23 protein-coding genes (1 of these 23 running past the window's edge) are annotated in these 57671 nt (G+C 61.3%); 13 read left to right on the top strand and 10 right to left on the bottom strand.

The features are described from left to right. The 7 genes from QQJ96_RS14625 to QQJ96_RS14595 form a co-directional block, all read left to right on the top strand. Window positions 1-82, top strand: partial view of a MoaD/ThiS family protein gene (locus QQJ96_RS14625; protein WP_284332756.1) — the final stretch only. Its footprint begins 179 nt before the window's first position; only the last 82 of its 261 coding nucleotides appear in the window; its start codon lies beyond the left edge, outside the window; its stop codon occupies window positions 80-82. 16 nt (window positions 83-98) lie between these two features. Further along, the gene (locus QQJ96_RS14620) at window positions 99-611 is read left to right on the top strand and encodes a molybdenum cofactor biosynthesis protein MoaE (RefSeq protein ID WP_284332755.1); all 513 of its coding nucleotides are present in this window, start codon (window positions 99-101) and stop codon (window positions 609-611) included. Further along, window positions 574-1164, top strand: coding sequence for a molybdenum cofactor guanylyltransferase (gene mobA, locus QQJ96_RS14615; RefSeq protein ID WP_284332754.1), 591 nt, complete (start codon window positions 574-576; stop codon window positions 1162-1164). The genes QQJ96_RS14620 and mobA overlap by 38 nt, the downstream gene beginning before the upstream one ends. Beyond that, window positions 1161-1517 carry a hypothetical protein gene (locus QQJ96_RS14610; protein ID WP_284332753.1) on the top strand — a complete coding sequence of 119 codons (357 nt, stop codon included), beginning with the start codon at window positions 1161-1163 and terminating at the stop codon, window positions 1515-1517. The genes mobA and QQJ96_RS14610 overlap by 4 nt, the downstream gene beginning before the upstream one ends. After that, complete coding sequence (locus QQJ96_RS14605; protein ID WP_284332752.1) at window positions 1514-2443, top strand: extracellular solute-binding protein; 930 nt, start codon at window positions 1514-1516, stop codon at window positions 2441-2443. Before QQJ96_RS14610 ends, QQJ96_RS14605 begins: the two co-directional genes overlap by 4 nt. An 88-nt stretch (window positions 2444-2531) precedes the next feature. Beyond that, a complete protein-coding gene (locus QQJ96_RS14600) occupies window positions 2532-3305 on the top strand; it encodes an ABC transporter permease subunit (RefSeq protein ID WP_284332751.1) in 774 nt (257 codons plus the stop codon). After that, window positions 3305-4288 carry an ABC transporter ATP-binding protein gene (locus QQJ96_RS14595; protein WP_284332750.1) on the top strand — a complete coding sequence of 328 codons (984 nt, stop codon included), beginning with the start codon at window positions 3305-3307 and terminating at the stop codon, window positions 4286-4288. Before QQJ96_RS14600 ends, QQJ96_RS14595 begins: the two co-directional genes overlap by 1 nt. A gap of 224 nt (window positions 4289-4512) precedes the next feature. Here the strand turns inward: QQJ96_RS14595 and QQJ96_RS14590 are convergent, their stop codons facing one another. The 10 genes from QQJ96_RS14590 to bamE all read right to left on the bottom strand — a co-directional run bounded on the left by QQJ96_RS14590 (window position 4513) and on the right by bamE (window position 14602). Further along, window positions 4513-4746: a formate dehydrogenase subunit delta gene (locus tag QQJ96_RS14590; protein WP_284332749.1), complete on the bottom strand. Its 234-nt coding sequence runs from the start codon at window positions 4744-4746 to the stop codon at window positions 4513-4515. Beyond that, window positions 4743-5594, bottom strand: a complete 852-nt coding sequence (gene fdhD, locus QQJ96_RS14585) for a formate dehydrogenase accessory sulfurtransferase FdhD (RefSeq protein ID WP_284332748.1) — start codon at window positions 5592-5594, stop codon at window positions 4743-4745. Before fdhD ends, QQJ96_RS14590 begins: the two co-directional genes overlap by 4 nt. Next, window positions 5575-8454, bottom strand: coding sequence for a formate dehydrogenase subunit alpha (fdhF, locus tag QQJ96_RS14580; protein ID WP_284332747.1), 2880 nt, complete (start codon window positions 8452-8454; stop codon window positions 5575-5577). Before fdhF ends, fdhD begins: the two co-directional genes overlap by 20 nt. A 61-nt stretch (window positions 8455-8515) precedes the next feature. Beyond that, entirely contained in the window at window positions 8516-10075 is a 1560-nt protein-coding gene (locus QQJ96_RS14575) for a formate dehydrogenase beta subunit (protein ID WP_284332746.1), read from the bottom strand. Next, window positions 10072-10572 (bottom strand): formate dehydrogenase subunit gamma, encoded by a 501-nt coding sequence (locus tag QQJ96_RS14570; RefSeq protein ID WP_284332745.1) that lies wholly within the window; start codon window positions 10570-10572, stop codon window positions 10072-10074. The genes QQJ96_RS14575 and QQJ96_RS14570 overlap by 4 nt, the downstream gene beginning before the upstream one ends. Window positions 10573-10583: 11 nt before the next feature. Further along, entirely contained in the window at window positions 10584-12227 is a 1644-nt protein-coding gene (locus tag QQJ96_RS14565; protein WP_284332744.1) for an OFA family MFS transporter, read from the bottom strand. Window positions 12228-12405: 178 nt separating this feature from the next. Continuing rightward, complete coding sequence (locus tag QQJ96_RS14560; protein ID WP_284332743.1) at window positions 12406-12762, bottom strand: hypothetical protein; 357 nt, start codon at window positions 12760-12762, stop codon at window positions 12406-12408. A gap of 105 nt (window positions 12763-12867) precedes the next feature. Further along, window positions 12868-13215, bottom strand: coding sequence for a hypothetical protein (locus QQJ96_RS14555; RefSeq protein WP_284332742.1), 348 nt, complete (start codon window positions 13213-13215; stop codon window positions 12868-12870). Beyond that, window positions 13212-13961, bottom strand: a complete 750-nt coding sequence (phbB, locus tag QQJ96_RS14550) for an acetoacetyl-CoA reductase (RefSeq protein WP_284332741.1) — start codon at window positions 13959-13961, stop codon at window positions 13212-13214. Before phbB ends, QQJ96_RS14555 begins: the two co-directional genes overlap by 4 nt. Before the next feature lie 323 nt (window positions 13962-14284). Further along, window positions 14285-14602, bottom strand: a complete 318-nt coding sequence (gene bamE / locus QQJ96_RS14545; protein WP_284332740.1) for an outer membrane protein assembly factor BamE domain-containing protein — start codon at window positions 14600-14602, stop codon at window positions 14285-14287. A gap of 142 nt (window positions 14603-14744) precedes the next feature. Between bamE and QQJ96_RS14540 the strand changes: the two genes are divergently transcribed. From QQJ96_RS14540 to QQJ96_RS14515, 6 genes are all read left to right on the top strand, one after another. Continuing rightward, a complete protein-coding gene (locus QQJ96_RS14540; RefSeq protein ID WP_284332739.1) occupies window positions 14745-16124 on the top strand; it encodes a TolC family protein in 1380 nt (459 codons plus the stop codon). After that, on the top strand, window positions 16121-17920 hold the full coding sequence (locus tag QQJ96_RS14535) for a GAF domain-containing protein (RefSeq protein WP_284332738.1): 1800 nt from the start codon (window positions 16121-16123) through the stop codon (window positions 17918-17920). The genes QQJ96_RS14540 and QQJ96_RS14535 overlap by 4 nt, the downstream gene beginning before the upstream one ends. Window positions 17921-17981: 61 nt before the next feature. Next, window positions 17982-20066 (top strand): hypothetical protein, encoded by a 2085-nt coding sequence (locus tag QQJ96_RS14530; RefSeq protein ID WP_284332737.1) that lies wholly within the window; start codon window positions 17982-17984, stop codon window positions 20064-20066. Beyond that, window positions 20059-22047, top strand: coding sequence for a preprotein translocase subunit SecA (locus QQJ96_RS14525; RefSeq protein WP_284332736.1), 1989 nt, complete (start codon window positions 20059-20061; stop codon window positions 22045-22047). Before QQJ96_RS14530 ends, QQJ96_RS14525 begins: the two co-directional genes overlap by 8 nt. A 570-nt stretch (window positions 22048-22617) precedes the next feature. Beyond that, window positions 22618-23403: an efflux RND transporter periplasmic adaptor subunit gene (locus QQJ96_RS14520; RefSeq protein WP_284332735.1), complete on the top strand. Its 786-nt coding sequence runs from the start codon at window positions 22618-22620 to the stop codon at window positions 23401-23403. Between the two features lie 123 nt (window positions 23404-23526). Then, a partial coding sequence (locus tag QQJ96_RS14515; protein ID WP_284332734.1) for a CARDB domain-containing protein occupies window positions 23527-57671 on the top strand: 34145 nt, incomplete at its 3' end.

Raw genomic sequence — 57671 nt, 5'->3', positions numbered from 1 at the left:
CGACGACGAAATCCTGCACAACCATCGTACGCTGCCGGAAAATGGACAGCTTGCGATCCTGCCGCCGGTAAGCGGCGGCTGAGACCCAAGTGATTGCCATGAGCGATATTTACACTGCTGTCGTCGATATCCGCGAAACGCAACTGGATCCCGTCGCGGCGCTCGACTTCGTATCCGATCCGCGTTTCGGCGGCATCGACATGTTTATCGGCAAGGTCCGCGAGCACAATCTCGGCCGCCTCGTCACCGGCATCAGCTACGACTTGTTTGAACCCTTGGCACTGCGTACCTTCGAAGCAATCGGCGAGCGCGCGCGCAGGGAAATCGGCGCACCCATGAAACTGTACATCGCGCACGCCAAAGGCGATCTGAGCCTGGGCGAAATAGCCGTCATTGTCGCTGTCGGCACACCCCACCGCGACGAAGCCTTCCGCGCCTGCCGCTTGGCGATCGAAGCCGTCAAACACGAAGCGCCGATCTGGAAACAGGAGCACTACGTGGATGGCGACAGTGCATGGAGCGAAGGCTGCTCCCTGTGCGAGGAGCACCGCGAAGCCGAACGTGCGGCGCCTCATGGCACAAAAGCGCATGCCCACGGGCACGAGCACTGATCCCGCACCCTTGATCGGCGTGGTGCTGGCCGGCGGCCTTTCCACGCGCATGGGGCGAGACAAGGCATTGCTGCGCTGGCAAGGGAAGCCCCTGCTCGAGCATCAGATGGCCGTGCTGGAAGCCGCCGGCGTGCGCGAAGTGAAAATAAGCGGCGATCGCCCCGACTACCACGGCGTAGTCGATGCCGTACCGCAAGCAGGCCCGGTCGGCGGCATCGCCGGCGTCGCTGCCGCTTGCGTCGATGGTGAGCTGTTGATCGTCCCGGTGGACATGCCTCGATTGCAGCCTGCGCTGCTGCGCCGCCTGGGCGAGGCCCAATCCACTGCCGGCTGCGTACGCTTTGCCGGCCACGTACTGCCGATGCGCCTGCGCCTGGACGTTTGTTGCCGCGATCTGCTCAACGCGCTGCTGGCATCCAGCGACAAACATGCCCGTTCACTGCGATCCTTGCAGGAACACGTCGGCATCCATGAGATCGACCTGTCTGCCGAAGAGGCCACGCAGTTGATCGACTGCAATACGGAACAAACCTGGCGGGAGGTGAACGCATGAGAGTGCAACTGGAAGGCCAGAGCCTCAGGCTACGCATCGACGAAGACGAGCTGGCACGGTTGCTGGATGGTGGCTCGGCCGACAATCGCACCAGCCTGCCCGATGGGCATGTGGAAATTCAGCAAGTGAGCTTGTCCTCACGCATCGACTGGCGACGAGAGAGCACGGTATGGCATATCAGCTTGCCGGAAGCGGATGTTCGCGCGCTCAGCGAACGGCTTCCGACGCGCGACGGTTTGCAATTCTCGCTTTCCACGCCGAGCGGCGAAACCTTGCAGATCGTGTTTGATGTGGATGTACGCGATAGTGCACGCAAACGCTTGCACAAGCCCTCGGCCGGAGATGCTGCATGAATGCCTTACGCTGCTACTTGGACGTAAAATTCCGTCATTTGATGGTTTTCCTGTTGTGCAGCCTGATCTGTGCAAGCGTTTTGGCGCAAACCTCACCTGTCGTCCGCATCGCCTATGCCGGCTCCATGGGCGTGGTGATGGACAATGCCGCCGGCCCGGCCTTCGCCAAAGCCCACCACGCTACGTACCAGGGCATCGGCCAAGGTTCCTATGCCCTGGCGCGCCTGCTCGCCGCGCACCAGCTGCAAGCGGACGTATTCGTCACTATCACGCCAGGCCCCATGCAGGTGCTCAAGCAGGCGGGTTTGGTCGCCAGCGCCGTTCCTGTCGCCAGCACGCAGATGGTCGTGATCTATAGCCCGCACAGCCGATTTGTCGCCGACTTTGCCGCCGCTTCGCGGGGCGAAAAGAAATGGTATGAGGTGCTGAGCGAGCCAGGCCTACATTTGGGCCGTACCGACCCGGTCATCGATCCTCAAGGCGCGAACGCACTACTGAGCTTGCGACTTGCCGCGGATTACTACCACCAGCCCGATCTGCTGAAGAACGTTGTCGGCACGCTGCAGAATCCCTCGCAGATCTTTACCGAGCCTTCGCTGATGTCGAGGCTGGAAGCCGGTCAGATCGATGCGGCCATCGGCTATCTCAGCGCCGCGCAATCGCATCATCTGCCCACCATCGCCTTGCCGGATGAAATCAATCTCGGCAATCCAGACCTGCAGAAGTCCTGGTACGAGCACGCTTCCATCACGCTGGACAACGGCAAGAGCCTGCATGTGCAGCCGCTGGTTTTCTATGCCGCGGTGCTGGCCGACGCGCAACAGCCGCAGTTGGGGCGTGACTTTGTGAGCTTTTTACAAAGCGCACAGGGGCAAACGTTGTTTCGCGAGCACGGGTACAGCGCACCGCGTGGGAATGGCCTGTAGTGGCTTACGTAGGCTGGGATGACAATCCCAGCGTATCTTGCGGTTCTTGATGCTGGGATTGTCATCCCAACCTACGATGGCAGTGGACATGAACCTCGTCGCTTTGAAGCCCCGACTTCCAGCAGTCATCAGCGTACTGACGCTGCTGCTGGTCTGTGCCCCCTTTATCGGCCTCGCCGTCGCTACCTCATGGCACAACTTCGGCTTCGCCAATGGCGATGGCAGTGCTATCGCCGTATCGCTCTGCTACAGCACGCTGGCCCTGATCCTGATCATCGCCCTGGGTACGCCGCTCGCCTGGTGGCTGGCGCGCCACCGTATCCGCGGCGCTTGGCTGATCGATGCGCTGCTACTGCTGGCGCTGCTCACGCCCCCACTGGCACTGGGCCTGCTGCTTGCTTCCTTGTATGGCCCCTATGGTCCGGCCGGCGGCCTGCTGGAACGCGCGGGCCTGGTGCTCACCAATTCGGGCCCGGCCTTCGTGATGGCACAGTTCTACAGTGCCCTGCCTTATTACGTGATCGCCGCCCGCGCCGCTTTCGAAGGCGTGCCGCGCGAGCTTGAGCAAATCGCGCTTACGCTGGGCCATTCGCCTTGGCGCAGCTTCGTGCATGTCAGTCTTCCACTGGCCCGGCTCGGGCTGGCCGCGGCGATCGCGCTTGCGTGGGTGCGCGCGCTGGGTGAATTCGGTGCGGTGCTGATCGTGGCCTATTACCCGCAAGGCATTCCGGTGAAGCTGTGGGTGAATCTTGAGAACATCGGCCTGAGCGCGGTCTATCCGCTGCTATGGGTGTTCTTCCTGGTGGCCATGCCGTTGCCGCTGATACTCGGCCTGGCCGCTCGCCGCAGGCACCTGATCTGATGCGCATCGACTACCGGATCGATCGCCCGGTCAGCCTGCATGCCGCCTTCGAGGTCGAGGGTTTCACCGTGCTACTCGGCGCAAGCGGTGAAGGCAAATCGCTACTGCTGCAAGCGATCGCAGGACTGACACCCGCACTAGGCGAGCCGTTCGGCGGCATGCCACCACAACACCGGGCAGTCGGTTATCTACCGCAAGGCTACGCCCTGTTTCCGCACCTCAATGCCTGGCAGAACGTGGCGTTCGCATTACACGGCCCGCAGCGACGCACGCAGGCCATGCAGTTGCTGGAACGCGTGCATATGGCGGAATTTGCCGATCGCTATCCGGCCACATTATCCGGCGGACAGCAGCAGCGCGTTGCGCTGGCTCGCGCGTTGGCGCGCAGGCCGCAATTGCTGCTACTGGATGAACCAACGTCGGCGCTTGATCCGGTCACGCGCGATGACGTCGTGGCGGAATTGATCGGCGAGGTGCACGAATTCGGGATACCCACGCTGGCGGTGAGTCACGACCCGCATCTGGCTGCCGTGGCGGATCGGCTAGTCTTGATGCATGAGCGACGCATCATCCAGATTGGAGCGCCAGGCGCTGTTTATGCAACGCCGGTCAATGGCGCCGCCGCTCGATTGCTGGGCCATCGGAATGTGCACCGCGGGCGTATCGAAGGCGCACGGCGGTTGGTGTGGCAAGGCAGCGCCATCGTCTTGCCGATCGACGCTGGCGATGAAGTGAGTGGCGATGTCGATTGGAGCATCGATCCGGCAGCGATCCGCCTGGTGAACGCACGCGACGCCTTGCCGGATGCCATCCCGGCTTCGATGGAAGTGCGGCAGGTCATCGGGCACAGCGTGCAACTGGGCGTACGCTGTGGCCAAGGACGCTTGTGGGTGTCGATGCCCGCCGACCAGGCCATACCCGAATCGATGGCAGTGCAATTGCCAGTTGAGGCAATTCGATGGTGGAAGCGAGAATCGGCATAGATGCCGGTTACTACTCCCTCCCCTGCGTGGCACCTGATTAACGCTATGTTTCAGCTATGCGACATGCAGCTCCCTCCCCTGCTTGCAGGGGAGGGTTGGGGTGGGGTTGCACGAGCTTGCCGCACTGTTGAAGTTCACCGCGAGGCTGCTTCACCCCACCCCAACCCTCCCCTACTACACGTAGGGGAGGGAGCACTGCGCGGCATGCGATAAACATGCGCGCATCAAGCGCGCAACTTGGTGTCGATCTCGGCCAGCCTTTCGACTCCATTCTTCGCCAGTGGCTCCAATCCTGCCCCCCCGGCCGCCAGATGCGCCACGATCTGCTTGCGCATCCCCGGTTCCCAGAACCGCTTCAGGTGATCGGCAATGCCTGCCGCACCCGCCTGCGAATCCGGTTCGGAAGCAAAGTAACGGCTGATGTCATTGACCATTGCAACCAGACGTTCGATGTTCATGGCGCAGCCTCTGCAGCGTGCAGCAATCGCTGCGGATGAGTGTAGACGACATAGCTGCCCGGCCGGGCAAAGCCGACCAAGGTCATCTCAGTACCTTCGGCCAGGTGGATGGCCAGCGCGGTGGGCGCGGAAATCGCGGCCATCAGGCTGATGCCGGCACTGGCGGCCTTGGTCACCATTTCATAGCTGGCACGGCTGGTCACCAGCAGAAAGCCCTGCTGCGGGTCGATGCCTGCCTTTACCATCGCGCCGATCAATTTATCCAGCGCGTTGTGGCGGCCGACGTCTTCGCGCACCATCACGATCCCGCCGTCGACTTCAACCCAAGCCGCGGCATGCACGGAGCCGGTAGTGCTGTTCACCGGCTGCATGGCGCGCAATGCTTCAAGCGCACGCTCCAACGCAGCGGCTTGAACGCGCGGCCCATTGCCTACGGGCGCAGGATGACGCACCGCATCTTCAAGCATGCGCGCGCCGCAAAGGCCACAGCCACTGCGCCCAGGCAACAGCCGCTCACCATGGCTACCGCTGCGTTGCGCGATCACGTCCGATGCCACCTCCATCGCCAATTCGATGCCTTCCAGGCGATAACGCAGCTGGATGGATTGCAGCTCTTCAGGCTTCGCCACCAGGCCTTCGCTAAGCGAGAAACCCAAGGCAAAATCCTCCAGATCCAGCGGCGTTACCATCATCACGGCAAATGGCATTTCGTTGTACAGCATCGCCACCGGCACTTCCTCGGTAACGGCGTCGCTTACTTGCTCATGCCTGCCCTGGTGATAACGGTCCACCTGGCGAATCGCGTAGCCGCGGTCGGCGTGCTCCGGATCAGGGTGTTTCGGCTGCATCCAGCAAGGCCTGCTGCATTTGAGAAAATTCCTGGTAGCGCTTCTGCCATTCAGAAGGCTGATTGACGCGCGTCACCTGCACAGCCGTCACCTTGTATTCGGGACAATTGGTGGCCCAATCGGAGTTCTCGGTGGTGATCACATTGGCGCCGGAGCCAGGAAAATGGAACGTGGTGTAAACCACTCCCGGCTGCATGCGCTCGGAAATGCGAGCGCGCAGCACGGTCTGGCCCGCGCGGCTTTCGATACCAACCCAATCCCCCTCGCCGATACCCCGCTCCTCTGCATCGTGCGGATGGATTTCCAGCCGGTCTTCTTCGTGCCATGCCACATTCGGCGTGCGACGCGTCTGCGCACCCACGTTGTACTGACTGAGGATGCGGCCAGTAGTGAGGATCAGGGGATAGGCCGCATTGACTTTCTCCGACGTGGGCACGTATTCGGTGAGCATGAAACGGCCCTTGCCGCGCACGAATTGATCCACGTGCATCACCGGCGTTCCTTCGGGATGTTCTTCGTTGCACGGCCATTGGATCGAACCTAGGCGGTCGATCTTCTCGAAACTCACGCCATGGAAAGTCGGCGTCAGGCGAGCGATCTCGTCCATGATCTCGGCTGGATGCCGATAGTTCATGGAGTAGCCCATGGCATTGGCCAGCAGCTGGGTGACTTCCCAATCGGCATAGCCGTTCTTGGGCCGCATCACCTTGCGCACGCGAGAGATGCGACGCTCGGCGTTGATGAAGGTGCCGTCTTTTTCCAGGAACGAACTGCCGGGCAGGAATACATGCGCGAACTTGGCCGTTTCGTTGAGGAACAGGTCCTGCACCACCACGCATTCCATCGCTTCCAGCGCCGCGGTGACATGCTGGGTGTTCGGGTCGGACTGGGCGATGTCCTCGCCCTCGATGTACAAGCCCTTGAACTGGCCGTCGATGGCCGCCTCGAACATGTTCGGAATGCGCAGGCCCGGCTCATCGTGCAGATGTACGCCCCAAGCTTGCTCGAACGAAGCGCGCACCGCGGCATCGCCCACATGGCGATAGCCGGGGAACTCGTGCGGAAACGAACCCATGTCGCACGAACCCTGCACGTTGTTCTGCCCGCGCAGCGGATTCACGCCCACGCCTGCGCGACCGATGTTGCCAGTAGCCATGGCGAGGTTGGCGATCCCCATCACCGCGGTGGAGCCTTGCGAGTGCTCGGTGACTCCCAGACCGTAGTAGATGGCTGCATTGCCGCCGGTTGCGTACAGGCGAGCCGCGCTGCGGACCATGCCGGCGGGCACGCCGATTTCCGCCTCCATCGCTTCGGGGCTGTGCTTTTCCTGCGCCGCGAAAGCGCGCCACTTCTCGAACGCCGGCTGCTCGCAACGAGCGGCCACGAAGCCTTCGTCCACCAGGCCCTCGGTGACGATCACATGCGCCAGCGCGTTGAGCATGGCCACATTGGTGCCCGGACGAAGCTTTAGGTGATAGTCCGCTTTGATATGCGGCGTGCGCACCAGGTCGATGCGGCGTGGATCGATCACGATCAGCCTGGCGCCAGCACGCAGGCGTTGCTTCATCTGCGACCCGAATACCGGGTGGGCGTCGGTGGGATTGGCGCCTATCACCAGTACGACATCGGTGCATTCGACGGAATCGAAATCCTGCGTGCCGGCCGATTCACCCATGGTGGCCTTCAAGCCGTAGCCGGTAGGCGAGTGGCAAACGCGTGCGCAGGTATCCACGTTGTTGTTGCCGAAGCCGGCGCGCACCAGCTTCTGCACCAGGTAGGTTTCCTCGTTGGTGCAGCGGGATGAGGTAATGCCGCCGATGGAAAATTTCCCGTATTTGGCCTGTAGCCGCTTGAACTCGCTGGCGACATGCTCAATCGCCACGTCCCAGCTTACGATGCGCCAAGGATCGGTGATCTTCTGGCGAATCATCGGTGTATTAATGCGGTCCGGATGCGTGGCATAGCCGAAGGCGAAACGCCCTTTCACGCAGGAATGGCCGTGATTGGCGTGGCCGTCCTTGTTCGGCACCATGCGCACGATTTCCTCGCCCTGCATTTCGGCGCGGAAGCTGCAGCCCACGCCGCAATAGGCGCAGGTGGTGGTCACGCTATGCTCGGCCTGGCCCAGTTCGATCAGCGACTTCTCCGATAGCGTCGCAGTGGGACAGGCCTGCACGCAGGCGCCGCAAGAAACGCATTCGGAGTCGAGGAAGGAGTTGTCCTGGCTGGCCGAGACCTTGGAGTCGAAACCGCGGCCCTGGATGGTTAGCGCGAAGGTGCCCTGCACTTCATCGCAGGCGCGCACGCAGCGCGAGCAGACGATGCACTTGGAGGGGTCGAAGGTGAAGTAAGGATTGGATTCATCCTTGCTCGCGAAACGCGGATTACTGGCCCCCTCTTTGGTGTTGGCAAAGACATGGTTCGCGCCGTCATAACCGTAGCGTACTTCGCGCAAGCCCACTACGCCGGCCATGTCCTGCAGTTCGCAATGACCGTTCGCCGGACAAGTCAGGCAGTCCAACGGGTGATCGGAGATGTACAGCTCCATCACGCCGCGACGGATCTCCGCCAGCCTCGACGTTTGGGTGCTGACCTTCATCCCATCCGCGACCGGCGTGGTACACGAAGCGGGATACCCCTTGCGCCCCTCGATCTCGACCAGGCACAGGCGGCAGGAGCCGAACGCATCCAGCATGTCAGTGGCGCACAGCTTGGGGATGTTGATGCCGGCTTGCGACGCGGCGCGCATCACGGACGTGCCTTCCGGCACGCGGATGCTGCAACCATCGATTTCCAGCGTGACCTGCTTGTCCGACAGGACCGCGGGCGTACCGCGATCGATTTCGACGATGGACAGCATGATGAAACTACCTCCTTAGACCTTCATCCGCCCTCCCCCGCTTGCAAGGGAGGGACATACCTCATGGCGCAGTCCGTTGCCTTGCGCCTTCAAAATCCTCATGGAAGTGATCCAGCGCGCTCAACACCGGAAACGGCGCCATGCCGCCAAGCGCACATAGCGAACCGTCCACCATCGTCCGGCATAGATCGCGCAACAACACCTCGTTGCGAGCCTTCTCTGCTCTATCGCCGGCGACGATGCGATCGATCACTTCCACCCCGCGGGTAGATCCGATACGGCAGGGCGTGCACTTGCCACACGACTCGATTGCGCAGAATTCCATCGCAAAACGTGCCTGTGCCGCCATATCGACCGTATCGTCGAACACCACCACCCCGCCATGCCCCAGCATGCCGCCGATGGCCGCGAAGGCTTCGTAGTCGACAGGTGTATCGAGCTTCGATGCGGGAATGTAGGCACCCAGCGGACCGCCTACCTGCACCGCTCGCACCGGCCGCCCGCTGGCGGTACCGCCGCCGTATTCCTCGATCAGCTCGCGCAGCGTAAGGCCGAACGCCCGCTCCACCAAACCCGGCCGCTTCACATTGCCGGCCAATTGCAGCGGTAGCGTGCCGCGCGATTTGCCCAGCCCAAAGTCGCGGTAGAACGCCGCGCCACGATCCAGGATGATCGGCACCGTCGCCAGGGAAATCACGTTGTTGATCACCGTGGGTTTGCCGAACAGGCCCTGTATGGCTGGCAGCGGCGGCTTGAAGCGCACCTGTCCGCGCTTGCCTTCCAGGCTTTCCAGCAGCGAGGTCTCCTCGCCACAGATATAGGCGCCGGCCGCCATGCGCACTTCCAGATGGAAAACCTTGCCGCTGCCACAAATATCGTCGCCGAGGTAGCCACGCGCCTTGGCCGCTTCGATCGCTGCTTCCAGCGCACGTTGCGCATGCGGATATTCGATGCGCAGATAGATGTAGCCGTGCGTTGCGCCCACCGCCAGGCCGGCAATGGTCATGCCCTCGATCAGCACGAAGGGATCGCCTTCCATGATCATGCGGTCGGAGAAAGTGCCCGAATCGCCTTCGTCGGCATTGCAGACGATGTACTTCCGCTCGGCCGCGGCATCCAGGCAGGTCTTCCACTTGATGCCGGTGGGGAATGCCGCACCGCCGCGGCCGCGCAAGCCCGAATCGATCACCGCCTGCACGATCGCCGCCGGCTCCATCTCCAGCGCGGCGGTAAGTCCGCGATAGCCATCGTGCGCCAGATAATCGTCCAGGCTGCGCGGATCGACGAGCCCCATGCGCGCGAAAGTGAGGCGTTGCTGGCTTTTCAGCCATGCAATCTCTTCGGTGGGACCCAGCTTGAGCACATCATCGCCACCATGCAGGAAATCGGCGTCGAACAAGCCCAGCACGTCGGTGGGCTGCACCGGGCCATAGGCCATACGCCCTGCCGGCGTTTCCACTTCGACCAGGGGTTCCAGCCAATACAGGCCACGCGAACCGTTGCGCACGATGTTCACGTCGAGATGGCGCGACGACGCTTCGGCCTGAATGGCCTTGGCCACGGCATCCGCTCCCAACGACAAGGCGCTGGCATCGCGCGGCACGTAAACGGTGATGCTCATGGTATCTCCGACAGCAGCCACGCATCGAAGCCTTCCGGCGTCACGCGACCCTTCAACTCATCATCCACCAGCATCGCCGGCGAACACGCGCAATTGCCGAGGCAGTAGACCGGCTCCAGCGTCCACCTGCCGTCCGCGCTGGTCTGGTGGAAATCCACACCCAAGCGTTGCTTGATGTGCTGCTCCAGTTTCGCCGCGCCCATCGATTGGCAGGATTCGGCCCGACACAGATAGATAGTGCGCTTGCCGGCCGGCTGCATGCGAAAGTAGTGATAGAACGTCACCACACCATGCACATCGGCTCGCGACAGATTCATCTCGCGTGCGATCAACGCAATGGCTTCCTCGGGCACATAACCCAAGGCAGCCTGCACGCCATGCAGCACCGGCAGCAAGGCACCGGGCTGATCCTTCAGGCGGCCGGTCACGTCGAGCACGGCGCAGCGGATCTTATCGTCGATCGGCGGCAGGGGTGCGACGCTTTTTGCGGGTTTCATCTTGCTATTCCTCAAAACAATGCAGCAGCTTTACTCAGCGCAATCCACACGCCGATCAGAAACGGGATGCCGACCAGGGCCCAGGCGATCACGCCCACGATGCCGAAGCTGCCGCGCGCCGCCTGATCGGCATTGGCCACGACCTGAGGCGCCTCGTGCTGCAGTGAACGCTCATGCGCGAGTTCCTCGTCACTCATATGGTGCTCTTCCTTGACCGGCCTGACCAGTAAATTGGCGATAAGGCCGATCAGCAGCAGGCCAGCCAGGATGTACAACGTGCGGTCATACACCAGGTTCTTGGCGACGCCGGCGTTCAACTGCGCCTCGCGCACCGCCGCGATCAGGAACGGTCCCGCCACGCCCGCCACCGACCATGCCGTGAGCAGGCGCCCGTGAATGGCGCCGACCATTTGCGTACCGAAGATGTCCGCCAGATAAGCCGGCACGGTGGAGAAGCCACCGCCATACATCGATAGGATCACGCATAGAGTTAGGACGAACAGGCCAGCCAATCCAAGGTGGCCCAGCGTAGGTAGCAGGCAATACAGCACGATGCCAAGCACGAAGAACACCGCATAGGTGTTCTTGCGCCCCAGGAAGTCCGAAGTGGATGCCCAAAAGATGCGGCCAAGGCTGTTGAACAGACTGATCAAGCCCACCAGTCCGGCCGCCGCCGCGGCGATCGCCGCCTTTTGCCCGGCGCTAAGCGAGGCGGTTGCATCGGCACCCAGTAGGCGCCCGCCAAACACCTCCTGGAACATCGGGCTGGCCATGGCCAGCACGCCGATGCCGGCTGTCACATTCATGCACAGCACGATCCAGATCATCCAGAACTGCGGCGTTTTCCAGGCGCGGTTCAAATGCACATGCTTGCTGGTGATCAGGCTGTTGAGGGCGGTCGGCCCGGTCCAGCCCGACGGCTTCCAATTGCTGGGTGGAACCCGAAAGCCAAAGGCTCCGGCCGACATCGCGACGATGTAGAGAACACCCATCGCCATCAAGGTGCTCGCCACACCTGGCACCTCTGCTTGCGTGAAGCGCCGCATCAAGTCCACCGCGATCGGCGCGCCGATCATCGCACCGCCACCGAAGCCCATGATCGCGAAACCGGTCGCCAGGCCGCGGCGATCCGGAAACCACTTGATCAAGGCCGATACTGGTGCGATGTAGCCTATTCCCAGTCCCACACCGCCGAGCACCCCGCAACCCAGAAACACCAGCCACAACTGATGCATCGACACACCGATGCCGCCAAGCACCAGCCCGCCGCCCCAGCACAGCGCGGCAAAGAAACCCGCCTTGCGCGGACCGGCATGCTCCAGCCACCCACCCCAGATCGCAGCGGAAATGCCGAGCATGGCGATAAAGGTTTCGAAAATATGTGTGACGGCAGGCACCGTCCAATTGCACGATCCGGTAACCAGCTGCGCAAAGAAACCGACGTTCCCGCAACTTGCCGCGCCCGGCAACAGCTTGCTCATCGGCAGCCAGAACACCGAAAAGCCGTAAGCCATGCCTATGCACAAATGGATGGCCAAGGCCGCTGGCGGCACCAGCCAGCGATTGAAACGAGGCCCTGCGATGGTGCGCTCCCTTGCCAACCAACCCGACGTCGTTCCCCTCGACGTCGCTACAGCATCAGGCACCACCGTCATGTTCGTCTCCCACCGTTGGTCGGTAACAAGACCGTCACTCAGCAACCGTTGCGACTCTAGCTCAAATACATCAGGAGAACGATTGCAAACGTGAAAAGCACAAAAGGTTGCTGCTTCGCAGCATGATTCCCGCATCGCCCGCACGACTTTTAGGCGCTTTGCCCATGCCTGCCCTTGCTCATGCACCGTGCAGATGCGCGGCAAAAAATTGCAGCACTTTCCTCTTGTAGGCATCACCCGCGTAGCGGCATAAATCCACATGCTCGGCGGCATGCAGGAACCTGGCGCGGCCGAGCATGCTCAAGCGGTTGGCTCGCACACCATGCAAGAGCAATACGGCGCCTCGACGCTCGATGCCCGGCACAAACCAGCCATGCATCGACTTGCCCGCCCCATCGGAAATCACCACGGACTGTGCGGACAAATCCGCAGGCGGCGCGCCCACATCATGCATGGCCGCAAGGAAATCATGCGCAACAGCGTGGCAATGCAATGGCCTGTCGCGGAACTCCAATAGCCATATCGAGGCCGGCATGAGGCGCTTGCATGCCCCAAAGTCTCCGGCTTGCGTAGGCTGGGATGCCAATCCCAGCATTAGACGGGACATCCGGATGCTGGGATTGCCATCCCAGCCTACGCGCTACGTATCCGGAGGAAGCATTGCTAGACCAGAATGCTCATCCCAGCTTTCGGCCAACGGTTTTGCCAAGTTGGCATCCCGATCCGTACGCCTGCGCTCAGGCGGCAGCTCACAAGGAAAAACCATGGCGCGCACGATCGCTTCGGACCAGGCGCCGCAAGCATTGAACGCGACATCGGTCCACCAAGCTAACGGCGGCGTTGCCAGCATCATCGCGGCAAAAGGGGTGTAAGGCGCAAGCAAGCCGAACCGTTCGAACGGTCCGCAGGGCGTGCGATCGTGAATCGACTTCCCCATGGCTATGCTCCAACGACTATGCGCATGGACAGCTTTAGCCAGCAGCTTCAATACATATGCTGTCCGCCGTTCATCGCCACGTTGCTGCCGGTCATGAAGCCGGCGGCGTCACTACAGATAAACCCGACCAGTGCGGCGATCTCCTCGGGCTGGCCCAGCCGCCCAATCGGTATCTGCGGAATGATCTTCGACTCCAGCACTTCTCTAGGTACCGACGACACCATCTGAGTGGCGGTATAGCCGGGCGACACGGTGTTGACCGTTACCCCGTAGCGGGCGACTTCCAGCGCCAAGGATTCGGTAAAGCCGTGCACGCCCGCCTTGGCCGCCGAGTAGTTGCATTGACCGAACTGCCCTTTGCTGCCGTTGACCGAGCTGATATTGACGATGCGTCCCCACTGTCGTTCCACCATGCCGTCGCAGAACTGCTTGGTGACGTTGAACATGGAATCCAGATCCGTATGCATCACCGCTTTCCAATCGTCGCGGCTCATTTTCTGAAAACGGGCGTCGCGGGTAATGCCTGCGTTATTGATCAATATGTCGACGTTGTGGCCGTCCGTGGCGACCGCCTCGCCCATCTGCAGGCACGACGTGTAATCGGCCACGTCCACCGGATAGGCCGTATAGCTGTAGCCCTTGTCTGCCTGCTGCTCCAACCAGGTACCGACACGATCATTGCCGGGGGAATGGGTTACCAGCACCGTATGGCCGGCATCATGGAGCACTTTGGCAATCGCCTCGCCAATTCCTCCCATGCCTCCGGTCACCAGCGCCACATGTTTAATGGTATCCATGCTTGGCCCCGATCTGGTTCTGAATGCTCAGAAAGTTACGGTGCAACATGATCTGCTCCGGCAGCGCGCCTAATGCGCAACGATGTCCCTTCGTTTCATGGCTGACGACTGACCAGTCGGCCGTGTTTACCCCGACTATTGTCGCGGCAGAAGCAGCGAATTTTATGTGAATGCAGGCAAGCGGATGATGCTTTCGTGTTACCGAAAAGTTACAAGAAATTTCAGCACTAGTTTTGTGCAAGCACTCGCCTGGCGAACCCAATCGGCAGGCTCGACCCTATCGGCCCCAAGTTCGGACAGCACTCGTTTTCGCTCAGGAGTGCTCAGCGTTCCGACGGTGGCACGATGACCACGTTATGCAAGCCTTCGCGCTGCGCGAGGCCTGGCCCGAATTCGACCACGTGACCGTCTTTGAGGATGACTGTGTAATCGGTATGCTCAAGCGAATGGCGCGTGCGCTTGCGCGCTAGATAGGTATAGACCTCGAAGTCGCCGACGACGCGCATGGCATCAGGTCGGCCGAGCACGCTCACCACTTTGCCGCGGTCGCTGCCGGGATCGAGACGGGTGATGCGCTGACCGGTGGTGTGGCAGCCGGCAACCGTGGCCGCCAGTACGGCCACTCCTATGATGCGTTTCATAACTCCCCCTGAGCCTGGAAACGTCCCACCTGAACGAGGGACGCCAGCGGGGCATCATAGCGCAAATTTCCGTAAAAAGAACCTTGGCAGCCCCCCGGAGCCATGTAGAATGGCGACGATTCAGGGGAAAGATCCACGTGTAATGAAGCCTTTTGCAAGGAATGCAGGCGCGCTCGCCCTCTGCATCGCCTCCCTCCTCGCTATGCCCGCTTATGCGACATCGTCGGTGACGTCGCTGGGCGAGTTGTTTGCGATCGCGCGCGAAAGCGAGCCCGGCTATCTCGCCGCCAAGGCCAATCTAACCGCTTCCAAGGCACGTGCTCGTCAAGCCTTCGGCGCCATGCTGCCGCAAGTCACTGCCAGCGCCACGGCCAACGGCAACCGGCGCCGCTATGAAACGCTCGGCTCCTCGCCCAACACGCTGCATGATCGCTATCACGCGGACACCGATCAAGTGAGCCTGACTCAGCCGTTGTGGCATGCCGCCAATAACGCGGCGTTGCGCGAAGCGCACGACGGCACCGCCCAGGCGGAATACCAGCTCAAGGACACCGAGCAGCAGCTCTATTTCAAGCTCGCTAGCGCATGGTTCGATCTGATGCAGGCGCGCGACGAGGTCAATTTCACTACCGCGCAGCGCGAAGCCTTGCGCGCGCAATGGGAAATCGCACGACGCGCAGCCACGCTGGGTGCGCAAGGCGAGCCGCAGGCGGAAGAAGCGCATGCGAAGTATGAAGAAGCGAGCGCCGATGAGGCTTCCGCCGAAATGGACGTCTCCTCCAAGCTGGCCGCGGTGGAGCAATGGGTCGGGCCGGCCGACGACCTGCAGCAACCGTATTTGAAGCAGGACGCGGAGCTGCCGGATCTGATCGGCGACGATCTGGATGCATGGCTGGAGCAAGTCGATACGCACTCCCCTGCCGTGCTTGCCGCCGCACGCGCGATCAGCGCTGCCGATGAGGAGGTCGCCAAGCAGCATGACGGCCATCAGCCTACGTTGGACCTGGTGGCAAGCTATGGCAAGAATGCGCAAGCGGTGGGCAACTTTCCCGGCCAGGCTGGTTACGACATTCGTACCTTGACGGTTGGGCTGCAAGTGAACGTACCGCTTTATTCTGGCGGTACCCAATCGGCCAAGGTGGCCGAAGCCCTGGCCATGCGCGACAAGGCTTACGACGACATGGTCGCGGCACGCCGGCAGGCGACACTGAGCATCAAGGATGCGTTTTACGGCTGGCGTGCCGGCGCCGCCAAGGCACGCGCCGCCCGCATCGCCATATCCGCGGCCGAAACCGGCGTTGCCGCCGCCACGCGCGGATCGACGAAGGGCCTGAAGACCGAAGCGGACGTATTGACCGCGCAGCAGCAATTGGCCGGTGCGCGCCGTGACATGCTCAAAGGCCGTTATCAGCAGCTGACGGCTTTCATCAAGCTGAAGGCCACCCTGGGCGAACTGAGCATCACCGACGTCGACGAACTGGACGGCTGTTTCACCTCCCAAAAGCAGGAGGCGTTGCGATGAGCGCCCTGCCCGCCGAAAACTTGGGTCCGTGGGAACGCTTCGTCACCGCGCGCACCTCGGCCGCCTTCTGTGATGCCTGGCTGGCGCTGCTGCGCGAGAAATTTCCCACCATCACGCAAGCGGCCATCCTGGTGGAGTCCAGCGACGGCAGGAACTTCGTGCCGATCGCCGTGTGGCCCGAAGCGAACACCGACATGGCACGCATGGGCGATGCCGTGCAACGCTCGCTTGGTGAGCGGCGCATCATCGTGCAGCCGAGCAAAGACCCGGCCGATCATCAACACATCGCCGCGCCGATCGCCGTGCACGAACGCATCACCGGTGCCGTGGTGGTTGAAACACGCCTGGCCGACGTTGCCCTGCCCGCGCTACTGCGAGAACTTCATTGGAGCAGCGCCTGGCTCACCAATCTGCTGGGCAAGCGCGAGTACGACGCCGCGGTGGAAGCCAGCACGCGTTCGCTTGGTATCCTGGAAGTCATCGCCACCGGCCTGCGGCACGCGCGCTTTCAGCAGGCCCTGTTCGATCTTTGCAACGAACTGCGCCGCCGCTTCGCTTGCACGCGCGTCGCAATCGGCCTGGTGCGCGAGGCAAAAGTGAGCCTGGCCGCCTTGTCCGAAGCGGCGACGTTCGAAAAATCCTCGCCATTGGTGCAAGCCTATGTAGCGGCAATGGGCGAAGCCTGCGACCTTGCGCAGCCGATCGAATCCCACGAAAGCTATCGCGCGCACACCGCTCTATTGCAGCGAACCGGCGCCAGTGTCGCACTCTCGCTACCGATCTCGCAGCAGGCGCAATGCCTGGCCGTGCTGACGCTGGAACGTGGCGACGACCAAGCCTTCAGCGAAGCGGAGCGCAAATGGCTGGAAACCTTCGTCGCGCTGTTCGCGCCGGTAGTCGCGCAACGGCGTGATGCGGAACGCAACTCGCTGCAACGCCTGCGCGACGAGGCCGGGAGCTTTTTGCAGGGCTTGGTCGGACCACGCCACCTGCTTTGGAAAGTCGGCACCGCTTTCGCGCTGATAGCCCTCGCTGTGCTGATTTTCCTGCCTGTCCCCTATCGTGTCAGCGCCAAAACGGTGACCGAAGGCGAAATCCAGCGGGTCGCCGCCGCTCCGTTCGAGGGCTTTCTCGCCGCCAGCTATGTTCGGGCCGGCGACATCGTCAGCAAAGGCCAGCTGTTGGCGCAGCTGGATGATCACGATCTGCAAGTGGAGCGCGCCAAATGGGCCAGCGATCGCGATCAATACGACAACAAATTGCGCGAAGCGATGGCACAACACGACCTCACGGCGATCCAGGTGGTGAGCGCGCAACGCGATGAGGCGCAAGCTCAGCTCGACCTGCTGGATGACAAGCTTGCGCGCACCAAAATCCGCGCCCCGTACGATGGCGTCGTGGTAAGCGGAGACCTCAGCCAGCAGATCGGTACGCCGCTGGAAGCAGGCAAGAAGCTGTTCGAGATTGCGCCCTTGCACAACTATCGCGTGATCTTGCAAATCGACGAGCGCGACATCAGCACCGTGCAAACCGGTCAGCAAGGCGAGCTGGTGATGAATGGACTCGCCGGCCAGCCCATGCCGTTCACCGTGGCGAAGATCATGCCAGTGGCCACCGCCCAGGACGGCAAGAATGTATATCGCGTGGAAGCGCAATTGCAGCGCGAGTCCTCGCTGCTCTTGCCGGGCATGGAAGGAGTGGGCAAGGTCAGCGTCGGGCGACGCAAACTGGGATGGGTGCTGCTGCACAGCCTGTTCGACTGGCTGCGCTTGAGCCTGTGGAATTGGGGGTTGTGAGGTGGCTCGCTCGCCTTTCAGCCCTTCCTGGCACAGCGTAGCCGCACTCAGGCCACGCCTGATGCCTTACGCCGCCGTGCAACGCGTGATCTTCCGCGGCCGGCCCTGGTACGTTGTGCAGGATCAAACCGGCGGCCGCGTCTACCGCCTCACCACCGCCGCTTATGCGCTGCTCGCCGGCATGGACGGCCGTACCACGGTACAAACGCTGTGGGAACGCGCCAACGCCTCCGAATCCCGCGACGCCTGCACGCAACCGGAAGTGGTGGACCTGCTCACCCAGCTGCACGCCGCCGACCTATTGCAAACCGACGTCGCGCCCGATTCGGCCGAATCCCTGGATCGCTATCGCCGCAAGCGCTGGGACACCATCAAGCAATGGCTACTCAATCCGATGAGCCTGAAACTGCCCTTGCTCAATCCCGACCGCCTACTCAGCGCGCTCAGCCCCTATTTACGCTGGTGCTTTGGTCCGATCGGCGCCCTGCTCTGGCTGGCTGCGGTGCTGCCGGCGATGCTGCTCGCCGCCCAGCATTGGACCGAACTCACGCACAATCTCTCCGACCGCGTGCTGTCGTCCAGCAACCTGCTGGAGATGCTTGCGGTCTATCCGGTGGTGAAGCTGTTGCACGAATTGGGGCACGGCTTCGCTGTGAAGCGCTGGGGCGGCAGCGTGCGCGAACTAGGGCTGATGTTCCTGATCTTCGCGCCGGTGCCCTATGTCGAGGCGTCGTCCTCGGCCGCCTTTCCATCCAAGTACCATCGCGCCCTGGTCGCCGCCGCGGGCATCCTGGTGGAAGTGTTCCTGGCTTCGCTGGCGCTCTACGTGTGGCTGCTTGCCGAAGAGGGCGTGGTGCGCGCCCTTGCCTACAACGTGATGATCATCGGCGGCGTTTCCACCTTGCTGGTCAACGGCAATCCGCTGCTGCGCTACGACGGCTACTACATCCTCAGCGACCTGATCGAAATTCCCAACCTGGCGCAACGCGGCCAGGCCTGGTGGGCCTATCTGCTGGACCGCTACGCCTTCAGCTCCAGCGATGCCGTCAAACCGGACGAAACTCGCGCAGAACAATGCTGGCTGTTCATCTACACTCCGCTGGCCTGGGTTTACCGCACTTTCGTCACCGTCTCGGTGATTTTCCTGGTCGCCGGAAAATTCTTTGTGTTCGGCGTGGCGATGGCCTGCTGGAGCGCTTTCAGCCTGATCGGCATGCCGTTGCGCAAAGGCTGGCAACATCTCAACAGCGCCGCGTCACTGCAGCACTGCCGCAGCCGCGCGATGCGCCGTACCGCCTTGGCGATTGGTTCGCTGTTAGCACTGCTGCTTTGCGTGCCGGTGCCACTGTATACACCCGCGCTTGGCGTAGTGTGGCTGCCCGATCAATCCATGCTGCACGCCGGCGAGAACGGCTTCTTTGCCAACTGGCTGGTAGCGCCAGGGCAATCCGTGCATGCCGGGCAGCCCGTCTATCTTCTGAGCAACCGGCAACTGCAAGCGGACCTGGCGGTCAATCGCGCCAAATACGCGCAAGCGCAAGCCCACTACGACGCGGATCAATTCACCGATCCGGTCAAGGCCTCCGTATCCGGCCGCCAACTGCAGGAAGCCCGCGAAGTGCTGGACCGCACCGAGCAACGCACCAAGCGACTAGTGGGCAGCGCAGCCAGCCTTGGCCGCCTGATGGCCGCCACGCCGCAAGACATGCCGGGGCGCTATTTCAAGAAAGGCGACCTACTGGGCTACGTACTCGACCGCCAGGCCTTGATCGTACGCGTGGTGGTGCAACAGGACGATATCGACCTGGTGCATGAGCGTCTTACCGGCGTGCGCTTGCGGCTCAGCGATTCGCTGGGCCAGGTTTACTCCTCGCACGTCGTGCGCAGTTTTCCTGGCGGCGTCGAAGAGCTGCCTACCGCGGCGCTGGGCCTCAATGCAGGCGGCACGGTGCCCACGCAGCCCAACGATCCGAATGGCCTGAAGACCCTGCGACGCGTATTCATCGTGGATCTCGCTTTGCCGGAAGGCGTAACGCCGATGTTCGGCGAACGCGTGCACGTACGTTTCGAGCACGGATCGGAGTCCTTGGCCAGGCAAGGATGGCGGCGTCTGCGGCAGGTGTTCCTGAGTCATTTCAATGTCTAGCCAGCGCGTATCCGACGTTCGCGCCCTACTCGCGGGCCGCGACGTTCAAGTTGGTGACGGCCCCTATCTGGAACGCCTCGATCCCAAGCGATCCGTCTGGGAGGACCACCTGCGCGCATGGCTTGATCAGCTACCGCGCATCGATCGCACAGGCGCATTCCTGGAAGCGGCCAATGCCTGCGAAGCCGAGGCGCATGCATCCAGCGACAGCACACTGCGCGAACGGCTTCACCACATAGCGCAGCAGATGCATCGCCACGGTTTCACCGATCCGCTGCTCGCACTAGCCTTCGCGCAAATCCGCGAAGCTTCGCGCCGCACGCTGGGCATGCGCCACCACGATGTGCAGCTGTTGGCCGGCCGGGCGCTGATGCAAGGCCGTCTTGCGGAAATGGCCACCGGCGAGGGCAAGACCCTCGCCGCCACCCTGGCCGCCGTCACCGCCGCCATCACTGGTGCCGCGGTCCACGTCGTCACCGTCAACGACTACCTGGCCGAACGCGATGCCGAACACAACGCGCCACTGTTCGCCTTCCTTGATCTCAGCGTCGGCGTAGTACTGCAGGACATGGACATCGCCAAGCGGCGCGACGCCTATGCCTGCAATATCGCCTATGTTTCCAACAAAGAACTCACCTTCGACTACCTGAAGGACTGCATCGCGCTCGGTGAAGCCTCGCGCACCCACCAGCAATTGCGCGAGCTGGCCGGCGGCCGCCACGCCGAAGCGCCCATCCTGCGCGGCCTGCATATCGCGATCATCGATGAAGCCGACAGCGTGCTGATCGATGAAGCCAGCACACCGCTGATCATTTCCGAGACGCTGCCCGATGACCTGGAGCCGGCCATCTATACGCAAGCGATCGAACTGGCGCGCACACTCCAACGCGGGGCGGATTTCGAACTCGGCGCGCATCGCGACATCTGGCTGACGGCAGCCGGCAAGCAACGCGTCCGCGAACTTACCAGCGAACACGGAGGCTTGTGGCGCTCCGCACTATGGCGCGACGAATTCGCGCAGAAAGCGCTATCGGCGGTGAATTGCTTCCAGCGCGACCAACACTACATCCTGGCCGAAGACAAGGTGCAGATCGTCGACGAATCCACCGGCCGAGTGATGCCCGACCGTACCTGGGAGCGCGGCCTGCACCAGATGATCGAATCCAAGGAAGGCTGCCAGATCACCGGCCAGCGCCGCACGCTCGCGCAAATCACCTATCAGCGTTTCTTCGGACGCTACCTGCACTTATGCGGCATGACCGGTACCGCCCAGGAAGTCGCCAAGGAAATCAAACGTAGCTACGATCTGTCGGTTACGCGCATCCCCACCCACCGACCCAGCAAGCGCAAGCCCCTGGCCGACCACTTGTGTCGGCACGACGAACAGCGCTGGATCGACGTCGCCCATCGCGCCGCCGCGATGGCAGCCCAGGGCCGCGCCGTACTGATCGGCACGCGTTCGGTGGAGGCTTCCGAACGATTGAGCGCCGAACTGATACGCAACGAAGTTGCGCATACCGTCCTCAACGCACGCCAGGACCAAACCGAAGCGGAAACGGTGGCGCAGGCCGGCCAAGCCGGCCGCATCATGGTCGCCACCAACATGGCCGGCCGAGGCACTGACATCAAACTCGCCGACGCCGTGCGCGAAGCCGGTGGACTGCATGTCATCCTCACCGAGTTCCACGAATCGGCGCGCGTGGATCGCCAGTTGTTCGGCCGCTGCGCGCGACAAGGCGATCCGGGCACCACCGAAGCCATCGTCAACATCGATGACGAACTGTTCCGCCGTTTCGCACCCGTAGCCCTGCGCTGGCTTTTACGCGCATTGGCCGGCAAGCAACAACGCAACTTGCGCCGGATCGTGGCATGGATCCAAAACCGCGCCGAGCGTCATTACCGCAAGCAGCGGCTCGATACGATGCGGCGTGACGAGCAATGGCGGCGAGCACTGGGATTCGTGGGCAAGACCAGAAAGTAACGATCAGCCCCTGATCCGGTTTATTTGACTTATATCGAGTAAAACAATCGACCCCGAAAACAATCCTGGCTGCATTCCAGCTACTTGCCGCATGCTTGGCACCTCAAACGGCGAACCCCGCCTAAACACGTACCTTGCGGCAAGCTTGCGTTGCTTGGTTGCGGAAAAACGCGCTCGCGCCATTCGATCGGAAACCCTACGCTGCAAGGTAGGGTTTTATTTCGCCCATCCGTCTTAAAAATCGTTGCGGCTTGCCTTTCGTTTTATATGGGCCAATAGCAAGTGACTACGCCATTGAGCAAACCGGGTGAACTGATACTTGCAGCAAGCTTGCAAAAACAACCCCTGCAATACCAATCATAAAACTGCAACGCAATTCTTTGTTGCTGTTCACACAATCGCACGGTAATTTACGCGGGTCATGACAGGGGGTGTCGAGTGGTTCGATGCTCATGGCTGCAATACACACGGAGATAGGCGGTTGTGGAACCCGGTTTTGGGTTGGCCTGTGCACGGCACAGGAAGCCAGGCGGGCTGCGGAGGTCCATTGCCGCAGCCGTTTGGGGGAGCTTGTTCGCGATAGCTCCTGCGTGGTCGAACGCAACAGATTCGTATGACTGCCTGATCGAGCCCGCGCAAACGGTGGAGCTTGGCACACCGGTCGGCGGACTGCTTGAACATGTCATGGTCAAGCGCGGTGACAAGATCACGCGCAATGAAGTGTTGGCGAATCTGGAGTCGCACGTCGAACAGACCGCGGCCGAGCTTGCCCACTACAAATCCCAGTTGAACGGCCCTACCGAGCTTGCGCAAAGCAAGATCGAATTCTCGCAACGCAAATTCGAGCGCCGCCACGACCTGGCGCAAGCGCAACTGATGGCCAAGCAAGACAGCGACGACGCCGAGTCGGAACTGAGGCAGGCACAAGCCGAACTCACCGAAGCCAAGGAAAACCGCGAAGTCGCGCGACTCGATTACCTGCATGAAATGAGTCAGCTCAATCTGCGCACCATCCGCAGCCCGTTCGACGGTGTGGTGGTGGACCAGATGATGTGGCCCGGCGAAATCGTCGAACCAGGCGCCACCAAACACGCTGTACTGAAAGTCGCGCAATTGAATCCGCTGCGCGTCAGGGCAGTGCTGCCCCTACGCGCCTTCGGCACGACTCACCTCGGCATGGCCGCTTCGGTCGTCTCCGAAATTGAGCCTGGCACGCCGTACGCTGCCAAGGTCAGCAGTGTCGATCGCATTGTCGACGCAGCCAGCGGCACCTTCGTGGTCTTCATGGATTTGCCCAATCCAAAACTTGAATTGCCCGCGGGCGTCAAGTGCAAGGTCACGCTGCGCGTGAAATAACCGCGCGCACCACTCAACACGCTTTGCCGTCATGCCGAGCGGCTTTCGCCGGCCTGACGACTAGCCACCAAGCTCACCTTTTCAGCAGCCCTAGCGAGCTGCCACATCAAACAGGGAACCCGTATGGAAAACGGCATCATCGGTAACCAGGCCAACGCCCCCCAGGACAGCACCGAGCGCAGCACACCTGCGATCCGCTTCGAAGCACTCGAACCACGCGTGCTGCTGTCGGGTGACGTCAATCCCGCCGCGATTTCCATCAACGGATCCCTGAGCCAGCCCGGCCAGCAGAATCATTATCAGTTCACCGTGCAGGACGACAAGCGCGTCGTCTTCGACAGCCTGACCAACCGTAGCGATATCAGCTGGTCGCTTACCGGTCCCAATGGCCGGGTGGCCAGCCATACTTTCTCCGACGACAACCAGCCGTTCCTTGATCTGACGGCCGGCACCTACACCATGACGATCAACGCTTCCGGCGACGCCACCGGCGCATATGCCATGCGTATCGTCGACGCCAGCGCCGCCGCCCCGCTTACCCCAGGCAGCAAGATCAGCGACACGCTCGTACAAGGCAATGAAATCAGCGTGTACAGCTTCGATGCCACGGCAGGCCAGAAATTCTATTTCAGCGCCGGCGGCGTGCAGTCCAGCGCCAACTACTCCTATGTCAACTGGCGCCTGATCGATCCTTATGGCCGCCAGGAAGGCTACGTCAACGATCTCAGCTCCAACCAAGGCCCGTTTGCCGTGCAACGCAGCGGCGAATACTTGCTGCTGGTAGAAGGCGCTCAGAGCAATACCGCCCCTGTCAACTACTCGTTCACGCTCAATCCCGTCAACGACACACAGAACGCCTTGACGCTGGACCAAGCCACTACCGGCGCCCTCACCCAACCGGGCCAGACCGCCAATTACAACTTCACGCTCAGCGCCAACACCTCGGTGCTGTTCGATCGCCTGAGTAACGACGGCTTCAACTGGTCGTTGCTCGGACCGAACGGCCAGATCGTGCAAAATCGTCATTCGTATCAGGAGCAGCCGGGCGCGCTCCAGCTGGTTGCCGGCAACTACACCTTGTCGATCAACTACGATGGCAGCAATACCGGCCACTACGCTTTTCGCCTGCTTACGGCGGCTTCGACGCAAGCCCTCAGCACCAACACCGCGGTCTCGGACAGCCTCGACAACCCCTACGGCTCCCACCTCTACAAAGTTTCACTCAGTCAAGGGCAAAAGCTGTACCTCAACGGCCAATCACCGGCCGGTGGGAGCGTCAACTGGCGCCTGCTCGACCCCTATGGAGTGCAGATAAGCAACGGCACGTTGGGGAATAACGGCGATCCATTCACCGCCACCGTTGCCGGCGATTACTGGCTGGTCATGCAAGGCAGCCCTGGCAACGCGGCTACGGCTTCGGTGAGCTATGGCTTTCAGCTAGATAGCGTGCCGGATCTGGCCGCCGCATTGACACTGGGCACCAGCACCTCCGGCAGCATCGCCCTGCCCGGCCAGTCTACGATCTACAGCTTCCATCTCGCCGCAGCCACGCAACTGGCCTTCGACACACAGAGCACGCGCAACGACATCGTGTGGTCGCTCACCGGTCCCAACGGGCAACTGGTGCAGCAGCGCTCGCTGGGCCGAAGTGACGGTAGCAACGCATACAGCGTGGTCACGGCACCGGCTGGCGATTACACACTCACCGTGCAGGGCTCCAGCAATGCCACGGGCGCCTACGCCTTCAGCTTGGACGATCTCGCCAGTGCTGCAGCGCTGACGCGGGGCACGCCCGTGAGCGGCACCCTCAACCCGGGCAATGCCACCGCGGCCTACCGCTTCACCGCGCAGGCCGGTGACAATGTAAAGCTGCACAGCATCAGCGTCACCGGGGGCAGCGCCACGTGGCGCCTCGTCGACGCCTACGGTCGCGACGTTGCCGGCGCCAACAATCTGGCCAGCGACAGCAACGCCATCAGTCTCGCCCTGGGCGGCAGCTACACCTTGCTGATCGAAGGCGCGACGGGCAATACCGCAGCGCTCAACTATCAAGTGGAATTGGATACCACCGGCAATGTCGCACCGGCGCCGCTGCCGGCAGGCGATACGCTGACGCTGGGCAGCCCCACTGCAGGCAGCCTTGCGGCATGGAATACCACCAAGACCTATCGCTTCACGCTGGCCAATGCCACGCAGTTGCTGTTCGATACCACCTCGCCTTCCAATAGCAACGCAGTGTGGACGCTCGTCGGACCACGCGGCATCGAATTCAATCAGAGCAGCGTTTGGAACACCGCTTCCATCCTAAACCTGCCTGCCGGCGACTACGCGCTGACCTTACAGGGCTCCCAGTATTCCTGGAACTATTCCGACAACGGCGCCTATGCCTTCCAGGTCGTGGACACCTCCACCCTGCCGATGGTGCAATTGGGCCAGGCGACCACGCTGAGCCGTTCGCCAGCCAGCGCCACCGCAGGTTGCCGCATCCAGGCCAGTGCCGGCACCAAGCTGGTGCTCAACGGCAGCTTCAACTACTACAACACCTGGGAGCTGGTCGACGCCTACGGCCATATCCTGCCGTCGCAACAAGGCGACACGCCAGGCAACATCTACAGCATTCCCGCTACTGGCATCTACACATTGTTGGACGTCGGCTATAAATATGACGGCACGTCAGCGCGTACCGACAGCTTTACGCTTAGCCAGCAAGACGTCAGCACTCAGCCGCTCAGCTTCAACGATACCCTCAGCGGCACCCTTGCCGGGCGCCAAAGCCTGGCCCAATACACCTTCACCCTGGCTCAGCCGCAGACGCTCACCCTGGATGCATTGCTCAATGCCAATGGCCAGCGCCCAGGCAACCTGCAATGGCTCATACGCTCCAGCAGTGGCGCCACTTACGGTTGGAACAGCTTCAACGCCAGCGTTTCGCAATTCCTGCCGGCCGGCCAGTACACCCTGGTGCTGGGCAACACCACCGACACCTCCAGCAACTTTTCGTTCCGGCTGCGCAATCGTGATTCGGCGCAGGCGCTGACGCTCGATACACCGGTACAGGCTACAGTGGCCGGCGACCAGGTGAGCATGTACCGTTTCACCGCCAATGCCGGCGATCACTACTACTACCATGGCAGCCAGGGTGGTTATGGCGTGACCTGGGCGCTGATGCGTGCTGACGGCTATACCGTCAGCAGCGGCTATAGCTCCAACGACACGCAGGATATCCCGATCACCACCAGCGGCGAATACATGCTGGTGTTTTCGCATACCTACTATTCGACGGCCGCCGCTACGGTCGGGTTTACCTTTGGCCATCGCATCACCACGACGTCCGCTCTGACGCTGGGAGCGAACACCACCGGCAGCATCACGCAAGCCGGCCAAAGCATGCAGTACAGCTTTACGCTCAATGCGCCGACCACGGTGCTGATGAATCCCTCCACCCTGGATGGTTATAACCTGCAATGGAGCCTCACCGGCCCCCGCGGCACGGAGAACTCACTACAGAGTTTCAGCAACGGCCCGCAACTGATGTCGCTGCCCACCGGCACCTATGTATTGACGATAGGCTATGGCGATCTATCCACCGGCAATTTCGATTTCAGCCTGGCCGACACCGCAACCATGCCGGCGATTGCGATCGATCAATCGACGCATGCCGCCTTTACCGGCAATGGCCAGGCACAGAGTTTCGTGCTCAATGTCCCCGCTGACGGCAGCTACAGCATGGACGTTCCGCCCTACGCCGGCAGCAACGCCTTGTGGCGTATCCGCAATTCGCAAGGACAGAACGTCACCAACAGCTGGATTTCCAATGGCAGCAGCGCTCCCTTCCAGCTGAGCGCCGGGCAATATCTGCTGACCTGGGAAGCCCCCAGCACACCCAGCATGTCGGTCGATTTCGCGCTACGGCACATCGTCACCGTCGCCCAGCCGCTGACCCTGGGCACGCCCGTAAGCGGAGCCATCGCCAATATTGGCCAGCGCCAGGAATACGACTTCACGCTCAGCGCGCCTACTCGCGTGCTGTTCGACAGTTTGAGCGCGCGCAGCGATATTACCTGGGAACTGCTCGGCCCAGATGGCACCCTCATTCAACCGACCACGCTGGGCGGCACACAAGGCAGCAGCGCTGCCGATCCCATTGCACTGAACGCCATCGGCAACTATCAGCTGCTGATCGTCCCGGTGGGCCATGCCACCGGTAACTTCGGCTTCAACCTGCTCGACCTGGCCGCCGCGCCCGCCTTCGTCACCGGCACCGCGCAATCGATCAAGCTGGTCCCCGGCAATAGCAGCACGGCCTACACCATCAGCGCGCACGCCGGTGATTACCTGAGCTTGCAGCTCGACAGCCTGACGGGAGGCAACGCCAGCGTTACGCTGGTCGATGCCAACGGCAACAAGATCCTCGCCACCACCGGGCTCACCGGTACAAGCAGCTTCACGCTGGCGTTGCCACACGATGGCCTCTATCGACTGATTGTGGCCGGCGACGTCGCCAACACCACCGAAACCGACATCACTTACGATGCCAAGCTGACCACGCCACAACAGGCCACTCTTGCGCTGGGATCGGACATCCAGGGCAGCACGAGCACGGTCGGCGTACCCGACTCGTACCGCATCACGCTCAACACGCCTACCAAGCTCTTCATCGACGGTCTCTCCGGTCCCAATCAGCAGTGGACGCTCCGCTCCAGCAATGGCAACGTGGTCGCCACCGGCCAGCTTGGAGCGATTTCGCCACTAGTGCTCACGCCGGACGTGTATACGCTGCAAGTTCAGGCCAATAGCAGCGGTGCACTGGGTGCCTACGGCTTGCGCGTGGTCGACCTCTCCAGCGCCACCGCCCTGCCACTTGGCCAGTCCACGCAAGGCAGCATCGTCGACGGCCATGCGTTGGTCTACAGCGTTACCGCAACCACCGATCAGGCTGCGCTATCCCTGCAGGTCGATGCGGCGGCCAATGCCGGCGCGCGGATCAGCGTTTACGACGGCGCCTGCAATCTTTTGGCATCTGGCACGAATGCGCTGGCGCTCACCAGCATTGCCAATGGCGTTGCCAGCGGTATCACTCGCTACGTCGTGATCGACGGTGGTAGTGCCGCCACCTATACGCTAACCGCCACGCAAGGCGCTGCATCGGGCTCCACCACTAGTTCCAGCGCTTTGAACCTGGGTGCCTCGATCAATGGCAACCTGGCATCGATCGGCGACAGCAAAACCTATCGCCTCACCATCGGCTACGGCCAGCAACTGCCGTTCGCCCAACTGCTGCACGACCTCGGCTCCAACGGCATCCATTGGCAGCTCACGGCGGTCGGCGCGACGACCGCCGCGCCCTGGCAGGACCAGAATCCGGCCTATTACCAAAGCCTTCTGCCCACCGCAGGCGATTACAACCTCACCATTGCCGCCACCGCCAACAACGCAAGCTATGCGCTGCAAACGATCGACAGCGTGCAGGCACCCATGCTTGGCAATGCACCTGCCAACGGCACGCTGGCGGTCGGGCAGCAGGCCATTGTGTATCGCTACAGCCAGGACAATCCGGCTGCATTGAGCATCAATCTGAGCGGCGCCAACAACTGGTCTGTGTACGACACGCAAGGCAACCTGCTTGCGAGTGGAACAGCCGGCACTGCCATCGATACGCCACTACTCAACGTCGGCAACTATGTACTGCTGATCAGCCGCACCTCCACCGCAGCTAGCGTCGCCTACACGCTCAACGTTCAGCCGCAACCACTGCCTGTCGCCAGTGAAACCGCTCCCACCACCGGCACATTGAGCGGCAGCGTGCCGTTGAATGTCTATCGCCTGGACCTGACGTCCTCCACGTTGCTTCAATTGCATAACGCCGGCTCCAACCAAGGATTGCGTTGGAGCCTTGCGCCGGTTGGCCGCGCACCCAACTGGAGTGCGCTCGGCATCGACACGCAGCCCCAGATGTATAACCCGGGCGAATACCAACTGTGGATCAGCGGCAACGGCAATACCGTCAACTACGCTTTGCAGTTGTTGAACTTGAGCGCCGCGCCGCAGCTGTCGGGAGCCACAATCGGTAGCCTGGCAGGTGGGCAGAGCGCCGCCGCCTACAGCATCAATCTCTCACACGATTCGGCCATCCATCTCAGCTTCGGGGCAGGTACGCCGCCCGCCTTGCGCTGGACCTTGTTGAATAGCTGGGGCGCTACGCTCGCATCCGGCCAAACGGGCGCAAACGTCGATGTGGCCGCGCAGCGCGCTGGCCAATACATCCTGCTAATCGAAGGCCAGCCCGCGGCCGGCAGCACCCCTAGCGACGTGGCCTACACGGTTACCGCCACGCCCTTTACCGCCCCAGCAATCAGCCTGGGCCAGACGATCACTGGCGTCCTGGACAGCAACAACCCGCAAACCAGCTTCCACCTCAGTTTGCCTGCCGGCGGCCAGGTGCTGCTCTATGACACCGGCAGCGACAGTGGCATCAACGCCTACATGCTGCAGAACGTTCAAATGGCTACGCCGTTCGGCAATGGCGGCCTTTATAGGCTTGCCGCTGGCGAAAACGATGTTGTCATCAGCGGTAGTGCCAGTAGCCTGAATTATCAGTTCGCGGTGCTGGATTTCGCGAATGCACCCGTTTTGACGTCCAGCACGGCGACGCAGACGCAATTGGACGCCGGCGCAAACGCCGCGATTTACAGCCTCAGTAGCGACGGCGTATCGCCGCTGCAATTCGGCGCGACAGCCGGCACCGGGACCGGTATCGGCTGGAAGCTGTACAACAGTAACGGCAACGTCGTCACCAGCAACAGCCAAGGCGGCTACGCCACGCAGGTTTTGGCAAGCGGAGATTATCGCCTGGTGGTATACCGTTCTGCCGCAGGCAGTACCGCCCTGCCGTATTCGGTACTGGCCAGTACCGTGGCCATGCCCACCACCGCAATTGTGTTGGGTGCCAAGCAAGCGCTGACGCTGGATTCATCCACGGCGTACCGCGCGAACTACAGTTTTACGCTCACGACGCCCAAACGCCTGTGGCTGGCCGCGCCGGACGCGAATACACCCTACATCGGGTACAGCCTGGTCGATGCGCTGGGCAATGTGGTCGATAGAGGCAGCTTGGGCAATGGCCCGCTCAAGCTGGCGGCAGGTAGCTATACGCTGCGCTTCGATGGCAGCAACAACAACACTGCTATCAGTACCGACTTCCGCCTGCTGGACGTAGATGCGGGTGCATCCCTGGTCACCGGCACACCAGCCTCTCTGTCGATCGCCTCCCCCGGCGACGTGCAGGTACTGCATATCGCCGCCAATCCCGGCGACGTACTCAATCTCACCGCCTCGGCCAGCAATAGCGGCACCGATGCCCTTAATGCCTACTGGATGGTGCTCGATCCGGACGGCAGCGAGGTTCTGTCCAATTATGCCGGGCGGACAGCGAGCAACAGTTCGCTGCAGATCAAGGAGGCGGGCAACTATACGTTGATCGTCGCCAACGTCAACGAGGCGCTGACCGCCACCTTCAGTACTACGCTGCAAAGCCACACCAACATTCTGCCAGTCAGCACTACGCCGCTGACACTCGGCCAGGATACGAAGCTGACGCTCAACCCATCCATGGCGCAGCGCTACAGCTTCCATCTCGACACCACGTCCTTGCTCGACATCACGGGCAGCTCCACCGTGGGCAGTGCGAACTGGGTGCTACGCGATGCCAACGGCATCGTCCAGAGCGGCTGGCTTAACCCCAGCCGGCCGTACATCAGCTACACGCCTCTGGCAGCCGGCGACTACAGCCTTGAGCTGACTTATAACAACGACACCACCCCCACCAACATCGACTTGACGGTCGCCACCCAGGCACAGGCAACGGTCGCCGGATCGGGGCCGGTGGTTGTACCTACCAATACACCAGGCATCTATGCATTCAACGTTAGCGCCGGCCAGGATTACTACTTCACCCATTCATATGGCCTGAGCTACACCGTGTACCGCCAGGACATGTCCACGGCCTTTTCGGGCTTTAGCGGCGACATGCAGCAGTTGCATGCCGACGCGAACGGCACCTGGTACGTGGTCATAGGCGGCGGTGGTGGTGGCGGCGGAAATTTCGCAGTCACCCACACCGTTGTCCGCAATTCGTCACTGTATATCTCGACGGCAAGCACGCTCACCTTAGGTCAAGTCGCCAACGGCTCGATTGCCTCAGGAGGTACGGACGTCTACAAGCTGTCGGTGACGGCCAATTCGCTCGTCGGCATCGGTCTGCCGTCGGGCCTCATGTATACCTTGCAAGGCCCGGGTATCAATGGGCAGCGCCTTTTCAATGGTAATGACCCCATTCAATTGGCCGCCGGCAGCTACACCCTTACCGTGGTGAACGGCAGCCCCAATGCCGTTACCTACAATTTGCTGTTCCAAACCCTCGACAGCAGCGCGCCTCTAATCACGCCGGACGCCAGCGGCAGCGTAACCTTCAACGCCGCCGGACTGGCGGTCTATCGCATTGCGGGCAAAGCCAATCAGCAGCTTTACTACGCACCCCAGGATGGCGAGGACGGCCAGGCACATTGGACGCTGTACGATGCCAATGGCAACTACGTATGGGGCGACGCCTCCAACGCCACCGATGCGCTTGCACCGTTGCCTGCCGACGGCACCTACTATGTGGTGTGGAATCTTGATCCAGGCACCACCAACCTCAGCGGCGGCAACGTCAGCTATGCCTATCAGTTCAACAGCACGCCACCGAAGAGCGTTACGCCGATCAGCCTTGGCAGCACGCAATCCATTACGGCGACCGGGCTTGCAACCACGCAACTGTATAGCTTCACGCTAAGCGCGCCGACCCGCGTAGTGCTGGGCAGCTTGAGTGCTGACACGTCGTTCAGCTGGCTTCTCAGTGGACAGTCCGGCGGCCATTGGAATGCCAACAGCAGCGTGCCAGCCGTATTTCAATTGCCAGCGGGCACGTACCAGTTGGCTGTGCGCCCCGATGCCAACAACACCAACGGCCATTTGTCGTTCGAGCTTGGTGATGCCGCCAGCGCCACGACAATCAGCATCGACAACCCCGTGAGCGACAATGTCGCGCCAGGCAGCATGCGTCTTTACAGCCTCGAAGGCGTAGCCGGCAGCACGCTGCATTATTCACCCACGAGCTTGGGTGGCCTCACCGGCAGCTGGAGCTTGATCGACCTCAACGGCAGCATCTTGGCCAGCGGCGATATCGGCTCGGCGCAGGACATCACCCTGCAGACCAGCGAACGATATCTCTTGGCCTGGCATGTCAATAGCGCTGCCACTACCACGCCGGTAGCCGTGCAATTTGCGCTCGACACCGCCACTACGGCACTGGGAGCGCCGGTTAGGCTGACGCCCGGCAGCAGCTTCGCCTTCCATCTCTCTACCGCAACGCATGTGCTGATAGATATTGGGCAGCTGCTGTACAACAACATGCCCTGGACGATCACCAGCCACGGACAGCAAATCACCAGCGGCTTTGCTACCTCGCAGCAGGGCTTCGTGGTGGCATTGCCGGCTGGCGACTATCAATTCAATGCGCAAGGCAGCAACTACTACAACGCCAACTTGCGCCTGCTTGACCTGGGCAATGCCACCGCCTTGGCACCCAACGTACCGGTCAGCGGCAGCGACACGCTTGGCAACGCCGACATCTATCGCTTGACTGCAAATGCCGGCGACACCGTCACGCTTGCCAGCAGCGATACCGGCTTCAACTGGTCGCTCTACGACGAATTCGGCCAACTGGTAAAACAGGTACAAAACGCGGGCGCCATCACCAATCTGCCGCGCAGCGGCGTCTATTACCTGGTGCGCGACACGCAAGGCGACGGCAGCAGCACCACCCAGGCCTATAACTTCTCCGTCACCGTCAACAACCAGTTGCCAGCGCTGCCCCTTGGGCAGCCCTTTACAGCGACGTTGCAAAACGGCAGCACCGGTTACAGCGTAACCGTGCAACAGGCATCGATGCTATGGGTAAGCACCGGCGACTACTACGCCGACGTGCGCGTGAATGTCTACGACGCGCAAGGCGCCTTGATCTACTCAGGCACGCCCAAGGCCGATGACGACAACAATGCCGCTAATAATCAGGCGATTGTGTTGCCCGGCGCAGGTACATACACCCTCAAGATCAGCGACGTTAGCGGCAACACTTCTACGCGCAACGTCGGCCTGACTGTCAGTGATATCACCAGCGCGCCACTGCTGTCGTCGGAAACGCTGATGACCGGGGCGGTGAGCAATCCTGCGGTGGTCGCCTATCGGTTGAACTTGACGCAAGCGGGAAACTTCGTCTTCAGCATGTCGGGCAGCAACTATTACGCCAGGCTGCGCTTGGTGTCGGCTTCCGGCAAGACGCTGGCGTATAAATCGATCTACGATAACTCCGGTTATCTGCCCTTGGATGCGGGCAGCTATTACGTGCTGCTGGAAAGTGCCTACGGTAACAGTAGCTATAACTTCTACGTCGATACCACCGCGACAGCTGTGCCGCTTAACACTGTGATCAGCGGCACCCTGCCGACGCACCAGATTGCAACGCACTATACCCTGCACTTGGACAAGCCCAGCCTACTGGCTTTCCATGATTTGGGGACGACAGATAACGGCAACTACTGGTCGCTGGTCGATGCAAACGGAAAGGTCTATATCTCCGACACAATGAACGACTATCAGGACTACGCCAGCCTATTACCGGCCGGCGACTACGTGCTGACGATCGTCAATAACAGTCTCGATGCACAACCCTATAGCTTCAGCGTGCTCGATCAAAGCACCGCCACGCCGGTGACGGTGAACGCACCTGTCACTGTCAACGCTACCGATCCACGCGGCCTGCAGCTTTACAGCATCAATGTGCAGCCGGGAGCGCACTATTTCCTTGACGTGCTGACAGGCAACACCGGCAGCAACAGTGTCGGCCGGGCACCCGTCTGGACGCTGTTCGACCCGGAAGGCCGTGTCGTCATGAACGAAAGCTCCATGGGTTACGAGGCATACCAAGGGTCCCCAACGACATACCGTGCTTATGGCTACCCGGTCGACCTGGGCACGCTACTAGCCGGCGGCAGCTACACCCTGGTCGTCGCCAACCCTTATCCCGGCACGAACACGATCCCCAATCTCGCCTTCAATGTGGTCAAGGTGCAGGACCCGCCCACGGTGGTCCTGAACTCACTGGTCGCCAGCCCGTCTCCTGCACTGGCCGTCACCTCACTCAACATTTCCCCAAGCAGTGGCCTGCAAACCGGCCAGACCATCACCGTGCAATGGGTGGACACCAACCAGGGCACGCTGCCGACCAGCGGCAACTGGAACGACCGTATCATCGTGCGCAACACCGCCACCGGCGCCATCGTCGCCGATGTCACCGTGCCGTATGACGCGAGTGCCACCGGCAATGGCGTGCTGAACGTCAACGATGCGCGTAACCGCCAGCAGCAGATTCGCCTGCCCGATGGCAGTCCTTCCGCCGGCACCCTCAGCGTGACGGTGATCGCCGATTCGGACAGCGTCTTCAAGGAAACCGGCAGCACCGCGGCCAGCACCCAGATCAGCGTTGCGCTTGCGCCCTACGCCGATTTGCAGGTGCAGAACTTCACGCTGCAACCGGCAAGCAATTTCCAGCCGGGGCAAACCGTCACGGCCTCCTGGACCACGATCAACAAGGGCACGGCCGACGTCGCGCAGCCGTGGAGCGAACTGCTGCAGGTCACCAACCTCAGCACTGGCAACGTGGTAGCCACCATAACGCTGCGTGATACGCAAGGCACGCTGGCCATTGGTGGCAGCCGGTCGCGCACCAGCAGCTTCACCTGGCCCAATGGCATCGATGCCTCGGGCAACTTCGCGATCAAGCTGATTGCCGACAGCCTCAACGAAATCCCGGAAGCCAATCCGGTCAAGACCGACAACACCGCCGAGATCGACCAGGCGGTCGGCCCCGCTCTGCAGGTGAAAAACCTGCAAGTGACCAGCACCACGATCCGTGCCGGCGGCATGGTCACGATCACCTGGGAAGACTGGAACATGGGCGGTAGCGCTACCGGCGCTGCTTTCGACGACCGCATCCAGGTGACGCGTGCCGACTCCGGCCTGGTGCTGCTCAATACCAGCCTGGTGTACGACCCCACCGCGATCACTAATGGCCAAGCCAACGGCTCGATCGCTGCAGGCGACCATCGCCTGCGCAGCTTTACCTTCCGCTTGCCCGATGGCCTCGCCGGCGCCGGCAACCTCGGCATTACTGTTACCGCTGACAGCAATGCCGCCGGAGTACAGCAGTTGTTCGAGACCAGCGTGCAGAATGGTACGGCCAGCACCAATGTGCAGTCGGCCACCACGCCGTACGCGGATCTGAAGATCAGCAACGTCAGCGTGCCTGCCACGGGCATCGGCGGCCAGCCGGTGACGATCAGCTGGACGGTGACCAACAGCGGCCAGGCTGTCACCAGCGCTGCCTGGAACGACGTGATCATGCTCGGCACCGGTGCCACGCCGAGCCCCAACGACATGGCGATCGGCACCGTACGCCATAACGGTGCGCTCGCGGTCGGCCAGGCTTATACGCAGACTGCCGCGTTGAACCTGCCGCTGCTCAACGACGGCAACTACCATATCTACGTCGTCAGCGACGCGGGCCAAGAAGTGCTGGAACCGGATACCCGCGCCGACAGCACCAGTGCGTCCAGCCTGATTGCGGTCGCGGCGGCGTATTCGGATCTCAGCCTTACGGCTGTCAACGTGCCCGCCAACGTACAGAGCGGCGACAGCATCAACGTAAGCTGGACGGTGACCAACACCGGCAATGCTCCCACCAGCTCGCCGCTATGGAACGACCGCATCGTGCTGGCCAAGAGCAGCACGCCCTCGGCCAGCGACATCGTGCTGGCTGGCGCCATCACGCATACCGGCGTACTCGCCAATGGCAGCAGCTACACCGGCAATGCCACGCTGAGTCTGCCGCGCGACCTCACCGGCGATTACTACATCCTGGTCTACAGCAACAGCGATGGCTCGGTGGTTGAAAACGGCCATACCGCCGACAACCTGCTCGCCAGCAGCCTGATGCATATCGCGCTAGCGCCGGTGCCGAACCTTACCGTCACCAGTGTCTCAGGCCCGGCCGCGGTGCGGCCGGGCGACCCGATCACCGTGAGCTATATCGCCAACAACACTGGCAATGCTGCCACCACCGGTGCCTGGCGCGACCGCATCTACCTGGATGCGGGCAATGGCCAGCTGATCGAAGTCGCCAACCAACTTTACACCGACGGCATCGCCGCGAACGCCAGCGTCAACCGCAGTGTGACCTTCACGCTGCCGCCTGGTTTTGCCGAAGGCACGTACACCTACGTGGTACGCGCCAATGCCGATAGCACCATCTACGAGCGCGGCGGTACCGATCACAATATCGGCCGCGGCAATACTGTCGCGGTGGCCAAGCCTTACCTGGCCGTCAGCAGCGTTACCGGCCCGGCCACGCTGCAATCGGGCAGCAACCTGCACGTGCAGTGGACGGTCACCAACAATGGCGCCAACGCCACCGGCAACTGGGTCGATAGCGTGTATCTGGTGCATAACGGCCAGACCACCAAGCTGGCCGACGTGACCCAGAACGGCCCGCTGGCTTCCGGGTCCAGCTATACCGGTTCGTACGACTACCAACTGCCGCTCAATGCCAGCGGCGAATATGACGTGCTGGTGGTCGCCGACGCCAACCACGTCCTCAACGAACACGCCTACGACAAAAACAGCGCGCAAGCGGTCACGCAAGTGCAGTTGGCACCTTATGCGGATCTTGCCGTCAGCGCCGTCACCGCACCGACGCAGCTGATCGCCGATCCGGCGACGATGGACGTGAGCTGGACGGTAACCAACACCGGCACTGGAGCCGGCAACAGCACGCATTGGGTCGATCGCGTGATACTGACCACGCATGACGCGCCCGGCAACAGTGATGACCTCGTGCTGGGCGAAGTCGCACACGACGGTGCCCTGGCGCAAAACGCCAGCTACACCGGCCAGCTGCATGTGATGCTGCCACCAGGCATGAGTGGCCGCTACAAGCTGTTCGTGATCAGCGATGCCTACAGCCAGGTGTTCCAGAACGGCCTTACCGCCGTCAACACCGCGCAGGCGTCGCACACCGTCGACGTGATGCCCAAGCCCTACGCCGATCTGCAAGTGCAGTCGTTGACCACCCAAGGCAGCGCCAGCAGCGGCCAGCCGCTGACGGTGAACTGGTCGGTGATCAACAACGGCATCGGCATTACCGACAGCACGCAGTGGTCCGACCAGGTGTGGCTGAGCAGCGATCCTGCCGGCAACAACATGATCGCGATGCTCGGCAACGCGGATCATCTCGGCCAGTTGTCCGCGGGCAGCACGTATGCGCGCAGCATCACCGTGATGGTGCCCAACGGCCTGCAAGGCACTTACTACGTCAACGTGCGCGCCGCCAATTCCGGCCTGCCGTATGAATTCATTTACGGCCAGGACAACGTCGCTCACGTGGCGGTGCCGGTCACGCTCTCGCCCTCGCCCGACCTGGCGGTGCAATCGATCACCATCCCGGCACAAGCCACCGAAGGCTCGCTGATCGACGTAAGCTGGACGGTGAAGAACCAAGGGCAGGCGCCCGCCACCGGTCCCTGGAACGACGACCTGAAACTGGTGCCGGTGGATGGCAACAGCCCGGCCATCGACCTGGGCAGCTTCAGCTACGACCAGACCTTGGCGCCAGGCATCAGCTACCAGCACGACAAGCAGGTGCGCCTGCCTACGCATATCCAGGGTGCCTATCGCATCCAGGTCATCGCCAACTCCGATGGCGCGGTCTATGAAGACCCGTCCGTGCGCAACGACGAGACGCTGCTCAGCAGCGCCAGCATGACGGTCGCGCTGCAGCCGCGCCCGGATCTCATCGTCAGCAGCGTCACCCTGCCCGATCACGTCAAGGCCGGCACCAGCGTCGGCATCCAGTACACCATCCAGAACACCGGCAGCGTGCCTGCCACCGGCCATTGGCAGGACAAGGTGTACCTGTCGCAAACCGGCCTGCTCGACGCCACCGCGCAACTGGTCGGCACGTTCGACAACACCAGCGCGCTGGGCAGCACCGAGAGCTACAGCAACACCACCGCCAGCATCAACGTGCCGATCACCTTGCAGGGCGACTACTACCTGATCGTGGTGGCGAACGGCAACTACAGCCTCGACACCTTCCCCAACCAGGCCAACAACACCAAGGCGGTGCACTTCTATGTCGACGAAGTGCCGTTCGCGGACCTGGTCACCAGCAATGTGGTGGCCCCCGACCAGGCAGTGCACGGCGCCAGCATCAACGTCAGCTACAAGGTGACCAACCTGGGCAGCGCGCCCACCAGTGGGCTCACGGCAGACGTTAACAGCTGGACCGATACCGTGTGGCTGGCCAAGGACCCAACCCGCCCCGGCGCCAACAAGGGCGACGTACTGCTGGGTTCCACCGTGCACACTGGCAACCTCAACGTCGGCGACAGCTACCTGGGCAACATGCAGGTGACCATTCCCGACAACACGCTCAGCGGCCGGTACTACATCACCGCCTGGACCAACAGCTACGGCACCATCCTGCAGAGGGAGCTGGCCTCCAATACCAACTTGGACGACGCCCCCACGATCAACAACGACAACTACAAGGGCCGCGCAATCAGCGTACTGGGCATCACGCCGCCCGACCTGGAAGTGACCCAAGTCGTCGCCCCGGCCACGGCCGATGCCGGCGGCAACCTGAGCTTCAGCTACACCGTGCAGAACCAGGGCGATGCCTTCACCGGCAACTGGGTCGACACCGTCTACGTGGCCGACAACCCGGATATCACCCAGGCCAAGCACATCTGGAAACTGGGCGACTACAACCAGAGCAGCACGCTCAACAACGGCCAGAGCTACACCGTCAACCAGACGTTGCAGCTGGCGCCGGATATCACCGGCCGCTACGTGATCGTGCAAACCGACAGCAACTACTGGACGCACGCGCCCGAAGCGTGGCGCACGCGCGAAAAGGCCGTGGCCAGCACTGTCACCCCGCATCCGGCCAGCCTGCAAGTCACCGCCGTGCAATGCCAGCCGCAGAACTACTCCGGCGAAACCACGCCGATCAGCTGGACGGTGACCAACAAGGGCGAAGCGGTATGGCCAGCCGGTGCTGGCTGGGTCGATTCGGTCTACATCAGCACCGACCCCACCTTTATCCCCAGCCGCGCCACCGCCCTGGGCGCATTCACGCACTACAACACCAATGGCCTTGCCGCCGGCGCCAGCTATACCGCCACCGCCAACGTGCAACTTCCGCCAGGTACCAGCGGCACGTATTACGTCTATGTAATCGCCGATAGCGATTACGACAGCTACAACGGCGATCTCAATAGTCCGATACCGAAGGCGAATCCGCACAACGACGATCTCGACGGCGGCGATAACACCCAGGAGTTGGCCTACTACAACCGCCACGCCTATGAAGGCGGCAACCTCACCGGCCGTATTGGCGGCGGTTCGTTGAACATCACCTACCGCGAACCCGACCTGCAGATCCAGAACGTCAGCATTTCCAACAGCACACCGAACTCGGGCGACCTGGTGACGCTCACCTGGACCGTCAAGAACACCGGCACGCGCGCTACCCGCACCACCAACTGGAACGACGGCGTGTACCTGTCGCCGGATGGCTCGCTGGAAGCGGGTGACTACCCGCTGATCGAAGGTTCGCTGTACAACAACCCAGGCCGCGTGCAAGGCGTCTCGATCACCGATGCCAATGGCAATCCGGCTTATCTGCAGCCGGGTCAGACCTACACCGAAACCGCCTCCTTCCATATTCCGCAGTCGATCGGCGGCAAGTTCTACGTGGTCGTCAAGACCGACACCACCACGGTGAAGGACTGGCTAGGCGGCTCACCCAGCCTGATTCGCCAAGGGCTAGACGTCGTCACCGGCAGCGGCCCCGGTGCCGTGCCGGTGTATGAAGGCACCGGCGTCAACCGCATTACGTCGATCCCGATCACCGTCACACAGGTGACACCACCCTATCTGCAAGTCACCACGGTCACGGCACCGCAAGCAGTCACTGCCGGCCAGAGCTTCACCGTCAATTACCACGTCGACAACAACGGCGGCGCCACACCTGGCGACCAAAGCCAGTGGTACGACATGGTGTACCTGTCGCGCGACCGCACACTGGATCTGCAGCACGATCGTTACCTTAGCTACTCGACCCACACCGGCGGCCTCGCCGCGGGTGCCGGCTACGACGGCCAGTTCACGGTTACCGCGCCGAAGGATCTGGATGGCCCGTACTACGTATTCGTCGTCACCGATCCGGCCAATGTGTTCGGCAGCGGACCAGACGGCCACGTGCTGGAATTCCGCGTCGACAAGAACAACGAAACCGCCGCCGCGCAGCCGATGCTGATCAATGCGCCGCCGCCGGCCGACCTGGTGGTAGGCAACGTCAGCGTGCCAGCAACAGCGAACGTAGGCGACCCAGTCACCGTCACCTACAACGTCACCAACAACTCCACCAACCCAGCCACCGGCAGCTGGACCGATGCGGTGTACCTGTCGCAGGACAATACCTGGAGCGTGGACGACATCCTGCTCGGCAAGGTGGTGCACAACGGTGATGTGGCGGCCAATACCGGTTACACCGGTACGCTCACCGCGCAATTGCCGCCGCTGAAGGACGGCAGCTGGCGCGTCATCGTGCGCCCGGACATCTACGAAGAAACCGGTACGCCGAAGACGCTGACCGCTTCCGCCGCGACCATCCAGACGCAGGTGCCATCGCTGGCCGTGTCCAGCCCCTTGCAGACCACGCTCTCCAATGGCGACGTGAAGCTGTACAAGGTGAGCGTTGCTGCGGGTCAGACGTTGCGCGTCATGCTCAACGCGTTGGAAGCCAGCGGCGACAACGAGCTGTACATCCGCTACGGCGACGTGCCCACTACCTTCGCCTATGACGCGGCCTACAGCAACGCGTCCTCGGGCAACCAGCAAGTGGTGATACCCAGCACGCAGGCCGGCGATTACTACATCCTGGTGCGCTCGCGCACTGGCAGCAACGTGCCGACCACCTTGCGTGCCGATCTGCTGCCGTTGTCGATCACGCAAGTCACGCCCGACACCGGCGGCGTCAGCGATGACGCGCATCGCTGGGTAACCTTGGACATCTACGGCGCCAGCTTCCAGCCCGGTGCGATCGTCAAGCTGTCGCGCCCTGGTGTGTTCGAAGCCGAACCTTCGCGCTGGCAGGTGCTCGACGCCACGCATATCCGCGCCATTTTCGACACGCGCAACTTCCCGCTCGGCCTGTACGACGTCACCGTCACCAATCCGGACGGCCAAAGCGTCACCGAAGCGGATCGCTACCTGGTGCAACGTGGCATCGAAGACGATGCCACCATCGGCATCGGTGGGCCGCGCACGCTCGATCCGGGCGAGGCCGGCACCTATAGCGTCTCGCTGCAAAGCCTCACCAATGTCGATACGCCTTACGTGCGCTTCGACATCGGCGCGGCTGAAATGGGCTATAACAAGGACCTGCTCGGCGAGCTCAATCTGCCGTACGCGGTGTTCGCCTCCAATGTGGGCGGTTCGCCATTCGGCAATACCGACAACGCACCGGCCAATACGCAGAGCTACGGCCAGACGCCCAGCACGCAGGCGCGTACGGATATTCCGTGGGCCTCGCTGGATGGCACCGAAAACACTTCAGGCTACAACCTCGCCCCCGGCTACGCCTTCGACGTGGCCGACCAGGGCACCGTGGGCATGACGTTCAAGCTGCAAACCTATCCTGGCCTGACCGCCTGGCTGAACCACGACTTCAACGGCTTGCGCGATGCGCTGTACGCCACCCATCCGGACTGGAAGGCGGAAGGTCTGCTCGACAACGGCGTCAGCGATCTGGACAAGGTCTCGCCAGGCCTTGCCGAACGTTTCAACGATCCAAAGGATCGCCAGCTCACGCCCAAGGAGCTACTGGCCGAATCGTTCCAGACCAACATTGTCGGCGCCGCCACCGCGCTGACGCGCGACGAATTCATCGCCGAACAGACCACCTACGCGCTGAAACTGCGCAGCGCGATCCTGGCCGACAAGACCGCGCCCAGTGCCTTGAGCGTGCTTGCTGCGGATGCTTCGCAATGGGTGAACGGTTACCTGGCCGCCTTGGAGCAGGCCGGCATGCTGCAACCGGCCGACCAGGCGCCGCCGATCAGCACCAACCCGCAAGTAGTCAGCCTCAATGCCACGCTCGCTGCCGGCATCCTGTTGTCGAAGGGCGGCGATAGCTATCGCACCCAAGCCGACATCGCCGGCTTCTTCACCAAAGTGCAGCAGTGGTATGGCAACACCGCCACCTACGCCGGCGATCCCAATGCCGCCAAGGACGCGATCGACCATTACGAGGTCCGTACGGACGATCAAGGCAACTTCGTGGAAGTCCCGGTGCCGGCCATGGCCAACCCGACCGACTACAACGTCGCCAATGAGATCGGGCACGCAGGCGTCACCCTGCAGTTCGAAAATTTCCGGGTCTTCGTCGGCAACCAGTCCGAACTGGAATACCTTCGCTCCGAAGGCCTGCTCGACCAGAAATTCAACCCGCTGCCAGGCAAGAGCCTGAACCTGGCGCAATACCTGCAACTGATGGCGCAGCAAAAGGGTGCCACGCAGTCGGCTATCAGCGTACAGGGCCCGCAAGGCACGGCGGTGGCCAGCGACGGCAGCGTGTATGTACCGGCTGCAACGCCCCTGCCCTACAGCTTCGCCTTCAGCAACCCGAGCGCGCAGGGCGTGGGTCAGATCCGCATCGTGACCCAGCTTGATCCAAACATCGATCCGCGTTCGCTGCGACTGGGTGACCTGAAGATCGGCGACATCAATATCCACGTACCCGCCGACCGCGCGAACTTCCAGGCCGATTTCGATTTCACCGCCAGCAAGGGCTACATCCTGCGCGTGAGCGCGGGCGTCGATGTGGCCTCGCATATCGCCACCTGGTTGATCCAGGCGATCGATCCGAACACCGGCGAAGTGATGCAGGACGTCAGCAATGCCCTGCTCGCCCCGGTTGCCGGCCAGAGCGCGGCGCAAGGCGGCTTTGTCAGCTTCACCGTGGCAGCGATGGCTGGTGCCAGCACCGGCGCGAAGATCACCACGCAAGCGCGCATCCTCTTCGATGGCGCCCCGCCGATCGACAGCACGCCAGTGACCACCACGCTCGATGCCAAGGCACCGACCACCACCGTCACGGTCACCTCGCAAGGCAACAACGCGCAAGGTGCACCGACCTACGATGTGAAGTGGAACGCGCAGAGCGATGCCAGCGGCATCCGTTTCGTCACGGTCTACGTCGCCACCAACGGCGGCGACTTCCAGATCTGGCAGCGCCAGGTCGACCCCAGCACCACCGAGGCAGTGTTCACGGGTGTTGCTGGCAATCAATACGAGTTCCTGGCCGTCGCCACCGACAATGCCGGCAATCGCGAAGCTGCCAATGTCACCAACGCCGTGCTGCCGGATGACGGCGCACGCCAAGCGGTGCTGGATGGCCTCGGCGTGACGCCGACGCTGGACCAGACCGCACAAACACCGCAAGCGCCACAGGACCGCACCTATAACAGCAACGCGCTGTTCCAACAGGCCACTCAGCTGTTGCCTGGCAATGTCGCCAGCAACAACCCAGGCGACCTCACCAGCGTGCTGGCGCCGTTCAGCACTCGCAGCCTGGCCGATGGCTTCAGCACCAGCGAAGGCGATATCGGCGCGATGGCCCTGGTGCAACTGCCGGACGGCTCATTACTCGTGAGTGCGGGCACGGAGCGAAACGCCGTGTACCGCTACTCCGCCAAGGATGGCGGCCACAGCACGACGCCACTCTTCACACTGGATCAACCGGTGCTGGACATGGCCGTCGATAGCTTGGGCCAGCTGTGGGTGATGACCGGCAATGAGTTGCTGCAAGTGGACCCGAACAGCGGCGCCGTACTGCGCAGTCTGCAAGGCCCGAGCAACCAGCCGCTGACGCATGCCTTGGCGATTCAACCGGGCACCGGCGACATCTATGTCTCCGACGGCAGCGGCATCGAGGTGTTCCACCCCAACGTCACCGATCCGACGCAGCAGTGGCAGCACTTCAGCAACACCCGCGTGTCGTCGCTGGCCTTCGGCCCGGATGGACGGCTGTGGGGCGTGCAGTGGAGCGGCAGCAACATCACCGCGGCCGACCCCAATGGCACCACGAACATCATCAGCTTCCCGATGAGCGGCGCCACCCTGGGCCGCGCCGAACTGGAATACACCATCAACGGTGTGGTCGACCACATCGCCTTCGGCCAGGCCGGCTCCTTGCTGGACGGCCTGCTGATTGCCACCGGCGGCCTGAACCAGCACGTTGCGATCAATGGCATCACCGACAGCACGCACGGCTCCGCCGTGTGGATGATCGAGCTGCAATCGCGCCGCGTGCTGCAAGTGGCCAGCGGCGGTACGCAAGGCGAGGGTGTGATCACCACCGCCGACGGCCGCATCCTGGTCGCGCAGACCAACAGCGTCGACGAAATCGCCCCCGCGCACGCACCGAAGGTGATCGCCACCAGCGTGCCCGATGGTGCACTGGTACCGCTGCCGCTCAACCAGATTGCGGTGCAGTTCGACCAGGACATGTGGCTGGGCAGCGATCCGCAATCGGCGCTGACCGATGGCTCGTCCGTACTCGATCCGTCCAATTACGTGCTGCAATCCAGCGATGCCGGCGCGCAGGCGATCTCGCCCACGGCGATCCGTTGGGATGCTGCCACACACACCGCGTATCTCGATGTCAGCGGCCTACCGGCCGGTCATTACCAGTTGACCGTCAGCGGCAACCTGCGCAGCGCCATGCAGTTGCGCATCGGCCAGGACAGCATCAGCAGCTTTACCGCCTTGCTCGATATGAGCGCACACGTGCAGCTGCACTTCAGCAATACCCGTGCCGATGACAGCACCGGTGCAGTGAGCTACGACGTCAGCGTGACCAATACCGGCACCGATGACCTGCATGGCCCGCTGATGCTGCTGCTCGATCCGGGCAGCTACTTCAACGACAGCATCACCGGTGCCACACATGGCACCGGCGATCAATCGGACCTGTGGGTGCTGGATCTCACCAGCAACCTCACCAACGGCACTTTGGCCGCTGGCGCTACGCTCGCCAACCAGACCATTACCGTCGTGCCTGCCAACCAGTTTGGCGGTGGCCTGGCGGATCTGGCGAAGTTCAACTTGGGTCATGGCATCTATGCGGTGCCGACGCCCGATCTACCGCCTGCCATCACTGCGGTGGGCAGCAGCGACACGCCGGACACCTTTACGCAAACCGCCACCGTTGGCCAGGCTTGGACGAGCCAAGTAGAAGCCATCGACAACAACAGCAGTGCTGTCTATTGGCAAGTAGTGCAAGGACCGGCAGGTTTGACGCTGACGCCGCCAACCAGCGTCACCGTGGATGCCAGCGGCAAACACCACGCCGTCGCCACCTTGAACTGGACGCCCGGCGCCAACGCCGATGCCGACAGCACGGTTGTGTTGCGTGTGGTCAATGCCAGCGGCAGCGTTACCCTGCAGACGCTGCACATCAGCGTGACTAACGGCAACCATGCGCCGGTGATTGCGCCGCAAGATACGGTGACGATCAACGAAGGCCAAACCTGGTCCTTGCCGATCAGCGCTTCCGATGCCGACGGCGACCCGCTCACGCTCAGCATGGGCAACCTGCCACCAGGTGCATCGTTCGATGCACGCACCGGCACACTCAACTGGACGCCCACCTACGACCAGGCCGGCACGTACAAGAACGTCACCATCACCGTCAGCGACGGCAAAACCACTACCAGCGAAAGCTTCGACATCGTGGTGAATACGGCATGGGCGCAGCCAGTGCTCGCACCGGTGCCCGCACAGACCGTGCGTGAAGGCGACACCTTAGGCCTGCAACTCTCCGGCACTGTGCCGGGTGGCTTGAAGCACGCCGACGGCACCACGGTGAAGCTGAGCTACAGCGCCCCGTACCTGCCCGCCAGCATGACCATCAACAGCGACACCGGCTGGCTGAGCTGGACGCCGGGCTACGACATCCAGGGCGCGGTCAGCGTGCCGGTCACGTTGACGGCCACCTACACCCTGCCTGATGGCTCCACGCAGGCGACAAGCGTGCAGCAGACTGTGCAGTTCAACGTGCTGCACGCAAACGGCGCTTTGCAGTTCGACGGCAACCTTGGCCAGCCGTGGACCACGCTGGAAGGCCAGCCGCTGAGCATCAGCGTGTTCGCCTTCGACCCCAATAATCCGCTGTTTGCACCCAAGGTGCGTCTGGCGCCCGGTACCCAGCCGGTCGACGAAACCGGCAGCAACGTCGCATCGACGGTGACGTATAACGTGACCGGCCTGCCGCAAGGCGCAAGCTTCGACCCGGATACGCTACAAATCCTGTGGACCCCGGGCTACAACCAGGCCGGCCAGTACAAGGTCACGGTGGTTGCCAGCAAGGCGGGTGACACAACCTCCACGCCGATCACCAGCACCGTGGTGATTCCGATCAACGTGGTGCAGGTGAACCTGCCACCCGCTGTTACGCCGATTGCCGATGCCACCGTCGCCAAGGGCAGCACGCTGGACATCCCAGTCAGCATCGCTGCAGGCGTAGGCGACAACATCAAGGTGACCATCGACGGCCTACCGCGTTTCGCCACCTTCACACAAAACCCGCCAACGGCAGATGGCCATATCACCGGCACCATTCACCTGGCGCCGGGCGACAACGACCGCGGTGACTACACGCTCACCGTAGTTGCGCAGAACACCGCCACCGGCATGGCCGCCTCGCAACGTTTCGTGGTCACCGCCACGAGCCTGACCGAACCGCCGGTCTTCAACCTGCCACAACAAGTGGTTGCGATCATCGGCCAGCCACTGAGCTTGCCGATCAACATCACCGATGCCGACCAGGATGCCCTGCATCTGACCAGCAACGGCTTGCCGATCAACGCCAAACTCACGCTGGGCACGCAATACGGCCAGGCGCTGCTGACGTGGACGCCCACCGCCAACGACGTCGGCCCACACGACATCGCCATCACCGTCACCGACAGCGGTCTGCCGCCACAGAACCAGGGTTACGTCAATCCGGCCAATCCGGTGCCCAACGTGGTGACGCACACGATCCACGTGGTCGTCGTGGCCAGCGACACGCCCCCGCAACTGATTGGTATCCAGGTCAACGGCCAGACGGTCAACGACACCGGCACCGCCACCACGCCGGTCGTCATCAACACCAGCGAGGGTAATCCCGTCTCGGTGGGTCTGTTTGCCAACGATGCTGCCGGCAACCTGATCAACTGGACCGCCACCGGCCTGCCGCAAGGCATGAGCCTCAACGTACCCGCTGCCGCCAACGGCAACCAGGCCACGCTCAGCTGGACGCCGGACATGTTCGCCTCCAAGGCCGGCAACAACGGTGTGTATGACATCACCGTCACCGGCAGCGATGGCTCGATGAGCTTTACGCGCACGCTCGAAGTGCACGTCGCCCACGTGTCGCTAGCACCGCAAATCGTGCCGTTGCCGCTGCAGCTGGTAAACGAAGGCAACACCCTCTCGTTCAACCTGCATAGCGTCGACGTCGACGGCAACCCGGTACACCTGAGCCTGATCTACGACGCCAACACGCCACCCGGCATCAGCTTCGACGGCAATAGCGGCTACTTCGAATGGACACCAGGCTTCGACACGGTGGACAAGGCGAATAGCCCAAGCAAGGACTTCACCTTCACCTTCCAAGCCACGGATGGCACTCTCACCAGCACGCAAACGGTGCAAGTACACGTTCTCGGCGTGTATCGCGCCCCGAGCTTGTCGGTGAGCAGCCATGCGGTGGTGGTGGGCCAAGCGCTCAGCCTGCCGATCCAGCTCGGCGGCACCGATACGCAGCAAGGCATCTACGCCAATGACCCGGATGGCAGTGCGCTGACGCAGGCGCTTACGGTGAGCTTTACCAACCTGCCGCAAGGCGCCAGCTACGACACCACCAAGCAACAGCTGAACTGGACGCCCGGCCCCGGCCAGGTGGGTGACTTCGTAATCACCGCCAATGTCGACGATGGTCACGGCAACGTCGTGCAGCACAGCTTCACTGTGCGCGTCGTCGCCGATGCCTCGGCCAACGCACCGAAGATCCTGGTCGACAGCGTACCCAGCACGCCTGCCCTACCCGGCCAGGACATCATGGTTACCGTGCGTGCGCAAAGCTTCAGCGCCGTCACCGGTCTGGCTGTGCAAATCCGCGGCACTGGCCTGGGCAGCGACCAGTGGCAGACCGTCGCCCTCGACAGCAGCGGCCGCGTACATCTGAAGGCGACGCAACCAGGCACCATCGACGTACGCGTGACGGCAACGGATGCGGATGGCTTCAGCGCCACGCAGGACAGCACCCTGCTGATCAAGGACCCGACCGCGCTCGCCCCCGTTGCCGCATGGAGCGGTGCGCTCAGCGGCGCTACGCTCAACAGCAAGCCAGTCGAGATCGACACGCTGACGAATCTGCAGGCCAATCTGCAAGAACTGCAACTGATGGGCTATCGCGTCGAGATCACCCCGAACGGCAGCAGCAATTGGCAGAGCTTGGGCCAGCAGAGCTACGACGCCAGCAACATCAACCAGGTGGTAAGCCTCGCTTCGCTCGACCCGGCAGCCTTCCGCAATGGTGTGTATCAGTTGCGCCTCACTGCGTGGGATCTGCAGGGCCGCACTACCGAGATTGATGCAAACATCATCGTCAACACTGCGCAGAAAAACTTCGGCCAGGACAACGTCGCCGATGTGACCTATCAGCTCGGGGGCCATGCCTTTACGGTCAACCGAAGCTTTGCCGGCAACACCGGCAACGCATTCGGCAACTGGGCCATAGCCGGCTTCGATACCGGCCTCACCACGGATCAGCCAGCCACTACCACCAGCGGCGCCACCGCGGCCTGGACCACCGGCAGCCATGTGTGGCTTTCGATCCCGGCCAACCTCAGCGATGCCAATGCGCCGCTGCAAAACCTAAGCTTCACCCTGGGCGCCAATGGCATCGCCATGCAGGGCAGCGCCAATGCGCCGCTGAGCTACAACGCTGACTTCGGCAGCAACCAGGGCTGGAAACTTGCGGCCACCAATGGCAACGCGCTGGAGCGCCAGGGCGGCCATCTCTACGACGAAACCACTGGCTTACCCTGGGTGCCCGATGGTTATGTGCTGACCGCCCCCGATGGCACGCAATACAGCCTCGACGCTACCGGCAAGATCACCGGCGTGACCTTCGCCGATGGCAAGCAATGGCTGGTCTCCGAAAGCGGCATCGCCCTGGTCGGCGGCACCGCCAGCGACCGTATCGACATCCTGCGCAATGCCAACGGCAACATCGCCCGCATCACTGGCCCGCTCGATGCCAACGGCAACACCCGCAGCATGGTGTATGCCTACGACAGCCAGAACCGCCTGGTACTGGCGCGCGCCCTCGACGGCAGCACCATGGGCACGCCTTATGGCTACGACAGCAACGGTCAGCTACTGACTGACACCATCACGGCCAACCTGGGTACTGCTGCCAACTGGATGGGCAACAGCACCGCCAACACCTGGAACGGCACGCTACAAGCCAACCAAACCACCAGCCTAGCCTTCACCATCCGCGATAGTGAACTGGCCTCCACCATTAAGGTGCCCGGCACTAGTGGTGCATTGATCGTCGCAATTAGCGCCACCTTCAGCGATCCGAACAGCACGCTGCAGGTAGTCGGCGGCGACGTGCTCGGCAATACCGTCGTCAACGGTGTGCACACCATCCTGGTGCGCATCACCGATGCCGGCATGAAACTGTTGCGCCTGCAAGGCACCGGCACTGCGAAGATCAGCGTCAGCATCGCGGGCGACCTCGGCCATCACGGCAAGGTCGATGGCAGCGATGCGGCCGCGCTGGACCAGGATATCGCCAGCAAGAACCTCGCCGGTGATATCAACGGCGACGGCGTGGTCGATCAAACCGATCGCGAAATCCTCTATGCCAACTATGGCTTCCAAGCTGCGTTGCCGCCGCTAGCGGCAGCCAACCTGCCGACCACGCTTACGCACGTTGGCTTGAGCACCACCATCGCCCTGGATCAGGTCGCCACGGATTATGCAGGTGAGCCAATCTACTGGCGTGTCATTGGCACCACAAATGGCACGGCGAAAGTGAGCAGCGACGGCAAATCGGTGATCTTTACGCCCACCGTCGGCTACAGCGGTGCAGCTACGGTCACTGTGCTGCCGGATGACGGCTATGCCCCCGGCGCGCCGATTACGCTGAATGTTAATGTCAGCTCTGCACCGCTAGTCGCGATCCATCTCACACCGATCACTGGCCTAGAACCAGGCCAAACTGTGTCGATCCAGGCCACATTGGACTTCGCCGACCAACTAGGCGTCACCGCCGATGCCGGTTATCTCACCGTCACTCTCGATGACTTGAGCGGCATAGGCTTAATCGGCAACCCTCCGATCAGTCTTGATCCAACACACAGCAAACTACTCTGCCAAGCAAGCGGCCCCGCGCTATTGATCGTTAGCCATACTGATGGCACTGGTGAAACGCTCAGGGCGGTTGAAGCGCTTAACGTTGCATACCCTGATAGTGCGGACAATCCTGAAGCAGACGATGATGTAACACAGTCCCCGGAGCAAACCACGGTATATCCGGGTTCGCTCAGTCTTGCACCTGGTGGCACACGCCAGATTGAAGTGATCGACGGCAACGGCCAGGCAAGCGCGATCAACACCGTGTATCCCATCGGGGTGCGCTACGTCTCCAGCGACGCCAACATCGCAACGGTTGATGCCAATGGCGTGATCACCGCGCTCAAGTCCGGGGCTGTCACCATTAGCGTGCTGCGCCTAGACAGCCAGATCGACGACAATGGTAACATCACCACACAGGCGATCGGCCAAAGCGACATCACGCTAAACGTCACCGCCACACAGGCAGAAGCCATCGATCCCACCACGCACGTTGTGCAAGGCGTCGAAGTCAGCAAGGATCAAAGCGCCGTCATCAGCGCTCCGACCGGCGAAACAGTGATGATCGGGGCCGGCATATTGCCGCAGAACACCCAGGTGGCGATCCAGCGCATTGATCTGACGCAGCTGTCTGCCGTTACTGGTTTGGCCGCACCGACTAGTACAGCACTCACCGCAGTCGGCGCTTTCAACCTCGATATGGGCAACACGGTCAGCACCTCTCGGGTGCAACTAGCTGTATCCCTACAAGGAAGCGCGAACGTTGGCGACGAAGTGATCTTCCTACGCCGCGGCAAGGTACTGACTCAAGATGGCAGCTATCAGGACACTTGGTGGCTAGTCGATAACGGCTATGTCGGTACAGATGGCATTGCGCGCACGGCCAGCCCGCCTTATGCCGGCCTCGATCGCTCTGGCCAATACCTGGTCTGTAAGGTCGTTCCCGGCAGCGTGCCACCTTATAGCTTCGATCTCGGCGATGGCGACTGGATGACCCTAGGCGGCCTTGGCATCAGTGTGGCCGGCGGCCTCACGGGTGCCACGATCCAGTCTGATGCATTGGCTACCCTGACTACCGAAGCTACCAGTCTTACAGCGGGCAACTACCACTTTGGCGTACCCCAATTCGCCAACTTCTTGCTACCCAAGATCGATCCGACCCAGAACCTTGATACGCAGGATCTCGAAACTCATCTCATTAACGTACTGCCACAGGCGACTACGCTGTGGGGTAATGTGGTGGTTCCCACGATCAAAGATGCATCCGTCACGAAGGACGGCGACGTCCAGCTTACCTTGGCCAATGCCAACCCTGGTCAGTTTCCCGGCCACATCATCGTGCGCATGATTCAAGCCAACGGTATCTCGGTAGATTTGCAAACCGTGGATGGCTCGCTGGCCGACGGCAGCATTATCACTGTGACACCCCCTGAGCACGTTGCCATTGGCACCGTCCAATGGCAGTTGGTGCGGAGCATTTCTACCAGCGAATTCACCGGCTCGGGCGAATTGAGCGATGACCAACCACAGGAATTCGCCAGCAATATCGTTCCGCTGAAACCGCAGTCGGACATGGCCGCGGTACTTACTCGGACAGGTCTAACGCTACTCCGAGAGCACCAACCGGTTGGCAGCGTCGCATTGCTCGACATCATGGGCGATCCAAACTCTCTTGGCGGCGACTATCAATACGGCAACAAAGTGCAGCCGGTGGTATTTACCGACGACAACACGCGAGTATTCGTCGGCGGTCGTGACGTAATTTACGAAATTGATCCACTGACTTCCAAACTGATCAATACCCTAGACTTAAAAGACGGCCAAGATGTCAGTAGCCTCGCAACCGTAGGCAACCTTCTGATGATTGGTGAGAGCGGCCCGCAAGGCCGACTACTGGCGATGAATATCGCTCCAGGGAGCAAGGACTTCGGCCAGATCGTTACCGTTCAAAGCAACGGTGCAAATAGTGCACCAAATGGCGTCAGCGGCATGACCATCGGCCCAGATGGCAATACCCTGATCGTCAGCCTACCGGTGGAAGCCAATACGTTTAGCATGGGCAACACCAAGCTACGCGGCAATGTGCTGATATTTGACCTTTCCACTTTCAATCCGGCCACTGGAAAGATCGCAGCACCAGTGATCGCCCAACTGCCTGATGACGGCATTAGCGGCAAGACCCCATACACCATCACCGCCACCAAGGATGCAGATCGCTACCTCGTCACCAATATCCACGACTACGACCGGGGCCTAGCGACGCTCACTCTTACACGGGATGACAAAGGTCACGTGATCTCCGCGGTGTTGAATAGCATCGATTTGTCTCAGCCCAATCAGGACATCACCCTCGATCGCCTCAATATTCAACGTGCGCAAAGCGCTGTGCTAGTTGAAAAAGACGGCGTGGAATACGCCATCGTGGCAGACGACAATCTCAATTATCTTGATCCGTACTACGAGGCGATGTTTACACCGCCGGATTACGAGTTCCTCTCGCCAGGCGCACCGCCTACCGCTATTGGCGGCTCTGCCACCGCACAGAAGGTGAACGTCGGTGGCAAGCTGGGCATCATCAAGGACCCGTTCGGCCTATTGGGCACGCCGCAATTCCTAGGCGCTACTCTGCCTCTGGCCGGTTACGGCATCCAAAATCTGTCCATCTCTCCGGACGGCAAGGTGCTAATCGGACAACTGGCAGGACGTTACAAGACGCCGTATGACATGTCCCAGGAGCCCAACCAATCGCACGCCTGGGACGTAGATGCGTTGATCCAGGCCGCCATTGCGCAAAACGGCAATTTAAGTACACACATTACATTGCCGTCTGACGCTGAACAGCTGATTCACGATCCGAACAACAATACAGAAGCCTCTGCTCCGATCGGAACATTTTTTGATGGAGACCCTGTCTATGTCCAAGCATCAGGCAACATGGGTGACGTTGTAGGCATAAACCTACGAGAACTAGTGGCCCGCCAGCTACTATTGAAGGAAAACAAGATCACTCAGGCAATTTACGACACCCCTTGGCAAAAGCTTTCCGACGACGCGCGCTGGGAACTGGAAGGTCGTATGGCGGATCTGGGCGATTTTTCGCTTTCTTCAGACGAAATCGCCGCGCTCACAAGCGACGACAGCATGATGAAGCTAGTTACCAAGGAAAACAGTGACGGCACTTACACCCCGGTATCACGAGCGTTCGACACAGCCACGGGCGATCCGTCTCTATTCACCGTCGATGCCGAATTCAAGGATACAGGCGTACTTTATTTTGTACCAAACATTACAGATAGCGGCTCCAATAGCGATATGGAGCGGCTGCGGATCGGCGAAACCCTGCTTAAAGAGAAATGGGCCAACTTTACTTTCCACTACACTGATGATGCGAACAAGAGCGCATCCGACAAAGAGACCGGCACACCCGGAACCGGCGAGGCTTTGGTGTGGGCAAAGGATTATGCCGCTGCCTCGAGCACTTTCTTTGGTGACAGGCCCTTGGATGACCCGGGATATTCAACCTTCAGACTCAAGGGAGGTGTCGGAGCCGGCGAACCCAATGATGTGCTGGACGTATATCGTGTGGAGCAGCGATTAAAGTATCTTGGCTTCCCAGCGTTCGGGTCAAAGGACACCACGCTTTCCGGCAAGGAAGTTGAGGAATTTTCCGTTAACGGGACATGGAATAACGACGTAAAGTACGCAGCATATCTGTTTGACAAAGTTGTCAATTACAGCCTTAGCGATCAGGTTTTGGTAACAAGACCAAACGGCGCTCTTGGGGCATACCCAAAAAGCCAACGCGCCACCTTTTACTCTACTCTCAACAGCGATGTTCAAGGCTTGTCTATATCCGGAACGGATCAGGACCAGATATATAAATATCTAAATGCGTACAATGCGCCGCATTGGATGAACATATCTCAAAGCATAAATCACCATCTAATGGCTGGATGGGTTTCTCAAGACACCCCAGAGCAATGGGGCGTTAGCTGGCTTCGTGACGCAATGGTCGCCGCCAATTTCGCGCCAAGCGCACTACGCTTAACGTCAAATGGAAGGCAGCGAACCCTTGAATTCAACTCATCGACGGATTCCAACGCAAATCATTCGCCATTTGGCCATGGAACGCATGATGTAGGCATGGCGTTGGATCTTGGCGTGCGGCTATTTATTTCCTCAATCGGACCTCAATTAAAAGATAAGAACGGTAACCCCGTCATTGATCCAAAGACAAAAAAGCCAGTCTATTTACCTGGAAATCAACATGTGAATGAGGGGCTCACCCTAGACGAGGCCACGCTAAAGAAAACATACGTAGATCCTAAGGACCCATCCAAAGGCACGCTGTACTCAAATATCCCGAATCTGGGAGCGTACGAACACGACCAATGGGATCTCGGCAACGCCATTTATCTTTCTGGCTTACTTTCATCCGGATCAAACGATCACGGCATTAATGATCAACAGGGCGCACTACGCGATTTCCTGTCGCTTTACGATGTGAGCCAGGACGATAGATCAAGTTGGCTTGCCTCAAATCTCACGTATGGAGGCTCAGCGACCGACCAAGAAATGAAGTCGCTTTTTGGCTCCGTCGGCGACAAAAATCCGCTAATCATCCAGCTCTTTATTGGAGACAAAAAAGCAAATCCATATTTGAATATTAACGAAATCCTTCATAGGGTAGGCATCACCTTTAGTAAGCAACTCCCACCGCACGAAACTCATTTTCATGTCACGTTCAGCCCTCCAGAGGCCAAAGACATCGCACCGGATAACCTGACCGTCTCCGCCACTCCAATTAACCTTTTACCTGGATCGGAAACGGGCCCATCCATCACGACAGCCAATGCCAATTCAGTTATTGATTACGCGCAAACCCTACTCATCAATGGCGATACCTCCACTTCCCTGACGCAACAAGTCAGCAATTTTTCACAGCAAACGACAATAGCTCCCCCCAGTTCCGAAAAAACAGTCTCGAGAACCGTTGCACCTGTTGATTTTAGCTCTCTTGCTTCTGGCATCGTTGGTGAAACCGAAAACGAAAACTCAAACCCAACTATTACGCTTTCATCAAACGCCGCTGGCTATGGCTGGTTTGTGGACTCCAATCCATCCAACAATCAAGAGAACTTCCTTCCCAGTTCCAGTCCGGACGTGTGGCTGGCCAAGCCTGGCAGCGCCGCTGCAGGTAAGATGGACCTTCTCTCCGTACTGCTGCACGAGTATGGCCATGCCCTGGGCCTGGAGCACAGTCCCGATAACAACGACTTTATGGGACCCACGCTGCAACCCGGTGAGCGCCGTCTACCATCGAAGGATGAGCTTGCGCTGATGGCAGATCTCTTGGCTGAGATAAAGACCGACGGCAACGCTCCAAACGATCCCAGCACACGGAGCCCGGCACTTCCCGGCGGGGATGCACTCGCCGCCATACTTGCCAACCGGCTGCACTACGCCGGCTATGTTGACAGCACCACAAATATGCAGAATGGCCATATTGGGCTACAGGACCTGCACGTCACCAACCACGCACTGACGCAGGGCAACTTCGACACCAGTGCTGGCTGGTCAACGGAAGGTTCTGTGCAAATCGACCACCACAGCGCCACACTCAGTGAAGGCTCTGGCAGCCAGACTCGTCTCAGCCAAAGCTTCATGCTTGGCGCCAACGACCGCTTCTTGCGCTTCACTGTCAACAACGTCGCACTGCAAAATCCAGGCGATGGTCCTGAAGATGCGTTCCAGGTGGCCTTGCTCAACGCCACCACCGGCACCTCTTTGGCCGGCGCTCTCGACCTTAGCCAGACCGACGCACTGCTCAACCTGCAAGGCGACGGCAGCTCGCATGTGGCGCAAGGCATCACCGTCATCAACAACGCCGACGGCAGCCGCACGTATATCGTCGACCTGCGCAACGTGCCCACCGGCACAGCGGTGAACTTGTCCTTCGACCTGATTGGCTTTGAGCCCTCGGGCAGCCATGTGACTATCAGCGACGTCGCCACCTTCGCGGTGCCGCACGCCAACGATGCCACCTTCAATGGCCTGGAGAACGGGGCCGTGGCTACCACCATCACCGGTAACGTACTGGTCAACGACACCGACCTCTTTGGTGCCGCACCTAAGCTCGTGACCGGCCCCGCGCATGGCACCCTCACGCTCAATCCCGACGGCAGCTTTGTCTATACGCCGAACTATCTGTTCTACGGCGACGACAGCTTCACCTACCTGCTCGACAATGGTGCTGCGCAGTCCAATACGGCGACCGTCCATCTCAGTGTCGCCTACGTCAACCAGCCCCCGACCGCGAAGAATCAATCGCTAAGCTTGCTCGAAGACGGCAACGTCAAGGTGGATTTCCACACGTCGACCAACGACGTGGATGGCGACCCTCTGACCTACCGCATCATCCAGGGGCCGCAGCACGGCACCGTCACTCAGAACACCGACGGCACCTTCACCTACAAGCCCACGGATCTGTACTACGGCAACGACAGCTTCACCTACGTCGCCAATGACGGGCAGCTGGATTCCAACGTCGCCACCGTCAGCTTGAACGTGGCTTTGGTGCCACCGACGGCGGCCAACTTCAGCTTCTGGCTGCACAACAACTGGACGCGTACGCT

The organism is Dyella flagellata (genome assembly GCF_030160275.1).
GTDB lineage: Bacteria > Pseudomonadota > Gammaproteobacteria > Xanthomonadales > Rhodanobacteraceae > Dyella_B > Dyella_B flagellata.
The sequence above is the reverse complement of the archived record's forward strand: the minus strand, read 5'-3'. Positions and strand labels throughout refer to the sequence as shown.

What these genes read in the sequence shown, in the direction of transcription:
- QQJ96_RS14525 (WP_284332736.1), top strand. Translation starts at nt 20,059, where the DNA reads ATGTCTAGCCAGCGCGTATCCGACGTTCGCGCCCTACTCGCGGGCCGC.
- QQJ96_RS14565 (WP_284332744.1), bottom strand. Translation starts at nt 12,227, where the DNA reads ATGACGGTGGTGCCTGATGCTGTAGCGACGTCGAGGGGAACGACGTCG.
- QQJ96_RS14575 (WP_284332746.1), bottom strand. Translation starts at nt 10,075, where the DNA reads ATGAGCATCACCGTTTACGTGCCGCGCGATGCCAGCGCCTTGTCGTTG.
- QQJ96_RS14535 (WP_284332738.1), top strand. Translation starts at nt 16,121, where the DNA reads ATGAGCGCCCTGCCCGCCGAAAACTTGGGTCCGTGGGAACGCTTCGTC.
- QQJ96_RS14620 (WP_284332755.1), top strand. Translation starts at nt 99, where the DNA reads ATGAGCGATATTTACACTGCTGTCGTCGATATCCGCGAAACGCAACTG.
- mobA (WP_284332754.1), top strand. Translation starts at nt 574, where the DNA reads ATGGCACAAAAGCGCATGCCCACGGGCACGAGCACTGATCCCGCACCC.
- QQJ96_RS14540 (WP_284332739.1), top strand. Translation starts at nt 14,745, where the DNA reads ATGAAGCCTTTTGCAAGGAATGCAGGCGCGCTCGCCCTCTGCATCGCC.
- fdhF (WP_284332747.1), bottom strand. Translation starts at nt 8,454, where the DNA reads ATGCTGTCCATCGTCGAAATCGATCGCGGTACGCCCGCGGTCCTGTCG.
- QQJ96_RS14600 (WP_284332751.1), top strand. Translation starts at nt 2,532, where the DNA reads ATGAACCTCGTCGCTTTGAAGCCCCGACTTCCAGCAGTCATCAGCGTA.
- QQJ96_RS14595 (WP_284332750.1), top strand. Translation starts at nt 3,305, where the DNA reads ATGCGCATCGACTACCGGATCGATCGCCCGGTCAGCCTGCATGCCGCC.
- QQJ96_RS14590 (WP_284332749.1), bottom strand. Translation starts at nt 4,746, where the DNA reads ATGAACATCGAACGTCTGGTTGCAATGGTCAATGACATCAGCCGTTAC.
- fdhD (WP_284332748.1), bottom strand. Translation starts at nt 5,594, where the DNA reads ATGCAGCCGAAACACCCTGATCCGGAGCACGCCGACCGCGGCTACGCG.
- QQJ96_RS14570 (WP_284332745.1), bottom strand. Translation starts at nt 10,572, where the DNA reads ATGAAACCCGCAAAAAGCGTCGCACCCCTGCCGCCGATCGACGATAAG.
- phbB (WP_284332741.1), bottom strand. Translation starts at nt 13,961, where the DNA reads ATGGATACCATTAAACATGTGGCGCTGGTGACCGGAGGCATGGGAGGA.
- QQJ96_RS14605 (WP_284332752.1), top strand. Translation starts at nt 1,514, where the DNA reads ATGAATGCCTTACGCTGCTACTTGGACGTAAAATTCCGTCATTTGATG.
- bamE (WP_284332740.1), bottom strand. Translation starts at nt 14,602, where the DNA reads ATGAAACGCATCATAGGAGTGGCCGTACTGGCGGCCACGGTTGCCGGC.
- QQJ96_RS14610 (WP_284332753.1), top strand. Translation starts at nt 1,161, where the DNA reads ATGAGAGTGCAACTGGAAGGCCAGAGCCTCAGGCTACGCATCGACGAA.
- QQJ96_RS14530 (WP_284332737.1), top strand. Translation starts at nt 17,982, where the DNA reads ATGCCTTACGCCGCCGTGCAACGCGTGATCTTCCGCGGCCGGCCCTGG.
- QQJ96_RS14560 (WP_284332743.1), bottom strand. Translation starts at nt 12,762, where the DNA reads ATGCCGGCCTCGATATGGCTATTGGAGTTCCGCGACAGGCCATTGCAT.